At 74.2% G+C, this 57671-nt stretch carries 45 protein-coding genes and 1 pseudogene (1 of these 46 running past the window's edge); 22 read left to right on the plus strand and 24 right to left on the minus strand.

The features are described 5' to 3' along the window. Positions 1 to 490: 490 nt before the first annotated feature. Positions 491 to 2062, plus strand: a complete 1572-nt coding sequence (locus tag GQ466_RS25155; RefSeq protein WP_237418368.1) for a DHA2 family efflux MFS transporter permease subunit — start codon at positions 491 to 493, stop codon at positions 2060 to 2062. 63 nt (positions 2063 to 2125) lie between these two features. On the opposite strand, the gene GQ466_RS25160 is transcribed toward GQ466_RS25155, so the two are convergent. After that, positions 2126 to 3655 (minus strand): acyl-CoA synthetase, encoded by a 1530-nt coding sequence (locus tag GQ466_RS25160; protein WP_161105519.1) that lies wholly within the window; start codon positions 3653 to 3655, stop codon positions 2126 to 2128. Positions 3656 to 3702: 47 nt separating this feature from the next. Further along, positions 3703 to 3945, minus strand: coding sequence for a DUF397 domain-containing protein (locus GQ466_RS25165; RefSeq protein ID WP_161105520.1), 243 nt, complete (start codon positions 3943 to 3945; stop codon positions 3703 to 3705). Positions 3946 to 4129: 184 nt separating this feature from the next. On the opposite strand from GQ466_RS25165, the gene GQ466_RS25170 reads away from it, so the two are divergent. After that, positions 4130 to 4720, plus strand: coding sequence for an ATP-binding protein (locus GQ466_RS25170; protein ID WP_161105521.1), 591 nt, complete (start codon positions 4130 to 4132; stop codon positions 4718 to 4720). Between the two features lie 42 nt (positions 4721 to 4762). Here the strand turns inward: GQ466_RS25170 and GQ466_RS25175 are convergent, their stop codons facing one another. Beyond that, positions 4763 to 6160, minus strand: a complete 1398-nt coding sequence (locus GQ466_RS25175; RefSeq protein ID WP_161105522.1) for a trehalose-6-phosphate synthase — start codon at positions 6158 to 6160, stop codon at positions 4763 to 4765. 771 nt (positions 6161 to 6931) lie between these two features. Between GQ466_RS25175 and GQ466_RS25180 the strand changes: the two genes are divergently transcribed. The 3 genes from GQ466_RS25180 to GQ466_RS25190 all read left to right on the plus strand — a co-directional run bounded on the left by GQ466_RS25180 (position 6932) and on the right by GQ466_RS25190 (position 7983). Then, positions 6932 to 7159 (plus strand): hypothetical protein, encoded by a 228-nt coding sequence (locus GQ466_RS25180; protein ID WP_161105523.1) that lies wholly within the window; start codon positions 6932 to 6934, stop codon positions 7157 to 7159. 135 nt (positions 7160 to 7294) lie between these two features. Beyond that, positions 7295 to 7510, plus strand: a complete 216-nt coding sequence (locus tag GQ466_RS25185) for a DUF5999 family protein (RefSeq protein ID WP_161105524.1) — start codon at positions 7295 to 7297, stop codon at positions 7508 to 7510. Positions 7511 to 7734: 224 nt separating this feature from the next. Next, positions 7735 to 7983, plus strand: a complete 249-nt coding sequence (locus GQ466_RS25190) for a hypothetical protein (RefSeq protein WP_161105525.1) — start codon at positions 7735 to 7737, stop codon at positions 7981 to 7983. A gap of 12 nt (positions 7984 to 7995) precedes the next feature. On the opposite strand, the gene GQ466_RS25195 is transcribed toward GQ466_RS25190, so the two are convergent. Beyond that, the gene (locus GQ466_RS25195) at positions 7996 to 8805 is read right to left on the minus strand and encodes an SGNH/GDSL hydrolase family protein (protein ID WP_161105526.1); all 810 of its coding nucleotides are present in this window, start codon (positions 8803 to 8805) and stop codon (positions 7996 to 7998) included. A gap of 449 nt (positions 8806 to 9254) precedes the next feature. Between GQ466_RS25195 and GQ466_RS25200 the strand changes: the two genes are divergently transcribed. Beyond that, a complete protein-coding gene (locus GQ466_RS25200) occupies positions 9255 to 10130 on the plus strand; it encodes a ribonuclease HI (protein WP_161105527.1) in 876 nt (291 codons plus the stop codon). 12 nt (positions 10131 to 10142) lie between these two features. On the opposite strand, the gene GQ466_RS25205 is transcribed toward GQ466_RS25200, so the two are convergent. Then, positions 10143 to 12185, minus strand: a complete 2043-nt coding sequence (locus GQ466_RS25205; RefSeq protein WP_161105528.1) for an MBL fold metallo-hydrolase — start codon at positions 12183 to 12185, stop codon at positions 10143 to 10145. Continuing rightward, the gene (locus GQ466_RS25210) at positions 12182 to 17980 is read right to left on the minus strand and encodes a hypothetical protein (protein ID WP_161105529.1); all 5799 of its coding nucleotides are present in this window, start codon (positions 17978 to 17980) and stop codon (positions 12182 to 12184) included. The genes GQ466_RS25205 and GQ466_RS25210 overlap by 4 nt, the downstream gene beginning before the upstream one ends. Positions 17981 to 18326: 346 nt before the next feature. Here GQ466_RS25210 and GQ466_RS25215 point away from each other — a divergent pair, with 346 nt between their 5' ends. The 4 genes from GQ466_RS25215 (at position 18327) to GQ466_RS25230 (ending at position 26068) form a co-directional block, all read left to right on the plus strand. Next, positions 18327 to 18680: a nucleotide pyrophosphohydrolase gene (locus GQ466_RS25215; RefSeq protein ID WP_103565022.1), complete on the plus strand. Its 354-nt coding sequence runs from the start codon at positions 18327 to 18329 to the stop codon at positions 18678 to 18680. 113 nt (positions 18681 to 18793) lie between these two features. Then, complete coding sequence (locus GQ466_RS25220) at positions 18794 to 20995, plus strand: SNIPE associated domain-containing protein (RefSeq protein ID WP_237418369.1); 2202 nt, start codon at positions 18794 to 18796, stop codon at positions 20993 to 20995. 170 nt (positions 20996 to 21165) lie between these two features. Next, positions 21166 to 24273 carry an AfsR/SARP family transcriptional regulator gene (locus GQ466_RS25225; protein WP_202421115.1) on the plus strand — a complete coding sequence of 1036 codons (3108 nt, stop codon included), beginning with the start codon at positions 21166 to 21168 and terminating at the stop codon, positions 24271 to 24273. A gap of 256 nt (positions 24274 to 24529) precedes the next feature. Further along, positions 24530 to 26068, plus strand: coding sequence for an MFS transporter (locus GQ466_RS25230; protein ID WP_161105531.1), 1539 nt, complete (start codon positions 24530 to 24532; stop codon positions 26066 to 26068). A gap of 147 nt (positions 26069 to 26215) precedes the next feature. Here GQ466_RS25230 and GQ466_RS33200 read toward each other — a convergent pair. Beyond that, positions 26216 to 26587, minus strand: a pseudogene (locus tag GQ466_RS33200) (HAD family hydrolase); the annotation flags it as partial. 11 nt (positions 26588 to 26598) lie between these two features. On the opposite strand from GQ466_RS33200, the gene GQ466_RS25240 reads away from it, so the two are divergent. The 6 genes from GQ466_RS25240 (at position 26599) to GQ466_RS25265 (ending at position 30117) form a co-directional block, all read left to right on the plus strand. After that, positions 26599 to 26985 (plus strand): MDR/zinc-dependent alcohol dehydrogenase-like family protein, encoded by a 387-nt coding sequence (locus GQ466_RS25240; protein WP_161105532.1) that lies wholly within the window; start codon positions 26599 to 26601, stop codon positions 26983 to 26985. Between the two features lie 42 nt (positions 26986 to 27027). Beyond that, positions 27028 to 27930 carry an SPFH domain-containing protein gene (locus GQ466_RS25245; RefSeq protein WP_161105533.1) on the plus strand — a complete coding sequence of 301 codons (903 nt, stop codon included), beginning with the start codon at positions 27028 to 27030 and terminating at the stop codon, positions 27928 to 27930. A 3-nt stretch (positions 27931 to 27933) separates the two neighbouring features. Further along, complete coding sequence (locus GQ466_RS25250; RefSeq protein ID WP_161105534.1) at positions 27934 to 28158, plus strand: hypothetical protein; 225 nt, start codon at positions 27934 to 27936, stop codon at positions 28156 to 28158. A gap of 1 nt (position 28159) precedes the next feature. Further along, on the plus strand, positions 28160 to 28774 hold the full coding sequence (locus tag GQ466_RS25255) for a GOLPH3/VPS74 family protein (protein ID WP_161105535.1): 615 nt from the start codon (positions 28160 to 28162) through the stop codon (positions 28772 to 28774). Positions 28775 to 28864: 90 nt separating this feature from the next. After that, entirely contained in the window at positions 28865 to 29551 is a 687-nt protein-coding gene (locus tag GQ466_RS25260) for a lysophospholipid acyltransferase family protein (RefSeq protein WP_202421116.1), read from the plus strand. Between the two features lie 11 nt (positions 29552 to 29562). Continuing rightward, positions 29563 to 30117, plus strand: a complete 555-nt coding sequence (locus tag GQ466_RS25265; RefSeq protein ID WP_161105536.1) for a 3'-5' exonuclease — start codon at positions 29563 to 29565, stop codon at positions 30115 to 30117. Here the strand turns inward: GQ466_RS25265 and GQ466_RS25270 are convergent, their stop codons facing one another. Next, entirely contained in the window at positions 30118 to 31503 is a 1386-nt protein-coding gene (locus GQ466_RS25270; RefSeq protein ID WP_237418370.1) for an MFS transporter, read from the minus strand. It lies immediately after the preceding gene. Between the two features lie 106 nt (positions 31504 to 31609). On the opposite strand from GQ466_RS25270, the gene GQ466_RS25275 reads away from it, so the two are divergent. After that, positions 31610 to 32191, plus strand: a complete 582-nt coding sequence (locus GQ466_RS25275) for a TetR/AcrR family transcriptional regulator (protein ID WP_161105537.1) — start codon at positions 31610 to 31612, stop codon at positions 32189 to 32191. Here GQ466_RS25275 and GQ466_RS25280 read toward each other — a convergent pair. Continuing rightward, positions 32175 to 33215: a mechanosensitive ion channel family protein gene (locus tag GQ466_RS25280; protein WP_202421117.1), complete on the minus strand. Its 1041-nt coding sequence runs from the start codon at positions 33213 to 33215 to the stop codon at positions 32175 to 32177. The genes GQ466_RS25275 and GQ466_RS25280 overlap by 17 nt on opposite strands. Before the next feature lie 142 nt (positions 33216 to 33357). On the opposite strand from GQ466_RS25280, the gene GQ466_RS25285 reads away from it, so the two are divergent. Further along, complete coding sequence (locus GQ466_RS25285) at positions 33358 to 35007, plus strand: CocE/NonD family hydrolase (RefSeq protein ID WP_161105538.1); 1650 nt, start codon at positions 33358 to 33360, stop codon at positions 35005 to 35007. Between the two features lie 4 nt (positions 35008 to 35011). Here the strand turns inward: GQ466_RS25285 and GQ466_RS25290 are convergent, their stop codons facing one another. From GQ466_RS25290 to GQ466_RS25300, 3 genes are read right to left on the minus strand one after another with little or no spacing between them, the layout of a single operon-like run. Next, positions 35012 to 35464 carry a peroxiredoxin gene (locus tag GQ466_RS25290; RefSeq protein ID WP_161105539.1) on the minus strand — a complete coding sequence of 151 codons (453 nt, stop codon included), beginning with the start codon at positions 35462 to 35464 and terminating at the stop codon, positions 35012 to 35014. Further along, entirely contained in the window at positions 35461 to 36111 is a 651-nt protein-coding gene (locus tag GQ466_RS25295) for a histone deacetylase (RefSeq protein WP_161105540.1), read from the minus strand. The genes GQ466_RS25290 and GQ466_RS25295 overlap by 4 nt, the downstream gene beginning before the upstream one ends. Next, complete coding sequence (locus tag GQ466_RS25300) at positions 36108 to 37352, minus strand: serpin family protein (RefSeq protein ID WP_161105541.1); 1245 nt, start codon at positions 37350 to 37352, stop codon at positions 36108 to 36110. The genes GQ466_RS25295 and GQ466_RS25300 overlap by 4 nt, the downstream gene beginning before the upstream one ends. Positions 37353 to 37507: 155 nt before the next feature. Between GQ466_RS25300 and GQ466_RS25305 the strand changes: the two genes are divergently transcribed. The 4 genes from GQ466_RS25305 to GQ466_RS25320 all read left to right on the plus strand — a co-directional run bounded on the left by GQ466_RS25305 (position 37508) and on the right by GQ466_RS25320 (position 43672). Continuing rightward, a complete protein-coding gene (locus GQ466_RS25305) occupies positions 37508 to 38743 on the plus strand; it encodes a glycosyltransferase (RefSeq protein ID WP_161105542.1) in 1236 nt (411 codons plus the stop codon). Between the two features lie 67 nt (positions 38744 to 38810). Continuing rightward, positions 38811 to 41702, plus strand: a complete 2892-nt coding sequence (locus GQ466_RS32495; protein WP_161105543.1) for a helix-turn-helix transcriptional regulator — start codon at positions 38811 to 38813, stop codon at positions 41700 to 41702. A gap of 126 nt (positions 41703 to 41828) precedes the next feature. Next, positions 41829 to 43055, plus strand: a complete 1227-nt coding sequence (locus GQ466_RS25315) for an MFS transporter (RefSeq protein ID WP_337193620.1) — start codon at positions 41829 to 41831, stop codon at positions 43053 to 43055. Positions 43056 to 43087: 32 nt separating this feature from the next. Then, complete coding sequence (locus tag GQ466_RS25320; protein ID WP_161105544.1) at positions 43088 to 43672, plus strand: TetR/AcrR family transcriptional regulator; 585 nt, start codon at positions 43088 to 43090, stop codon at positions 43670 to 43672. A gap of 39 nt (positions 43673 to 43711) precedes the next feature. Here GQ466_RS25320 and GQ466_RS25325 read toward each other — a convergent pair whose 3' ends face one another. The 12 genes from GQ466_RS25325 to GQ466_RS25380 form a co-directional block, all read right to left on the minus strand. Next, positions 43712 to 44713, minus strand: a complete 1002-nt coding sequence (locus GQ466_RS25325) for a hypothetical protein (RefSeq protein ID WP_161105545.1) — start codon at positions 44711 to 44713, stop codon at positions 43712 to 43714. Further along, positions 44710 to 45048, minus strand: coding sequence for a PadR family transcriptional regulator (locus GQ466_RS25330; RefSeq protein ID WP_161105546.1), 339 nt, complete (start codon positions 45046 to 45048; stop codon positions 44710 to 44712). The genes GQ466_RS25325 and GQ466_RS25330 overlap by 4 nt, the downstream gene beginning before the upstream one ends. Positions 45049 to 45092: 44 nt before the next feature. Continuing rightward, positions 45093 to 45785: an MBL fold metallo-hydrolase gene (locus GQ466_RS25335; protein ID WP_161105547.1), complete on the minus strand. Its 693-nt coding sequence runs from the start codon at positions 45783 to 45785 to the stop codon at positions 45093 to 45095. Between the two features lie 100 nt (positions 45786 to 45885). After that, positions 45886 to 49110, minus strand: coding sequence for an NACHT domain-containing protein (locus GQ466_RS25340; protein WP_161105548.1), 3225 nt, complete (start codon positions 49108 to 49110; stop codon positions 45886 to 45888). A gap of 68 nt (positions 49111 to 49178) precedes the next feature. Continuing rightward, positions 49179 to 49985 carry an MOSC domain-containing protein gene (locus GQ466_RS25345; protein ID WP_161105549.1) on the minus strand — a complete coding sequence of 269 codons (807 nt, stop codon included), beginning with the start codon at positions 49983 to 49985 and terminating at the stop codon, positions 49179 to 49181. Positions 49986 to 50009: 24 nt separating this feature from the next. Continuing rightward, complete coding sequence (locus GQ466_RS25350; RefSeq protein ID WP_161105550.1) at positions 50010 to 50843, minus strand: aldo/keto reductase; 834 nt, start codon at positions 50841 to 50843, stop codon at positions 50010 to 50012. A gap of 87 nt (positions 50844 to 50930) precedes the next feature. After that, positions 50931 to 51773 (minus strand): SAM-dependent methyltransferase, encoded by an 843-nt coding sequence (locus GQ466_RS25355; RefSeq protein WP_161105551.1) that lies wholly within the window; start codon positions 51771 to 51773, stop codon positions 50931 to 50933. A 75-nt stretch (positions 51774 to 51848) separates the two neighbouring features. Then, the gene (locus tag GQ466_RS25360) at positions 51849 to 52580 is read right to left on the minus strand and encodes an alpha/beta fold hydrolase (protein WP_161105552.1); all 732 of its coding nucleotides are present in this window, start codon (positions 52578 to 52580) and stop codon (positions 51849 to 51851) included. Further along, on the minus strand, positions 52577 to 53200 hold the full coding sequence (locus GQ466_RS25365) for a GNAT family N-acetyltransferase (protein ID WP_337193621.1): 624 nt from the start codon (positions 53198 to 53200) through the stop codon (positions 52577 to 52579). The genes GQ466_RS25360 and GQ466_RS25365 overlap by 4 nt, the downstream gene beginning before the upstream one ends. Positions 53201 to 53213: 13 nt before the next feature. Next, the gene (locus GQ466_RS25370; protein WP_161105553.1) at positions 53214 to 53423 is read right to left on the minus strand and encodes an MbtH family protein; all 210 of its coding nucleotides are present in this window, start codon (positions 53421 to 53423) and stop codon (positions 53214 to 53216) included. Between the two features lie 51 nt (positions 53424 to 53474). After that, the gene (locus GQ466_RS25375; RefSeq protein ID WP_161105554.1) at positions 53475 to 57392 is read right to left on the minus strand and encodes an amino acid adenylation domain-containing protein; all 3918 of its coding nucleotides are present in this window, start codon (positions 57390 to 57392) and stop codon (positions 53475 to 53477) included. Continuing rightward, on the minus strand, positions 57392 to 57671 hold the end of the coding sequence (locus GQ466_RS25380) for an amino acid adenylation domain-containing protein (protein WP_337193622.1). It continues 7481 nt past the right edge of the window; the window shows 280 of its 7761 coding nt (coding positions 7482-7761); its start codon lies beyond the right edge, outside the window; it ends in the stop codon at positions 57392 to 57394. The genes GQ466_RS25375 and GQ466_RS25380 overlap by 1 nt, the downstream gene beginning before the upstream one ends.

Consider the following 57671-nt stretch of genomic DNA (forward strand, 5'->3'; position numbering starts at 1 on the left):
AGCAAGTACGACACCGGCACCAGCGAAGGCCACATCAAGGGCGTCAAGTACGAGGTCCTGAAGTGGGGCCACGGCCCCGGCAAGAAGGGCACCCCCAAGCCCCTCGGATGACCCCCCACCCCCCCAGCGCGGCCTCGGACGGCCCCACCCTCGCCGTCCGGGGTCGCTGGGGCTGCCCGGACGACCTAGCGATGAGTTTGCACGTTCCGGACAGTCCACACCAAAGGTTAAGGATGCGATGTCTCGTCCGTCACAGTCGCTTGACCTCAGCGAAGGCCGAGGTAGGACGCTGGTGACGACGAACCGGGAGGCTCCCGGCCGGACGCGAACGAGACTGTCGGACCCACCCGGAATACTGCAGACCAGCTCGAACGTTAAGAGGTCGCAAAGTGTCAGTCGCTGCAGTATTTTGCTGCGGTACTCCCGCGACCAGGTCCCTCGACCCTGCCCGCCCGCGCACCCGCGCGCGGCCCGACGATTGGAAAGTGTCTTGACCGCTCCCGCGTCCCCCTCGGCGATGGACGGCCCACCCTCCGAGGCCGCCGGCGGCGGAGGACTCGATCGCGGCGTGCTCGCCGTGGCGATGGTGGTCGTCCTCGGCGCGATCATGTCCATTCTCGACGTGACGGTCGTCAACGTCGCCCTCAAGCACCTCACCGAGGACCTCGACGCCTCGCTGGAGAAGATCCAGTGGGTCGCCACCGGGTACACGCTCGCGCTCGCGACCGTCATCCCGGTGACCGGCTGGGCGTCGGCCCGGTTCGGCACCAAGCGCCTCTACATGATCTCGATCGGCCTGTTCGTGATCGGTTCGGCACTGGCGGGCCTGGCCTGGAACGCCGAGTCGCTGATCCTGTTCCGCGTCCTTCAGGGCCTCGGCGGCGGAATGATCATGCCGGCGGGCATGACGATCCTGACGCAGGCGGCGGGTCCGAAGCGCGTCGGCCAGGTCATGAGCATCGTCGGCATCCCGATGCTGCTCGGCCCGATCCTCGGTCCGATCCTCGGCGGCTGGCTCGTCGACGACGTGTCCTGGCGCTGGATCTTCTACATCAACGTGCCGATCGGCGCGGTGGCGCTCGTGCTGTCCGCGCGGATCCTCAAGCGCGACGAGGCCCAGCCCGCCGAGCGGCTGGACTTCCTCGGGCTGCTGCTGCTGTCCCCGGGCCTCGCGGCCCTGATCTACGGGCTGGCCACCGGCGCGGCCAAGAACGACTTCGGCCGCACGGACGTCCTGATCACCGCGATCGGCGGCGCCGTCCTGGTCGTCGCGTTCATCGCCCACGCGCTGCGGCCGAGCAACGAGAACCCGCTGATCGACCTGCGGCTGTTCCGCCGCCGCGCGGTCGCCTCGGCGTCCGGCACGCTCGTGCTGTTCGCGTGCTCGGTGTTCGGCGCGATGCTGATCCTGCCGCTGTACTTCCAGCAGGTGCGCGGCGAGTCGGCGATGGCGTCCGGTCTGCTGCTGGCCCCGCAGGGCTTCGGCGCGATGGTGACGATGCCGGCCGGCGGCAAGCTCACCGACCGGATCGGCGCGGGCAAGGTCGTCATCGTCGGCCTCGTGCTCAGCATCCTCGGCGCGGCGGGCTTCGCGCTCCAGATCACCCCGGACGCGTCCTACTGGGGGATCGGCGGCGCGCTGTTCGTCATGGGCCTCGGCATGGGCATGACCATGATGCCGACGATGTCCGCGGCGATGCAGACGCTGTCGCACGCGGAGGTCCCGCGGGCGAGCACCGGCCTGAACATCCTGCAGCAGGTCGCCGCGTCCATCGGCACCGCGTTCATCGCGGTCGTGCTGACCAACCAGCTCAAGAACGAGGGCCTGGGCGGCGGCGGTGGCGGCGAGGGCGGCGGTCAGACCCTGCCGACCAACCTCCCGGCGGACGTCCTTCAGGGCATCCTCCAGAAGATGTCCAACGCGTTCCAGCACACCTACTGGTGGTCGCTGGTGCTACTGGTCGTCGCGTTCGTCCCGGCGCTGCTCATGCCGCGCCACCGGGTGGACCCGTCGGAGTCCGACGCCGGCCCGGTCGAGAAGCAGCACGTGCCGATGCACTGACGGTTCGGGCTCGTCCGGACGCCCCGTCCCTGGGAACCTTCCAGGGGCGGGGCGTCCGTCGTTTCAGGACGTCCGGTACTCGTCGCGGAGCAGCCGTTTGAGCAGCTTGCCGGTCGGGAGGCGCGGCAGTTCGGCGCGGAAGTCGACCGTGCGCGGGCACTTGTAGTGGGCGAGCCGGTCCCGGCAATGGGCGATCAGCTCGGCGGCCAACTCCGGTCCGGCGGCGGACGGGTCGGCGGGCTGGACGACGGCGTGCACGGCCTCCCCCATCTCGGCGTCCGGGATCCCGAACACGGCCGCGTCCGCGACCTTCGGGTGGACGACGAGGACGTTCTCCGCCTCCTGCGGGTACACGTTTACCCCACCGCTGATGATCGTGTGGGCGCGGCGGTCGGTGAGGTACACGAAGCCGTCCGCGTCCACGTGCCCGATGTCGCCGAGCGTGGTCCAGCCCCGGCCACAGGGGTCGCGCGCCGCCTCGGTCCCGGCCGGGTCGCCGTGGTAGGCGAACGCGGGGCCGTTGCCGAAGTAGAGCGTGCCGTCGGTACCGGGCGGGAGTTCGCGGCCGTCGTGGTCGCACACGTGGACCTCGCCGAGCAGCGGGCGTCCCACCGTGCCGGGGTGCGCGAGCCAGTCCTCGGGGCTCGCGTAGACGAAGCAGTTGCCTTCGGTACCGGCGTAGTACTCGTGCAGGATCGGCCCCCACCACTCCAGCATCCGCTGTTTGACCGGGACGGGGCACGGCGCGGCGGCGTGGATGGCGTACCGCAGCGTCGACATGTCGTAGCGGGCGCGGACGTCCTCGGGCAGCTTCAGCATCCGCACGAACATCGTCGGCACCCACTGACTGTGCGTCACGCCGTACCGCTCGATCGCGGCGAGCGCGCCCTCGGGATCGAACTTCTCCTGAACGACGACCGTCGCACCGAACCGCTGGAACGTCATGCTGTAGCGCAGCGGCGCGGCGTGGTAGAGCGGCGCGGGCGACAGGTAGACGGCGTCCTCGCCGGGCGGGAACAGCAGCGAGACGAGCTGCCAGAGCGGCCCCGGGGTCCCGAACGGGACCTCCGCCAGCGGCGGCTTCACGCCCTTGGGACGGCCCGTGGTGCCCGACGAGTACAGCATGTCCGCCCCCTCCAGCTCCCGGTCGAGCGGAAGCGGAGGATGGGCGGCCGTGCTCTCCTCGTAGGACGCGAACCCGGGCGCCGTGCCGTCGAGCATCAGCCGCAGCCGGACGCGCGGCGTCCGCTCGGCGGCGGGCGCCGCGACGTCGGCCAGCGCGGCGCTGGTGACGAAGGCCAACGCCCCGCAGTCGTCGATGATGTAGGCCGCCTCTTCGGCGCCGAGCCGCGTGCCGACGGCGGTGTAGTACAGGCCGGATCGTTGCGCCGCCCAGGTGACCGCGAGGAACAGCGGATGGTTCTCCAGCAGCAGCGCGACGTGGTCGCCGGGGCGCAGGCCGGCGGCGTGGAACAGCCGCGCGAGCCGGTTGGACGCCTCGTCCAGTTCCCGGTAGGTCACGACCCGTCCCGAGCCCGCCATGACGACGGCGGGCCGGCCGGGCGTCCGCGCGGCGATCTGCCCCAGGTCCATGTCCGGCACGGTACCCGGGCCGGCCGCCGATTGGAACGGGGTTCGGTTCAGCCCGCCGATCCGACGAGCATGTGGTCGAAGTCCCCGTCCTTGGCGCCCCCGACGAAGGCCTCGACCTCCGCGCGCGTGTAGACGAGGAACGGGCCGTCGGGATAGCGCGAGTTGCGGACCGCGATGTCCCCGCCGGGGAGTTCGGCCAGCTCCACGCAGTTTCCCCCGGGATCGCTCCGCCGGCTCTTCTGCCACACGAGGTCGGCCGGCCTGGCGGACGGCAGCTCCTGCCCCTTCATCGTGCCCCCTTCGGCGTTCCGGCTCCCGGCACCCGGGAGTCCGTGATCCCGCCCCCGCCCCACCAGGCATGGTACGAGATGCACGTGCATTCGTTCATGCATACGGTCTTGCATATGCACGACTTGGGGAGCAAGATAGCGAACGCCCGCCCCCGCTCCACCCGTTCGCCTTGGGGTTCTGACAATGATCGTTGACCAGGCACACGCCGTCGCCGTCCCCGCAGCCGACGGTCCGCGGCGGCGCCGGCATCCCGACGCCGACTACTCCGCGCCCGCCGCGTCCCCCACCCCGGTCTCCTGGAGCGCGCCCGTTCCCGAGCCCGGCCTGCGCGGCTTCTGGCCCGCCCCGCACACCGGCACGCCCGAGACCGCCCGGCTCGTCCTCGCGGGCGAGGCCGAGGCGTCGCACGAGGCCCGTACGTTCACGTCCACGACTCTGGCCGCGTGGGGACTCGCCGCGGTCTCCGACGACGCCGTCACGGCCGTCTCCGAGCTGGTCACCAACGCGCTCCGGCACGGCCTGCGCGACCTCGCCCCGGGGGCCGGACGGCGGCTGCAGCTCGTCCTGCTGCGCCACCCGCGGCGGCTCGTCGCGGTCGTCACCGACCCCGGCTCCGGACGGCCCGAGCCCGTCCTGCCGGCCGAGGACGTCTTCGCCGAGAGCGGGCGCGGCCTGCTCGTCGTCGGCGCCGTCAGCTCCGCCTGGGGCTGGGCGCCGCTCGGCAGCGGCGGCAAGGCCGTCTGGGCCGCGTTCGACCTGCCCGCCGCGTCCTGACCCGTCCCGGCCGGTGCCCGCGCGGCACCGGCCGGTTACGCGTCATCCCGCGGGCTGCGCGGCCGGGTCCTCCAGCTCGTCGAGGAAGTCCGCGGCCCAGCGGTCCACGTCGTGCTCCAGCACGCGCTTGCGCAGGACGCGCATCCGGCGGGCCTGCTCGGCGGGCTCGCAGCGGATGGCCGTCAGCAGCGTCTCCTTCAGCCCGTCGATGTCGTAGGGGTTGACCAGGAACGCGCCGCGCCGCAGCTCGGGCGCGGCCCCCGCGAACTCGCTCAGCACGAGCACGCCCCGCAGGTCCTCACGGCACGCGACGTACTCCTTGGCGACGAGGTTCATGCCGTCCCGCAGCGGGGTCACGACCATCACGTCCGCGGCGAGGAACAGTGCCGCCAGCTCCTCGCGGTCGTAGGACGTGTGCAAGTAGTGGATGACGGGCGACCCAAGCTCGGCGTGCTCGCCGTTGATCCGGCCGACCTGCTGCTCGATCTGGTCGCGCAGGAGCTGGTACTGCTCGACGCGCTCGCGGCTCGGCGTCGCGATCTGCGCGAACACCGCCTCCCCCGGCTTCAGCTCCCGGTCGGCGAACAGCTCGCCGAACGCCTGGAGGCGCTGGGTGATGCCCTTGGTGTAGTCGAGCCGGTCCACGCCGAGCAGGACGATCCCGCCGCCGAGGTCGGCGCGGATCTCGTCGGCCCGCCAGCGGACCTCCTGCCGGGAGATCAGCTCGCGCAGCTCCCCCACGTCCACCGAGATCGGGAACGCGCGCGCCCGGACCCTGCGGCCCTCCCACTCCACGTCCTGCTTGACGGTGCGGGCGTCCAGCAGACGGCGGCACAGCCGGACGAAGTTCGCCGCCGCGCCGGGGAGCTGGAAGCCGACCAGGTCCGCGCCGAGCAGCCCTTCGAGGATCTTGCGCCGCCACGGGAGCTGGTAGAACAGCTCGGGCGGCGGGAACGGGATGTGCAGGAAGAATCCGATCTTCAGGTCGGGCCGGAGCGCGCGCAGCATCGCCGGGACGAGCTGGAGCTGGTAGTCCTGCACCCACACGACCGCGCCCTCGGCCGCCACCTCGGCCGCCGCCGCCGCGAACCGCTCGTTGACGCGGACGTAGGCGTCCCACATCGCCCGGTCGTACACGGGCGGCGCTATGACGTCGTGATACAGCGGCCACAACGTCGCGTTGGAAAAGCCCTCGTAGTACAGCTCGACGTCCTCGGCCGACTGCCGGACGGGGACGAGACGCATCCCGTCCTCCACGAACGGGTCGAGGTCCTCGCCCGCCGCGCCCGACCATCCGACCCACGTCCCTTGACGGCTGCGCATGACCGGGGCGATCGCGCTGACCAATCCCCCGGGGCTGCGCCGCCATCCGTTGCCGCCCGCCACCCTGTCCACAGGCAGCCGGTTGGCCACCACCACGAACTCGCTCTCGCGCGACACCGACGACCCGCCTTTCCCAGGCACCCCTGGTGATCAATCCGTCCGGGACCGCGGTCCCGGGACTCACTGGTCATTTTGCCCCTGCCGGACGACGGGCGAGGTCAGCCGGGGGTCGCGTGCATCGGTCCGCCGGGGCGCGGGGGTATTACCCGTCCGGAACGTTCCTATGCGGCGGACCGCGTCCCACTTTGCCCCGGTTGCCAATCGGCGGTTAGCGGTGGCCGAAATCCGTGACCTGCATGGATGCTGTCCAAATGGCCGGAACCGCGGTGTGCTAGGGCGTCCGGGAGAGCGGTTGGAGCGTGCCACGGACGCCCTTCGCGGCACCGCGCGGCCCGCCGGGTTTCACGCGGGTTGTCACGGTCCGAGCGGACGGCCGGACGCGCGGTACGTGCGCGCTGACCAGGCTGTTCTGTGACGAGCACGACCGTAAATGCCCTAGAAACTGAACTTATCCGACAAAAGGTGACAGAAGTCACAAGAAGCGCCTGGCGTGCCGGCCCTTGCGGCGCGCCGGGCCGGGCGCCGTCGCGCCGGGTCTCCACTTCGGTCACAGACCGCCCGTCCGGGCCATCTCCGCTCCGGGGCCCGGCCTGTCGCTCCACCGTTTCGGACACCACTCGCCCGGGACGGCATTTCGGACAGCGAAGCGGGCGCACGGCGGCGGAGATCGACTTTCGGAACGTCCGCGTTCCTTGTAGCGTGCCGGAGGTTTCGTGAAACCCCTTCATGATCGACCGGCTCCCCGTACGGGTCAGGAGAGGACCGACGATGGTCGTCGCGACCGCCCTCGCCGCGCTCACGCTGCTCTGCCTGGCCCTGGCGCGGGTCGGCCCCGTCCGCCGTACGCCGCCCCATCCGGAGTCGCTGACGGCCGTCCTCGGCCCCGGGGACGAGGAGTACCTCGCCTGGCTCGCCGCCGAGCACTGGCCCGACGACGAGTACCTCGACCTGGAGCGGTCCTGGCGCGCCTGCGACGGCGAGGACACGGCCGATTGACGCGTGCGGGGCGTAAAGCCGGACGCGCGCACTTTGTCGGATTCCAAAGGTAAAGAATTACCCATGAACTTGCCTTTTTCGGACACCCGGCCGCACGCTGATGGACGTCCCCATCCCGGGGACACGGAGGTCCTCATGTCCGCTCGCTTCACCAAGCCGTGCACCCACCAGCCGCCGTGCCCGCCGGCCGACGGCCGCGACCGCGAGGCCGCGCGCGTCATCGCGACGCATCCCGAGCAGGGCTGGAGCCTGCTCTGCAACGGCATCGTCCTGTTCGAGGACACCGGCGAGCTGCTCCCCGACGGCCGGGCCGTGGCGCCGCACCGTCCCGCCGCCGCACCGCCGCGCTGACGCCCCGTCCCCGGCGGTCGTAGCGGGCGCTTCCCGTTCGTCTCCGCCGCCGGGCACATGTCCCAACTTCCGGGAAAGTCCGCGGAATCAGTCTCCCTCCCGTGCGGCATGTCGCGCTCCCATCCGATAGATCCGCCTAGTAGCGTTCAAGCGTTTTGCTCCTTACGCAAGGATCGCGTACGCAAGATCACGCCCCGGATACGAACGCGGAAGGACGGCGCGGTGTGATCACGGCTCTCGTTCTCGCCTCACTCGCCGGCGCGCTCGCGCTCTGGCTGCCTCGCCTGCTGCGCACCGCGCCCGCACGAGAGGAACCGGGTGGCTATCCCGAATCCATGACCGCCGAGCTGGACCCCGGCGACGAGGAGTACCTCGCCTGGCTCGCCGACCAGCTCTGGCCCGACGACGAATATCTCGACGCCGAGCCCCGGCGCGAGAACGACGGGGAGGAGTCCGGCGGGATGTTCCGCTGACGGGCCGTCCCGTCAGCGCGCGAGCGCGGGCGCGACCGCCCCGGCGAACGCGGGCAGGTACCCGTTCGCGTGGCCCTTGGCCGTCGGGTGGTAGGACGAGCCCAGCGGGACGGTCACGCCGTTGAGCCAGCCCTGGCCCGAGCACAGCTCGTGCCCGGCGAACTCGTCGCGGACGTCGGAGAAGACGAACCCGGCGCGGCGCGCGGCGGCCCCGGCGACCTGGTCCAGGGTGTCGGCCGCCGCGTTGAGGGCCGTCCGCTTGGCGTTGCCGATGCCGACGCAGCCGCTGACGATCGTGTACAGGTGCGGGTAGCCGAGCACGACGACCCGCGCGCCCGGCGACCGGCCGTGGATCGCGGCGAACAGGCCGTCCAGCCTGCCCGGCAGCGTCTCCTTGGCGAACGTCTGCGCTTTGGCGACGGCGTTCTGGCAGCTCGTCGTGGTCTGGAGCACGCACGTCTGCATGACGCCGGCGAATCCGGCGTCGTTGCCGCCGACGGTGATGCTCACCAGGTCGGTCTTCGCCGACAGGGAGCCGAGCTGGCCGCTCCTGATCGTCTCGCTCGTCGCGCCCGAGCAGGCCGCGAACGCGAACGACGAATGCGCGTGGGCCGCCGCCCAGCGCCGCGGGTAGGCGTTGGCGCTGCGCTGGCAGTCGCCGGACGCGGGGTCGTAGGAACCGGCCCCCGTCCCGGACGAGTACGAGTCGCCGAGCGCGACGTAGTCCGGCCCGGCCGCGCGGGCCTGGACCGGGACGGCGAGGGACGCGGCGAGGACCGCGGCGGTTCCGGCGGCGGCCTGGCAGAGGCGGGAACGGCGCATCGGGGCTCCGAGGGCAGGGCGGGACCGGGTCTCCTTTGGTTATAGACCGGAATGCATTTTCGCGCCGCCCCGATGACCTTGGACGTATCCTCCGGGCACATCGGTAAATAGGCGATACGCGACGAAGATCCGGTTCCCTTGAATCCGCAGGTCAGCGGGCTTATGAGCGGCGTTTCACCGGCCCGCGACCGGCACCGTCGCGCCCCCGTCGTCTCACCTTCGGGCTAGGAAAGTGTGCGCCCGCCGGACGGCCCTCGCCTGACCAGCGGCGTTCCCATCGGACGGCCCGGAACCCCCCGCGAACCGACCGGGCGCGGTGAATTCCTTTTCCCATACAGAATCGCCCGACCGACGGCTGCGGAAATGCCGTTTTCGCTTGATCGGGCTTGCGAATATGTTGTATTTTAGCCGTCAAATCAACGGATGTCATGCCTGGGAGGACCCGTCTCATGACTACGACGACGATGTCGCTCCATCGGTTCGAGTCGGGCCTCCTCCTGCTGCCGCCCCGGACCGCCGACCGCGCCCGGCGGATGCGCGCCGCCGCCACCCGGGCCCAGGCATGTCCCACCTGCGCCGCCGCGCGCACCTCCCTGGACCTGTGCTTCACCGCCGCCCAGTACGGCGACCTCGGCTGGGTCGAGCTGGCGCTTTCCGAGGCCGAGCACCACGTCGACTCAGGACGGCACCATCCGCGCTGCCCGCAGTCGCCCGAACGTCCGCCGGCCCGTCCGGCGCCGCGCGCGGGCCACCACGGCAGCCTCGCCGAGTGGGCGCGCCGCCCCGGCCCGACGGTCGCGGCGACGGACGCGTCCTGCAAGAACCGGCGCTGCGGCCTCGGCTACGTGGTCAGCGACGGACGCTGGGGCATGCACGGCTGCGTGTCGGGCCCCGGCGAACCGGCCGGCCCCGGGAACGTCCTCGTCAGCGAACTCAAGGCCGTCGCCCTGCTCCTGGACCGCGTGGAGGACGACGGCCCGCTGACGCTCCTCGTGGACAGCCTGGCCGCCCTGCGCCTGCTGCGCCGGTGGCGGTCGGGCGACGTCGAACCGATGCCGAAGGGCTACGCCCCGCACGCCCGCCGCTCGGGCGGCCCCGCCTTGGCGCGGCTGGCCGAGTCCGTGGCGGCCCGCCCCCGCCTCGGCCTCCACCACGTCAAGGGCCACGCCGGCCACCCCCTCAACGAGACGGCCGACTCCCTGGCCTCGATCGCCCGCCGCCGCCTCACCACCGCGTTCGACGCGACGACGCGCGCCGAGGAACTCGTCCGCGCCTTCCTCGCCGACTGGCACGACCACGCCGCCCACCACTCCCCCGCCGCCTGACCGCCCGCGCCGTCAGCGCGCGGACGGCCGCCACGCCGCGGTGGGCGCGACGTCCTGACCGCGGGCGCGCAGGACGTCCGCGAACGCCCGCTGCCTGCCCCGCGTCCCGTGGACGAGCATGACCCGCCGGGCCGCCGTCTCGTCCGCGATCCGGAGCAGGCCGCGACGGTCCGCGTGCGCGGACAGCCGCATCGTCGCGACCCGCGCGCGGACCGGCACGGAGATCTCGCGCCCGCCGTCGGGCAGGGCGAAGGTCCCCCCGCGCTCGGCGAGTTCGAGGAGCCGGCGGCCGGGCGACTCCTCGTCCTGGTAGCCGGAGATGAACAGCGCTCCGTCCGGTTCGGCGAGGATCCGCCGCGCCCACTGGACGGCGGGGCCGCCGGTGAGCATCCCGGACGTCGAGATGACGACCCCGCGCCGGAAGCCGGTCAGGTCGCGCGGCCGGTTCGCCACGGCGACCGCTCCGCCGAGCACGGTCAGCGGACGCGGCGTCCCGGCCGTGACCGTCTCGAACAGGGCGGCCAGCTCGGCGGCCATCCCGTCGATCCGCACCGGCACCTCCGGCGCGTGGCGGCGCAGGATCAGGGCGATCTCCTGCGCGCGGCCGAGCGCGAACGCCGGGATCAGCGCCCGTCCGCCCGCCGCGCACACCTCCCGCACGGCGCGGGTCAGGTCGCCGACGCGTTCGGCGCGGTCGTCGTGGTTCTCCGCGCAGCACGTGGACTCCAGCACGAGCAGGTCGGGTTCCCTGGCCGCCTCCGGGAGCGCGTATCCGTCCACGGTCTCCTGCCGGAACCCGGAGATGTCCCCGGTGACGACGACCCGGCGGTCTCCCGCGCGGATCACGACCCCGGCGGCGCCGAGGACGTGCCCGGCCGGGAACAGCTCGACCGTGAGGGCGCCGATCGTGCGCGCCGCGCCGAACGGCGTCGCCTCGCAGCGGCGCGCGGCGTCGGCCGCCTCCCGGGGGCCGTAGAGCGGCCCGGCGGGCTCGCCGCCCCACCGGGCCGTCTCGCGGTCCCGCAGTCGCATGAGCTTGAGCGTGTCGGCCCACATGGCGGGCATGAGCGCGGCCGTCTCCGGGGTGGCGAGCACCCGCAGGCCGGGCGAGCGCGCGACCACGGCGGGCACATAGCCGCAGTGGTCGTTGTGCGCGTGGGTGATCACCAGGCCGTCCAGGGGGCCGTCCAGCGCCCGTTCGATGTCGCGCGGCGGCGCGGCGGCCTCGCCCGGCCGCAGACCCGCGTCCACCAGGATCCGCGTGCCGCCGGCCTCGACGAGGAGGCACGAGCCGCCGATCTCCGTCCCGCCCCCGATCGGCACGACCCGCAGCCCGAGGTCGGTCACGGCCGCGCGGGCGGGCCGCGGCGCGGGCGCGATGACGGCGCGCAACCCCGCGAGGAAGGTCGCGGGCTCGATGCCCGCCGCCCGGACGGACGTCAGAAGCTCACCGCCGCGCCCCGGTTCCGACGGGTTGCGCGGGTCGCGGGACTCGGGGTCGTCCGGCCGCTCCCGGAGACGGTCGAGCAGGGCGTCGGCGAGGGCGCGCGGATCGTCCCAGCGGGCCCGCTCGGCGCGGGCGCTCCGGCGCAGGCGCGCGACGGTCTCGTCCTGCTCCTGGATCCGCGCACGGGCCTCGGCCAGCAGCCGGTCGGTCTTCTCCTTGTCGGCGCGGGCGTTCGCGAGCCGCCCCTCCGACCGGCTCAGCCGACCGCGGAGGTCGGCGATCCTGCGGTCCGCGCGTTCGGCGGCGCGGTCCGGGCGGACCCGCGCCGCCGGCGCGAACACCTCCCGCGCCGCGGTCGCCACCGCGTCGTCGGGATGCAGCAGCAGGCCGGCGAGCGCGCGGACGCGGGGCGCGGCCGAGGCGAGCCGGGCCGCCGCGTCCCGCCGCACCGCGGGGACCCGCGTCAGCGCGTCGACCAGCAGCGGCGCGCGCTCGGCGACGAGCCGGTCGGGATCGTCCGGCAGGTGCGCGGCGGCGGGCCGCGTCAGCACGACCTCGGCCACCGCGCGCAGCACCTCGGCGACCGCCGGGCGGTCCGCGGACGTCACCGGGCCTCCGCGCGGCGGGTCGCCTCGGCCAGGACGGGTTCGCAGACCAGTTTCCCGTCCTCGGGCACGAGCGCGCCGAGGACTCGGAGGGCCTCGACGACGTCGTTGATCCGCCCGTATCCGAGTTCGCCGAGCGGCCCGGCGGTGAGGTCCGGCACGGAGTCCTCGGCGTAGAGGGCGAGCAGGCCCGCCAGATCGTCGGGCGTCTCGGCTCCGCCGAGCGAGACGAGCAGCCGCCACGCGCTCCGCAGCGCCGGGTCGGCGGTCACGCCGACGTCGTCCAGCAGCGCGCCGGGGTGCTGCCGGAGCTCGTCCCGGCAGCGCTCCAGGGCCTGCTCGCGGTCGTCGCCCTCGGTGATGCGGGTGACGACCCGTCCGATCAGCGTCGGCCAGCCCCCAGTCCGGGCAAGCAGCGCCTCCTGCCCGGCCTCGTCGGTGAACTCCTGGGAGTCCTCCCACATCCACTGCCGGACGGCGGAGGCGTCGAACCGCCGGAGCCGCGTGAGGGAGACGTCGTCGCGGGCGGAGGCCCGCACCCAGGCGGGCGCCAGCGCCGGGCCGACGACGAGCACCATCGACAGCGTCCCGTTCCGGAACTCCGCCACCGTCGCCCGCGCGTCCTGGAGGCGGCGCCCGAAGTGGTCGGCGTCGCGGTTCTCGGGGACGTCGAGCACGATCAGGTTGTGGCCGTCGTGCCGGCCCGCCCGGCTGAGCGCCCCCTGCAACGTCAGCCCGCCCTGGCGGACGTGCAGGACCCGCAGTTCCGACCGGGCCGTCTCCTCGTCCTTGAGGGCGGCGGCGACCCGCTCGACGTGGAGCGCCCGCGAGCCGACCACCAGGTGCACGACGCGGGGCCGCAGCAGCCGCGCGAGCTGGTCGCTCGTCAGCGGCGAGCGTTCCGGGCCCTTCTTGTACGCGGCGCGGTAGGAGTGCGCGTCGAACTCGTCGGGCATCTCGAAGCGCCCGGCGTTCTCCAGGACCTCCTCGACCTGGTGGACGCCGCCGAGCAGGTTGAGGATGTGCGGGGTGCGGAGGTGGTACCGGTCGCCGTCGACGCTGAGGACGCCGAGGTTCACGCACTCGTCGAGCAGGCCCCGGAACCCGTCGTTGGTGCAGTTCTCGAACCCGCGCGCCCAGAAGACGTGGCACTGCTCCCACAGGTCCCGGACGCTCAGCTCGGTGTCGGCTCCGTTGGCGAGCGCGTGCAGGGCGACGGTGTAGGCGATGACCTTGTAGCGCTTGTCGAGGTTGAGCGTCCACTCGAAGCGGTCGCGGAAGCCCTCCGCCAGCTTCTTGTCCAGCCACACCGCGAGGACGTCCTCCCGGCTGATCACGTACGGCAGGTCGCGGACCGTGGCGGGGTCCCTGCGCAGTCGCGTGAGCAGGTGCTCGGCGAAGAGCTGGACGAGGGCCGGGGCGTTGTTGGCCTCGGCGATCACCCGGGCCGCGAGCGTCTCGGGGAAGACGAAGCCGAGCGCGGCGAACGGCCGGACCAGCAGGTTGAACGCGCTCTGCGGTTCGAGCGGCCCCACCGCGATCGGGGTGCCGAGGTGGGCGAGCGGCTGGTTGGGCAGGCTCTGGAACCGGGCGGTCTGGTGGAGCCCGGCGAACACGACCTTGACGCGGCGCCCGGTGTCGGACATCAGGTCGCGCAGGGCGGTCACGTCCTCGAAGCGGGCGTTGTCCGCGTCCTGGTTGAGGAACCGGTCGGCCTCGTCCAGCAGGATCAGGAGCTGCCGGTCCGCGTCGTCGGTCGCCCAGGAGCGCACCGCCTCGATGATCGGGCCGCGGCGCGTCAGCCCGGGCCGGACGACGCCGGCCTGGGCCAGGCGCTCGCCCAGCCGGGGCCACAGCGAGTTCGCGGGAACCTTGCCCACCGTCTGGATGTTCTCCAGGATCACGGTCCGCGCGGGGTCGGTGTCGCAGATGTGCCGTTCGGCCTTGCGCAGCAGCGCGGACTTGCCGAGCTGCCGTCCGCCGTAGACCACCGACGAGCCGCCCCGGTCGATGACGGCGCGGAGCTGGTCGTCGCGGCCGTAGAACATCTCGTCGGGCACGTCGCCGGACGGCGCGTAGGGGTTCGTCGCCGTGAACGGGGCCATGATCGCGACGGTCGCGGACCAGTCCTCGGGGACGCAGGCGAGATAGCCGATCGCGGCGTCGTCCAGCACGCCCGCCGTCGGCGCGGGCCGCCGCCGGGCCTCCCCGGCGAGCTGCTCGCGGTCCCCGTCGGAAAGGACGCCGAAGTACAGGATGAGGACGGTCTGCCCCTCGGGCTGCCCCTTGAGCAGTTCCACGAGCTGCTGCGGGCCGGGGCTGCGCCAGACGAGCAGCAGCCGGAGCCGGTTCCCCGACGGGCTCATCCGGCTCCCGAAGGCGGGCAGGAGCGCGGACCGGAAGTGGCGCACCTCCTCCAGGTCGATCCACAGCCGGTCCGGGGCGCTGCCCGCCTCGGTCTGCCGGGCCTCCAGCCCGACCATCTTCAGGATCGCGTCGATGGACGAGCGGAGGTTCCCCGCGCTCTTGCGGCCGTGCCGGCAGGTCCGCCAGTGCCGGAGCCCCTCGCTCGCGACCTGGCGGCTCGCGCCGCGCAGCCCGGGAATGCGGATCTCGGCGCCGGCCAGCACGCCGGCCAGTCCGGGGTCGGTCACGTCGGACCCGGCGGTGAGCGCGCTGCGCAACGCGGTGATGTACTCGTTCCCCTCGGCGTTGCGGGCCCGTCCGCCGCCCGCGAGCCGGCCGGCGAACGCGGCGGGGAACGCCGGGAAGAACCGGCGGAAGTGATCGACCCCCTCGGTGGGCTCGTGCAGCTTGTTGCCCGCTTCGAGCTGGGCGAGGAACTCGCGCGCGACCGTGAGGTCCCCGGCGTCGATCCGCTCCCTGATCCGGACGGCGTCGGCCGCGCCGATCCTGTCGTCCACCTTCTCCAGGCGGACGCGCTCGACGTCGAGCGCGACGTCCCGGTGCTCGGTCAGCTCGGCGCGCAGCGCGTCGAGTTCGGTCCGGACGCGGTCGAAGTCGATGCGGTCGTCGACGGACAGGGCGCCGAGCCGTTCCTCGGCCCGGCGCGCCTGGTCCTCGGTGAGCAGGCCGTCGCGGACCCATTCGGCGACGAGGTCGCGGGTCTCCTCGACGCGGGTGTCGCGCTCGGAGCACGCCTCCTCGACCAGCTCCGCCCGGCGGTCCGCGAGCCGTACCGCGGTCGCCTCGTCGCCGCGCTCGGCGACGACGCGGACGATCGCGGCGGTGCCCTCGTGGTCGAGGCGGCGGGCGCGCTCCTCGAACGCGGCGTCCCAGCCGGGCTCGGCGAGCGCCAGGTCGCAAAGAGTGTCGAGTTCGGGCGTCGCGCGCGGCTCCAGGGTCCCCGGTTCGAGGGCCAGCCCGCCCGCCAGGAGCAGGTCGCCGTTCAGCAGGTGGGCGACGGGCGGTTCGGCCGACGCGCGCGGCATCCCGTCGAGGAGGTCGAGGGCGTGCCCGACCAGCCGTCCGGCGGCCACCGCCGCCGCGCCGGTCAACGGGTCGGCGGCGTCCGCCAGCGCCGTGAACGCCGCCTCGATCTCGGCGCGACGGCCCCCGACGGCCTCCCGGAGCCGGTAGAGGGGGCCGGTGCGCCAGTCGTTCCCGGTGGGCTCGACGGCCGCGTCGCGCGCCGCCTCGGCCCACTCGCCCACGGTGGCGAGCGACGCGTCGATCCCGCGCAGGAGCTGCGTGCGCGCGCCCGCGATGATCCGCTTGTTCTGCTTGCTCTGCCGGACGGGCCGGAAGCCGAGGATCCGGCCGTGCGCCTCGTCGATCAGGCGGTCGGCCTCACCGGCGGCGCGCAGCCGGGCCACCTCGGCCGCGGCCTCCTCGGCCCGCGCCGCGTCGTCCTCGGCGGCGACGGCGAGCAGGCTCCCGATCGGGCCGTCCTTCTGGAGCAGCGCCTTCCACACCTCGGTGGCGCGCTGGTACTTGATCTTGCGAAGCGGCTCGACCTCCAGCATCCGGGCCGCGTCCGCGGCGGCCTCCCGCCGCGCCTCGGCGGAGCCGGCCACGCCGCGGATCCAGCCGTCGAGCCCGGGACCGAGGTAGACGCCGTCGCGCGCCGCCTGGAGGAACGCCTCGCCGCACGCCCGCAGCTCCGGGTGGTCGGAGACGAGCACGTTCAGGGTCTCCACGAGCCGCGTCGAGTCCGGCGTCGGGTTGACGAGGTTCACCCGGATGCCCGCCGCCCACGCGAGCAGGCCCCCGGCGGGGTCGTCGGCGAGCTTCTTGGCGTCGAGCGAGCGCGCCGCGGCGGTGAACTCGCCCGACAGCGGGCCGGCGAACCGGACGACGTCCCGGGCCAGGGCGGCGCACCGCCGGGCGTCGTGCTCGTGGGCGGGCCGTCCGGCGGCGGTGCGGATCCAGCCCGCGAGTCCGGGACGGCCTGCGGTCAGGGCCGCGATCTCGGCCTCCGCCGCGCGGTCGGCCCGCGGGGGCTCCGCCGGGGCGGGCTCCGCGACGGGCGGCGCCTCCGGTTCCTTCGCGGGCTGCGGCCTCTCGTCGTCCGGCCTGCGCGCGGGCGCCGTCGCGGCGATGATCTCGTCGAGTTCGGCGAGGTCGTCGGCGGCGTCCTCGGGCTCGGCGGTCTCGTCCGGCGGCGGCGCGGGACGCGTGTCCGCCTCGTCCGGCGGCGGCCCGGGCGCGGGGCGGGCGTCCGCCTCGTCCAGCGTGAGCTGCCCGAGCAGCGCGAAGTCGACGATCGCCGCGAGACGGCCGGGCAGTTCGGCACGCGCGCGGTTCGCCAGGTCCGGGAGGAGCGCGAGGTCCTCGCGTGCGCGGGCGCGCAGGAGTTCGGCCAGGGCGACGAGCCGCCGCGCGTCGGGGCCGGCGCTCATCCGGCGGATCTCGGTGACGAGCGCGGCTGCGGCCTCGGGGCCGGCGAGCCCGGCGAGCGGACGGGTCGTCAGGTCCGCGCGCAGTCCGTCGACGCGTTCGAGCAGCGCCGTCAGGTCCGGTTCGGCGTCCTCGCCCGTCAGCCGCCCGACGTCCGCCCGCGCGGCCTCGAAGTCCGCGGCGAGCCGCTGGACGACGGCCAGGTCGGCGGGGTCGGGCGCACGCAGGGCGCGCAGGAGGTCGGCCGTGCGGGAGGCCGCGTCCGCCGCCGGGCCGAACCTCGGCCGCAGTCCGGCGAGCGCCGCCGCGATCGCTTCGGGATCGTTCGTCATCGTGTACGGGCTCTCCTCGTTCGGGTGGGCGCCTCGCCGGACCAGGTCGCGCAGCACACCGACGGCGACGGGGTCTTCGGGCAGTTCGGGAACGTGGGAGCGCACGGCGCGCCAGGCGGCGCGTGCGGGCGGGTTGTCCGTGGTCGCGAGCAGGCCGAGCGCGACCACGGCGAGCGGACGATCGGCTTCGACCGTCCGGGCGAGGCTCCAGGCCAGGAGCGCGTCGGGGAGGGTCCAGCACGGCGCGGACCTCAGCCAGCGGGCCCGCCGCAGAACGCTTTCCGCGCCGGTTCCGAGGAGGTCCGCGCAGTCCGCCGCGGACAGTTCGTCGCCGTTGCTCGCGAAACCGTGGAGCGCGAAGGAATCGAGCCATCCGCGCAGCGCGTCGCGGCGCTGCGGATCCCCGCCGCGCATGACGCGCAAGAATGCCTGCGCGGTACGAATGGTGATCTTTCTGGTGCCGCCGAGACCGACGATCTGCAGCAGTGTCCGGCGGCCGATGTCGGGCAGGGAACGGAGTAAGTCCGCGGCGTCCTCGGCCGTCACCGCGGCCAGCGCCGTGTCGGCGATGCCGCCGAGATCCGGACGATCATGCAGCTCGGCCAAGCGTCCGGCCGGGGGCTCGCCCTCCTTGCATCCCGCACAACGGTGCCTGCCGCCCATAGAACCTCCGATGGACTCCGTCGATGTGTGCGCCACCGTAAACACATGGGGGACATGGTGTGATCAATACCGAAAATTTTCCCGGGCCACTTTCGGCGCCCGCTCTTGATGCCTCAATAGCGGGCGGCCGATAAGTGAATTAACGGCACACCCGTGGCCTCGCCGAATCAGCCATTGGTCCATGAACGTCACGCCTAGCCCATAAGCGGGAATCTCGGACACGAGTCCGCGGCGGGCGTTCGCCGAACGTGTCCGTGCCGGGCGCGCGCGCACGTCCTAGGCTGGCCGGATGCGGGAGATTGAGGAGTTCGCCGCCCGGTTGCGGGAGTTCGGCGCGGAGCGGGACTGGGAGCGGTTCCACACGCCGAAGAACCTGGCGATGGCGCTGGCCGGGGAGGCGGGCGAGTTGGTCGCCGAGTTCCAGTGGCTCACGCCCGAGCAGAGCGAGCGGCTGGCCGAGGATCCGGCGGCGTTCGCGCGGGTTCGGGCCGAGATCGGTGACGTGTTCGCGTATCTGACGCGGCTGGCGGACCGGCTCGGCATCGACCTGTTGGAGGCCGCGAACGCCAAGTTCGATGAGGTCGAGCGTCGTTATGACGCTGCTTCCTACCGGGGCACCGCCCGTAAGGCGCCGCCCTTGTGACGCAGGGTGGCCGGTTGTGGTGGACGGGTAAACCGGTGGGTGAGTGACGCGTCCCACAGGCGCACGGCCGTCGCGGCCGTGGCACCTCGGACACGGAACGGACCCGACGAACGATGACCACCCAGGGCGACGCCGCCCCTCCCCTCATCGGCGGCGATGTGGATCCCGCCGACTCCGCCCGGCTGCTGCGGCTGGTCGGGCTCTTCCTCGCGCCCGGCGAGGGCGTGCTCGGCCTGGCCGCCGTCTCCCGCTCGCCCGGCGGGGTGACGCATGTCGCGGTCACCGGGCGGCGGCTCCTCGGCTTCGTCGCCGCCGACATCGCGAAAGTCGGGCCCGCCGTCCGGGTCGCGCTCGCCGACATCGCCTCGGTGGACGCGTTCGCCGCCGCTGCGGGACGGCGGTCCCTGATCGTCGACGTCGGCGGGGCCCGGACGGGCTACGGCGATCTCGCCGAGCGGGACGCCGACATGATCGTCGGGCTCGTGCGCGAGCACCTGGCTCCCCCACCGGTCGCCGCGCCCGCGTTCCCCCCGCCCGCCCCCGCCGCACCCGTTCCCACCGCGCCTGCGCCTGCTGCGCCCGTCCCTGCACCCGTCCCCACTGCGCCTGCTGCGCCCGTCCCTGCCGCGCCTGTGCCTGCCGCACCCGCGCCCGCCGTGCCCTTCCCCGCCACGCCCGTGACGCCCGCGTCCGCCATGCCCGGCTCGGCTGCGCCCGTCCCTCCCGGGCCCGTCCCGACACCGGCCGCGCCCACGTCGAGCCCGGCCGCGCCGGACATGTTCGCGCCCGCCGCGCCGCCGCCCGCCGCTCCGCCGGCCTCCGGTTCCGCGCCGCCCGCCGCTTTTGCGCCCGCGCCGGTCGCGCCTCATCCCGCTGCGCCCGTGCAGGCGCCTGTGAGCTGGCGTTATGTGAGTCCGCCCGGGTGGCCCGTCCCGCCGCCGGGGTGGACGCCGCCGCCGGGGTGGCGTGCCGATCCGTCCTGGCCCGCGCCGCCGCCGGACTGGCAGTTCTGGGTGCAGGACGGTCCGGCGCCGTCCGTCCAGGCCGCCCCGGCGCCGGAGCCGGTGCCTCCGGCGTCGCCGTTCGGCGGGGAGCGGCGGCCGATGTTCGGCGGGCGGAAGCAGCGGATCGAGGAGCTGGAGGCGGAGAACGCGCGGCTGCGCGCCGAGGCGGAACGACTCGGCCTGCTGGAGCCCATGCGGCTCGCCGCCGAGATCGAGACGCTCCGGACGCGGCTGGCCGAGACCCGCGTCGAGCTGGAGCGGGAGACCGCGCGGCTGGAGGAGGCGCGCACCGCGATCGTCGAGACGCGGGACGTCGCGCTGCTGCAGGAGGTCGGCGTCTACGAGTACCTGCATCCGCTCGCGGACGTCGTCGCCTACAAGGCCAAGCTCGCCGCCGTGAAGGACGAGATCAGCTCCCTCGCCCGCGCGGGCCGCGCGGTCGTCGGCGCGACGAACTGGTCGGTGAACGGGTCACAGGCGCAGGGCCGTGCGATGGTCCGCGACTTCTCGAAGCTGATGCTGCGCGCCTACAACGCCGAGGCGGACAACCTCGTGCGGACGATGCGGCCGTACAAATTGCAGTCGGCGTTGGACCGGCTGGACAAGACCGCGCAGACCATCGAACGGCTCGGCAAGACGATGGACATCCGCGTCAGCGCGCAGTACCGGAACGTCCGGCGCCGCGAGCTGCGGCTGACGGCCGACCACCTCGCCAAGGCCGAGGAGGAGAAGGAGCGGATCCGCGCCGAGCGCGAGCGGCAGCGCGAGGAGGACAAGGCGCGCCGCGAGTTCGAGCGGGAGAAGGCGCGGCTGCTGAAGGAGCGGGCGCACGTCGAGGCCGCGATCGCCCGGCTGGAGGAGCGCGGCGACACCGTCGGCGCGGACGAGCTGCGGGCCAAGCGCGACGACGTGGACGCGGCCCTGACGAGCGTCGCGGGCCGGGAGGCCAACACGCGGACGGGCCACGTCTACGTGATCTCGAACCTCGGCGCGTTCGGGGAGCGCATGGTCAAGATCGGGATGACGCGGCGGCTCGATCCGATGGAACGGGTCCGCGAGCTGGGCGACGCGTCGGTGCCGTTCCACTTCGACGTCCACGCGCTGATCTTCAGCGCGGACGCGGTGGAGCTGGAGAACCGGCTGCACCAGGAGTTCGCCGAGCGGCGAGTGAACCGGGTCAACAACCGGCGCGAGTTCTTCTACGCGACTCCGGGCGAGGTCCGCGACGTCCTGGCGCGCATCGCCGGGAACCATCTCGTGGCGTACAAGGACGTCCCCGAGGCGGAGGAGTATCGGCGGAGCAGCAGCTAAGGCGCGGTGCGGGGAGCCATCCCCCCGGTGGTCCCCGCACCGCACGACGCCTCTGGGGCGCATCTGTTCCAACGGGCGGGGGCGGGCGGTTGTTCCCCGGGGGACGGGAGGTTTTCCACAGGCGCGGGCGGGGGCGGCGGTGACCGGGGCGGATGGGCGAGAATCGGGCCATGCGTTTCGGGGTTCTCGGGTCCGTGGAGGTGGACGACGGCGGGCGGGCCGTCGCCGTCGGCGGTCCCATGGTCAGGGCGCTCGTGGCGCGGCTGGCGCTGGACGCCGGGCGGCTCGTCCCGGTGGACCGGCTGATCGACGGGCTGTACGGGGACGATCCGCCGGTCGGAGCGGCCAACGCGCTGCAGTCGCAGGTGTCGCGGCTGCGGCGCGGCCTCGGGGACGCGGGCCTCGTGGCGGGCGGCGCGGAGGGGTACCGGCTCGTCGCCGACCCCGACGACGTGGACGCGCTGCGGTTCGAGCGGCTCGCCCGCGACGGCGGACGGGCGCTGGAGCGGGGCGCGTTCCCGCAGGCGGCGGCCCTGCTGGCGGAGGCGGCCGGGCTGTGGCGGGGCCCGGCGCTGGCGGGCGTCGCGGCGCCGTTCGCGGCCGGGCAGGCGGCGCGGCTGGAGGAGGCGCGGCTGGGCGCCCTGGAGGACCTGGCGGCGGCGCGGCTCGCGCTCGGCGCCGCGGCCGAGGCGATCGACGACCTGCGCGGGCTGCTCGCCGGGCATCCGCTGCGCGAACGCGCGGTCGGCCTGCTGATGCGCGCGCTCGCGGCGGCGGGCCGGCAGGCCGAGGCGCTCGCCGCGTTCGAGGACGTCCGGACGCGGCTCGCCGACGAGCTGGGCGCCGACCCGTCGCCCGCGCTGGCCGAGGTCCACGTCGACCTGCTGCGCGGCGGGGCGCCGGAGCGAAGACCGGCGGGGCCGCCGCTGCCCGCGCAGCTCACCAGCTTCGTCGGGCGCGACGACGAGCTGGCCCGGGTCGGCCGGACGCTCGCGGCCGGGCGGCTCGTCACGCTGCTCGGCCCGGGCGGCGCGGGCAAGACGCGGCTGGCGATCGAGGCGGCGGGCCGCGAGCGGGGCGAGACCTGCTTCGTGGACCTGGCGCCGCTCGGCGACGGCGCGGAGGTGCCGAAGGCGGTGCTGGGTGCGCTCGGGCTGCGGGAGAGCGCGATCCTGCCCGGCGGCGGGGGCGGCGCGCCCGGCGTGGACCGGCTCGTCGCGGCGCTGACCGGACGGCCGCTGCTGCTCGTCCTCGACAACTGCGAGCACGTGGTCGAGGCGGCGGCGGACCTGGCGCGGCGGCTGCTGACGTCCTGCCCGCTGCTGCGCGTCCTCGCGACGAGCCGGGAGCCGCTCGGGATCACCGGGGAGACGCTGCGTCCGCTCCCCCCGCTGGGGCTGCCGCCCGAGGGCGCGGACGCCGGCGCCGCCGCCGCGTACCCGGCCGTCCGGCTGTTCGCGGACCGCGCGGCGGCCGTCCGGCCCGGGTTCGCCGTGGACGAGGGCACGGTGGACGCGGTGGTGCGGATCTGCTCCGCGCTGGACGGCCTGCCGCTGGCGATCGAGCTGGCCGCCGCACGCCTGCGCTCGCTGCCGGTGGAGGAGGTCGCGGCGCGGCTGGGCGACCGGTTCCGGCTGCTGTCGCGGGGCGACCGGACGGCCGTCGCGCGGCACCGGACGCTGCGGTCGGTCGTGGAGTGGAGTTGGGACCTGCTGGGCCCGGACGAGCGGGCGGCGGCGCGGCGCCTGACGGTGTTCACCGGCGGGTTCACGCTCGCGATGGCGGAGGAGGTGTGCGGCCTGCCCGGCACGGAGGAACTGGTGCTGGAGCTGGCCGACAAGTCGCTCGTCCAGACCGACGGAGCACGGTTCCGGATGCTCGACACGATCCGGGTCTTCTGCGCCGAGCGGCTGGACGAGGCGGGCGAGCGGGCGGAGCTGGAGCGCGCGCACGCCGCCCACTTCCTCGCCCTGGCGCAGCGGGCGGACGGCCGGCTGCGCGGCGCGGACCAGCTCGTCTGGCTGGACCGGCTGGTCGCCGAGCACGGCGACCTGCACGCCGCGCTGCGGCGCTCGCTCGGCGATCCGCCGGTCGCGCTGCGGCTCGTCGCGGCGCTGTCCTGGTACTGGTGGCTGCGCGGACGGATCGAGGGCGCGGCGCTGGCGGCCGGGCTGATGGACGTCCTCGGCGACGACGTGCCCGACGGGCTGGAGGAGGAGTACGTGATGTGCGCCGCCAACGCCGTGTCGGGCGGGGCGGCGGGCGAGCGGGCGGTGGCCTGGCTGGACCGGGCGGACGCGGTGCTGGCGGGCATCGACCGTCCGTCGCGGCACCCGGCGGCGATGGTGCTGTGGGCGCTGACGGCCGGGCCGGACCGGACGGACAAGGAGGCGTTCGCCCGGCAGATCCGCGCCGACGACGACTGGTCGCAAGCCGTCCTGGTGATGAGCGAGGGCTTCCTCGCCCAGTTCCGGGGCGACGTCGAGGCGGGCACGCGCTGCTGCGAGGCGGCGCTCGCGACGTTCCGGCGCGTCGGGGACCGGTGGGGCATCGCCAACACGCTGGACACGCTGGCGTCGTTCACCGAGGCGCGGGGCGACCGGGACCGGGCGCTCGCGCTGCTGGCCGAGGCGCTGGACCTGGCCGAACAGCTCGGCGCCCTGGAGGACTCGGCCGACCTGCTGTGCCGCCGGGCGGGCCTGCTGCACCGCGCGGGCAACTCCGACGCCGCCGCTGCGGACTACCGCCGCGCGGCCCTGCTCGCCCGCCGGGCGGGCGCGCCGGACAAGGTGTCCGCCGCCTACCACGGCCTCGGCCTGCTGGCCCGGGCGCGCGGCGACGTCGCCGAGGCGCGCCGCTGGTACGAGGAGGCGCAACCGGGCCTGCGGACGTCCGAGCGCTACCTCGCCGAGGCCACGAAGATGGAGGGACTGGTCGGCCTGGGCTGGGTGACCCTCGCCGAGGGCGACGAACCGCACGCGGCCGAACTCTTCCGGACGGCCCTCTCCCTGGCGACCGACCACCCGATCTTCGCGGCCCGCGCCCACGCCGTCGCGGGCCTAGCGGGCGCGGCCCTCGCCACCGGCGACGCCGCCCGCGCCGCCCACCTCCTCGGCGCGGCCACGGCCCTCGCGGGCTCCCCCGTGGACGACGTCCCCGAGGCGGCCCGCCTCGCAGCCGACGCCACGGCCGAACTAGGCCCGGAAACCTACGCGAAAGAACACGCCCAAGGCGCCGCCCTCACCCCCGAGGAGGTGATGCACACCGCCCTCACCTGACGGCATCGGCGACACCGCCCACCTGCCGGGCGCGGCGTCACCCTCCCCTGGGCGGCGTCCGCGCAGCGGCCCCGCCCGGCAGCCGACGCCCCGGCGAGACTCGGCGGGCGGCGCGCGGGAACACGCGTGCGGCAGTGGGCTTGGCCGGGAGGACGTGATGTGCGCTGGTCTTGCGTGACGGGTCGCGCACCGGTGGGGGGTGGGTTGTCAGTGGACGGTGCGTGGGCGGTCAGGGGCGGGATCGAGAGTCCTCGGCATGGCAACGATCTCTTCTGCTCGCAAGTGGGGCACCTTCGCGCTGTGCGCGGTGGTGGCGCTCGTCCCCAACGTCGATCTCACCGCGCTCAACCAGGCGATTCCGCGGATCAGCGCCGATCTCGGGCCGTCCGCCACGCAGATCCTGTGGATTTCGGACGCGTACGGGTTCGCGCTGGCGGCCCTGCTCGTCACGATGGGCGGGATCGGGGACCGGATCGGGCACCGGCGGCTGCTGCTGGCCGGGACGGCGCTCTTTGCGGCGGCGTCGGCCGTCACGGCGTACGCCGGGTCGGCGGAGCTGCTGATCGGGGCGCGGGCGCTGCTCGGGGTGGCGGGGGCGACGCTGATGCCGTCCGCGCTGTCGCTCATCCGGGCCGTGTTCACCGACCCCAAGCAGCGGACCGCGGCCGTCGGCGGGTTCATGGCGGTCGGCGGGCTCGCGGTCGGGCTCGGGCCGGTGCTCGCCGGGGCGCTGCTCGGGCACTTCTGGTGGGGGTCGGTGTTCCTGATCAACGTGCCGGTGATGGTGTTCGTGCTGGTGGTGGGGCTGGCGGTTCTGCCGAAGGCGCCCGCGACCGTCACCGGACGGCTCGACCTCGCGAGCGTCCCGCTGTCGGCGGCGGGCGTGCTCGGGCTCGTCTACGCGATCAAGGAGGCGGCGGCGCACGGCGGCGAGCCGCGCGTGTACGTCGCGGCGGTGGTCGGCGTCGCCGGGATCGCGGCGTTCCTGTGGCGGCAGACGCGGCTGGACGAGCCGCTGATCGACGTCTCGCTGTTCCGCGACCGCGCGTTCACCGGCTCGGTCAGCGCCAACCTGTTCGCGATGTTCGCGCTCGTCGCCCAGTCGCTGATCTTCTCGCTGTACTTCCAGCTCGTCCTCGGCTGGTCGCCGCTGCGGGCGGGCCTCGCCGGGCTGCCCGGCGCGCTCGGCGCGATGGCGGGCGGCGCGGCGCTGGCGCCCCCGCTGATCGCCGCCGCCGGACGGGCGCGGACGGTCGCGCTCGGCATGGTCATCGCCGCCGTCGCGTTCGCGTCGTTCCAGGTCGTCGGGACGGGCACCGCGTACTGGATCATCGCGATCCCGACCGTCCTGTCGGGCGTCGGCATGGGGCTGGCGCTGACCGTCACCGGCGACACGGTGCTCGCGTCGGTGCCGAAGCGGCGGACGGGCGCGGCGTCGGCGATCTCCGAGACCGCGACCGAACTCGGCGGCGCGCTCGGGCTGGCCGTCCTCGGCAGCGTGCTGAACCTCGTCTACCGGAACGCGCTGGACCTTCCGGCGGGCGTCCCGCACGGCGCCGCCGCGCACGCCCGCGACTCGCTCCCGGGCGCGTTCGAGGCCGCGTCCGCCCTCCCGGCGCGCACGGGCGCCGAGGTCGTCGACGCCGCGCGGACCGCGTTCGTGGACGGCATGCACGGCGCGCTCCTGCTCAGCGCGGGCTTCGCGGTACTGGTCGCCGGGGTCGCCCTGATCACGCTCCGCTCCGTCCCCAAGGTGATCCCGGACGCATCGGAAGAACCCGTCCCCGTGGCCTGACCCACCGCAAACAGCCTCCGCCCCAACCCCCGCACCGACCGTGGGACTCCGCGACCAAGTCGCGGAGTCCCACGGTCCTTCCGCTTTCCCCGTCCCGGGACCCACGCTCACGCACCGCAAGCTGGTCCACAGGGCGCCGGACAGGACGCCCACGACGAAGCGTGCTCCGGCATTGCGGCCGGCGGCCAGGTCGTTGGGGGTGTCGCCGGTGACGAGGACGCGGTCGACGGACGTCACGCCGGTCAGTTCCATCGCGCGGAACACCAGGTAGGGCGCGGGACGGCCGGTGGGGACCTCGTCGCTCGTGACCAGAGCGTCCACGGTGGCTCCTACCGTCCAGTTCAGTGCGGCGAGGATGGATTCGGCGATGTCGCGGGCGTAGCCGGTTTGGAGGACGACCTTCACTCCGGCGGCGCGCAGCGCGGTGAGGGCTTCCGGGACGCCGGGGAGCGGGGTCGGCGGGACGGCCGCGTAGGCCTTGTTCAGGCGTCCGGCGAAGTCGGCGTAGATCGCGTCCACGGCGGCGGGCGGTGCGGTGCCGGGCCGGGCCCGGCGCGGACCTACCGCCCGCCGACGCCTGCCTCGAACTGTCCGGCGCGGCCGGCGCGGCGCGGCGCGCTCCGGCCCGCACCGCGACCGGCGGGACGATCATGCTCGCCGGGACGGTGTCGCCGGGTGTCGCGCTGGACTGGGCGGCGCAGGACGTGGTGCGCGGGCTGCTCACCGTCCGGGGCGTCCACAACTACACCCCCGCCGACCTGGCCGAAGCCGTCGCGTGGACCGGGTCGGCCGCCGCGCGCCCGCCCGTCGCGGACGTCCTCGGGCCCGTGTTCCCGCCGGCCGAGGTGGACGCCGCCCTGGCCGGGGCCGCGCGGACGACCGCGCTTCGCGGCGGCGTCCGACCCTTGGAAAAGTGATATCACTTTGCTAACGTGGTGATGGCACACCGAGGAGGGGTCATGGACACGCGGATCGAGATGCCGGAACCGAAGATCCAGGAACGGCGCGCGCGGAACGCCAACGGTTGGGCGGCGCTGTGGGCGGGCCTGCTGGCCGTCCTCGGCGGGATCGCGCTCGCGGTCGGGCTGACGGCGGCGGGCGGGGCGCTCATCGTCGTCGGGCTGGTCGCGGGAACGCTGCTGATCCTCGCGGGGCTGGTCGCGCTGGCCGGGCTGACGCCCGTCGCGCCGGGCGAGGCGCGCGTCGTCCTGCTGCTCGGCCGCTACACCGGGACGGTCCGCGACAGCGGCCTGCGCTGGGTCAACCCGATCGCCACGCGCCAGCGCGTCTCCACCCGCATCCGCAACCACGAGACCGGGCTCGCCAAGGTCAACGACCTGGACGGCAACCCCATCCAGATCTCCGCCGTCGTCGTCTGGCAGGTCGAGGACACCGCCCGCGCCGTCTTCGAGGTGGACGACTTCGTGGAGTTCGTGGCGTTCCAGACCGAGGCCGCCGTCCGGCACATCGCGGGCAGCTTCCCCTACGACGCCGCCGACCGCACGTCGCTGCGCGAGAACGCCGACGAGATCACCGCGCGGCTCTCCGCCGAGCTGGCGCTGCGAGTGGCATCGGCGGGCGTGCGGATCGTGGAGTCGCGGATCACCCGGCTGGCCTACGCGCCGGAGATCGCGCAGGCGATGCTGCGCCGCCAGCAGGCGGGCGCGGTGGTCGCGGCGCGGCAGCGGATCGTGGAGGGCGCGGTCGGGATGGTGCAGCTCGCGCTCGAACGGCTGGACTCCGAGCAGGTCGTGGAGCTGGACGAGGAGCGCCGCGCGACGATGGTCAGCAACCTGCTCGTGGTGCTGTGCGCCGACCGGGACGCCCAGCCGGTCGTCAACACCGGCTCGCTCTACCAGTGACCCGTGGCGACCGAACGCAAGAAGATCCTGCTGCGTCTCGATCCGGCGGTGCACGACGCGCTCGCGCGGTGGGCGGGCGACGAGCTGCGCAGCACCAACGCCCAGATCGAGTTCCTGCTGCGGCGCGCGCTCGCCGACGCCGGGCGGATGCCCGGGTCGGCGGGCCGGATCCGGGGCCCGGGGCGTCCGCGCAAGGATGAGACCGACGACGACGGGGAGGAGATCTGACATGGTGGAGACGCCGGACGGCCTTCCGTCCCGCATGTACCTGCTGGCCTACGACCTGCGCAAGCAGCGGCTCGTGCACGGCGGCAGGCTCGGCTACGTCCTGCGCGCCGCCGCGCTGACCGAGCTGTTCCTCGACGGCCGGATCGGGGAGGAGAAGGGCCGGCCCGTGCCGGGGACGCCCGGCGACGACCCGTACGGCGTCCTCGCGCAGCTCGCCGCGTCGCGGCCCCGGACGTGGCAGCACTGGGTGCGCAAGGACGGCCGCGCGATGATCCGGACCGTCCGGGACGAGCTGGAGCGCGACGGCTGGATCCGGACGACGCCGTACCGGGTGCTCGGCGTCTTCCCGCGCACGCGGGTGACCGTCCGCGACCCGCGCGTGGTGAAGACGCTGTGGGGCGGGGCGTCGGCGGCGCTGCGGGGCCGTCCGGCGGCGCACGTGAACAGCTACGACGCGGCGGCGGTGGCGCTGGCGGCGGCCGGCGAGCTGAACACGGTGCTCCCCCGGCGCGACCGGCGGCGGCACCGGCGGCGCATCGCGGAACTGACGGCGCGGTCGGGCCCGGCGGCGCCGGCCGTCAAGAAGGTGATCGCGCAGCAGCGCGCGGCGGCCTGACGCAAGAGCGCGGCCCGACAAGACCGGCGGGCCGCGCTTTGTCCCGGGCGCGCGCCGCGCCCGCCGCGCCCGTCCGCCTACGCTGCGGGAATGACCGCCGAGCGCCTGATCTATCCGCTGATGAAGCACGTCGTCCTCGGGCCCGCGCTGCGGGTCGCGTTCCGGCCGGACGTCCGCGGCGGCGAGCACGTGCCGCGCACCGGCCCGGTGATCCTCGCGGCGAACCATCTGGCGTTCTGCGACTCGTTCGTGCTGCCGCTCGTGGTGCGCCGCCAGGTGTTCTTCCTCGGCAAGCACGAGTACTTCACGCGTCCGGGCCCGGCGGGACGGGCGATGGCCGCGTTCTTCCGGGGCGTCGGCGCGATCGCGGTGGACCGGTCGGGCGGCGCGGCGGCGCAGGCCGCGCTGGACGCGGGCGCCGGGGTGCTGGACGCGGGCGGCGTGTTCGCGCTGCATCCCGAGGGCACCCGCTCCCCCGACGGACGGCTGTACCGGGGCCACACGGGCGTGGCGCGGCTGGCGCTGCGGACGGGCGCGCCGGTCGTCCCGGTGGCGCTGGCGGGGACCGACCGGGTGCAGCCGCCGGGCCGGGCGATCCCGCGTCCGGGCCGGGTCGGCGTCCGGATCGGCGCGCCGCTGGACTTCGCCGGACGCGCCGACGCCCGGGAGGTCACCGACGAGATCATGCGGGCGATCCGGGAGCTGTCGGGCCAGGAGTACGTCGACTCCTACGCCCCCCGGGTAATCCGCTCGCGCGGGGACGGCCCGTCCCGCTAGCGTGCGCGGTCATGGACGGCGGCACGCTCAACGTGATCGACATCGAGGCCACCTGCTGGAACGGCCCGGTGCCGAAGGGCATGCACAACGAGGTCATCGAGATCGGGCTGTGCACGATCGACCTGGACCGGCGGGAGCGGACGGGACGGCACCGGATCCTCGTCCGTCCCGAACGCTCGCGGGTGAGCGCGTTCTGCACCGGCCTGACCGGACTCACCGCCGAGGAGGTCGCGACCGGGCTCGCGTTCGCCGACGCGTGCGCGCTGCTGGAGCGCGAGCACGCGGCCGGGACGCGGGTCTGGGCGAGCTGGGGCGACTACGACCGCAAGCAGTTCGAGCGGCAGTGCGCCCAGACGGGCGTCCGGTACCCGTTCGGGAGGCGGCACGTGAACGCCAAGGCCGTCCACGCCGAGAGCCACGGCCTGTCCCGCCGGATGGGCATGGCGGCGGCGCTGGAGCACGGCGGCCTCCCGCTGGAGGGACGCCACCACAGCGGCGTGGACGACGCCTGGAACATCGCGGCGCTGATCCTGCGACTGGTGGACCGGGGCGACTGGCCCGCCTGATCAGGCGGCGCGGCGGCCGAGCGTGGACGCCGCCAGCAGCAGCGCGGCGACCTCGAACGCCGCCGCGCACCCGAAGATCGCGGCGGTGCCGCCGCCCCCGCCCTGGACGGTCACCATGACGGCCGAGCCGACCGCGCCGCCCGACCAGAGCATGGCCTGCGCGACGCCGGACGCCGCGCCCGCGTCCTCGGGCGCCGCCGTGCCGAGGACGGTGGCGTTCAGCGGCATGATCGACAGTCCGCCGCCGACGCCCATCAGGACGAACGGGCCGAGCATCCACGCCGCGTATCCGCCGTCGCCGGGCAGCGCGGTCAGCCACGCCAGCCCCGTCGCGAGGAGCAGCGCGCCGGTCGTGACGATCGTCCGGGCGCCGAGCCTCGGCAGCAGCCGCGGCACGATCCGGACGGTGGTGAACTGGAGCCCGGCGATGGGCAGGAACGCCGCGCCGGTCTGGAGCGGTCCGTACCCGAACTGGCCCTGGAGGAGCTGGGTCAGGTAGAAGTAGCCGCCGAACATCCCGCTCACCAGGAAGAACATCGTCAGGTACGCGCCCGTCCGCACCCTGTGCGCGAACAGCCGCAGCGGGACGATCGGCTGCGGCGCGCCCCGTTCGAGCAGCGCGAACGCGCCGAGCGCGAGCACGGCGACCGCACCGGCCGCGAGCGCGCGCGGGTCGTCCCAGCCGTCGGTGCCCGCGCGGATGAACAGGGAGACGAGCGCGGTCATCCCGACGGTGGAGGCCAGCGCGCCGGGCAGGTCGAACCGGCCGGGCCGGCGGGGCGTCTCGACGAGCACGCGCGGCGCGAGCAGGACGAGCGCGACCCCGACCGGCACGTTGACGAAGAACACCCAGCGCCAGGACGCGACCTCGGTCAGCACGCCGCCGAGGATCATGCCGAGGGCGCCGCCCGCGCCGACGACGGCCGAGAAGACGCTGAGCGCGCGGACCCGCGCGGGGCCGCTGAACAGCGCGGCGATGAGGGCGAGGGCGCTCGGCGCGCCGAACGCGGCGGCGAGCCCCTGCGCCGCGCGGGCCGCGATCAGCGCCGGACCGTCCGGCGCGAGCCCGCCGAGCAGGGACGCGAGCGTGAACACCGCGACGCCGCCGAGGAAGACGCGGCGGCGGCCGAAGATGTCGCCCGCGCGCCCGCCGAGGAGCAGCAGCCCGCCGAAGGCGATCATGTAGGCGTTGAGCACCCAGGCCAGGCCGCCGGTGGACAGCCCGGCGGCGCGGCCGATGTCGGGGAGGGCGATGGTGACGATCGACGTGTCGATGCCGATCATGAGCTGGCAGCCGACGATCGCCGCCAGCGCCAGTCCGGGATGATGGAGGGACGTGCCGGACGGGGCCTGGGCAGGAGCCCGTCCGGTCGGGACAGTCGACAACGGACCTCCGCGTGAATTAAGGAACGGGATCGTTCACTATGAGGGCAACGTACCATCGGTGCGGAAAAAAGGGAACGTCACCGTTCACTAGCGGAAGGGCACGGGGATGACCGGCGCCACCCGGCGGCGCGGCGCCGACCTGGAGGCGGCCATCTTCGCCGCCGCGCTCGGCCAGCTCGGCGAGGTCGGCTACCGGCGGATGACGATGGAGGGCGTCGCGTTCGAGGCCGGGACCGGCAAGGCCGCCCTGTACCGGCGCTGGAAGTCCAAGGACGAGCTGCTGCGCGACGCCCTGCTGAGCGAGCTGCCGCCGCCGATCGAGCCGCCCGCCACCGGGAGCGTCCGCGAGGACGTCCGGCGGCTGCTGCGGGACTTCCGCGACACGATCGGGAGCTGCCACGGCGCGCCCGTCCGCGCGCTGCAGGCCGACGACGAGGGCGCGGTGCTCGTCCGGGAGCTGACGCGGAACCGGACCGTCCGGCCCGTCCGGCACCACATCCACGACGCGCTGAAGGCGGGCGTCGAGCGCGGCGAGGTCCGGCCCGCCGCGGCGACCCAGGAGGTCGCGAACCTCGGCCCCGCGCTGATCCTCTACCGGTTCGTGACCGAGGGCGACTTCATGCCGGACGAGACGATCGACTACATCGTGGACGAGATCGTCCTGCGGGCCGTCACCCCGCCACCGTGACCGCGTCGCCGCTCGCGTCCAGGCGCAGCACCGGGTACGGCGTGCCGATGCCCTCGTCGCGGAACCGGCGGTGCAGCCGCTTGACGAACTCGTGCTTGACGCGGAACTGGTCGCCGAACTCGTCGGTGCGCAGGATGACCGTGAACTTGATGGCGGAGTCGCCGAAGGTGTGGAAGCGAACGAGCACCTCCGCGTCCTTCACCCCGCCCTCGACCTCGGCCATCACCGCCGCGCCGACCTCGGTGACGATCTCCTCCACGCGCTCCAGGTCGCTGTCGTAGGGCACCTGCGCCTGGATCAGCAGCGCCATGTCCTGCGCGGGACGGTGGAAGTTGGTGAGGATCGTGTCGGAGAACCGCTGGTTCGGGATCACCTCGACGTTGTCGCTCAGCGTCCGGATCGTCGTGTTGCGCCAGTTGATGTCCACGACGTAGCCCTCCTGGCCGGTGGCCAGGCGGATGTAGTCGCCGGGCTCGATCGTCTTGGACGCGAGCACGTGGACGCCGGCGAACAGGTTGGCGAGCGTGTCCTGCAGCGCGAGCGCGACGGCCAGGCCGCCGACGCCGAGGGCGCCGAGCAGCGGCGTGATCGACACGCCGAGGCTCTGCAGCATGATGAGGACGCCGATGCCGGTGACCAGCACCCGCGTGATGTTCGCGAAGATCGTCACGTTGGCGGCGGGGCCCTGCCGGGCGTGGGCGACCGACGCGAACGTCCCCGCGATCAGCCGGGCCAGCGCCAGCGACACGACCAGCACGGTCGCCGCCGTGAGGATCTTGTTGGTGATGTCGAGCGCCCGCGCGGACGGTTCGAGGATCTCCGCCGCGATCCGCACGCCGCCGAGCACGGCCAGCGGCAGCGCGAGGTCGCGCAGGAGGCGGGCCAGCAGGTCGTCCCAGGCCCATCGCGTGTCGCCCGCGCGGCGGGTGAGGCGCCCGGCCAGCACGCGCAGCAGGACCGCGAGGGGCAGGGCCGCCAGCACGACCGCCGCCGCGACGACCACTCGGCTCCAGTCCACGGGCATGGGGAGAACACCGTCCTAGCGTGCCGATTTCGTCCGTCTTCGTCTTGATCGTAGTGAAGCCGGGCGGTACCGCGTCCGCCATCGTCGCCTGACCGCGGGGCGAGAGCGCTCCCGCCGCACGCGGGCGATTACGATCGATGGAATGGCAGGGGTGGGAGTGATGCGCCGACTGGGGGTCTCGGCGCTCGGACTGCGCAACGGCCCCCATCGCGTGACGGTGAACCGCGATCTGCGCGTGCCGTCCCATGACGGGGTCGTGCTGCTCGCCGACCACTACGCGCCGGTGGACGTGGAGCGTCCGCCGACCGTCCTCGTCCGCTCGCCGTACGGGCGGCGCGGGCCGTTCGGGCTGATGTGCGGGCAGACGTTCGCGTCCCACGGCTTCCAGGCGGTCGTGCAGAGCGTGCGCGGCGGGTTCGGCTCCGGCGGCGAGTTCGAGGCGCTGGACGAGCGCGAGGACGGCCTCGCCACGATCGCGTGGCTGAAGCGGCAGCCGTGGTTCGGCGGGACGTTCGCGATGCACGGACCGAGCTATCTCGGCTACGTCCAGTGGGCGGTCGCCGCCGACGCCGGGCCGGAGCTTCAGGCGCTGTCGATGCAGGTCACGGCGTCGCAGTTCCGCGAGGCGATCAACGTCGGCGGGACGTTCGCGCTGGAGTCCACGCTGATCTGGGTGGACCTGACGGCCCGGATGCGGACGCCGCTGTCCGGCCTCACGACCGGGTTCTTCTCGCCGCGCCGGGCGCGGAAGGCGGCGCTGTCGGGCCGTCCGATCGGCGAGCTGGACGCGCTGACGACCGGCACGTCGCAGAAGTTCTTCCAGGACCTCCTCAGCAACGGCCCCGACACCCCGTTCTGGGACAAGCGCGACTTCTCGCCGACCGTCGCGGAGGTCACGGCCCCGGTGAACATGACCGGCGGCTGGTACGACATCTTCCTGCCCTGGCAGCTCAAGGACTACGCGGCGCTACGCGCGGCGGGTCGCGAGCCGTACCTGACGATCGGGCCGTGGTTCCACGCCGACCAGCGGATGATGCGGGCGTCGATCGACGAGGCGCTGACCTGGTTCCGGGCGCATCTGCTGGACGACCCGTCCGGGCTGCGCGACGAGCCCGTCCGGCTTTTCGTGACGGGCGCGGACGAGTGGCGCGGCTACCCGTCCTGGCCCGTCCCGGGGATGCGCGCGGAGACCTGGTACCTCCAGGCCGACGGCGGCCTCGGCACCGACGCGCCGCCGCCGTCCGAGCCGGACCGGTACCGCTACGACCCGGCGCACCCGACGCCGTTCCTCGGCGGCCCGACGCTGCTCGGCGACAGCCGTCCGGTCACCGACCAGCGCAAGCTGGAGAGCCGCCGGGACGTGCTGACGTTCACCGCCGCCGAGCTGGACGAGGACGCCGAGTTCATCGGGCCCGTCCTCGCCGACCTGTTCCTGCGGTCCAGCCTGGAGCACACCGACCTCGTGGCGCGCCTGTGCGACGTCGCGCCCGACGGCACGTCGCTCAACCTGTGCGAGGGGATGCGGCGGCTGCTGCCCGGCGCGCCCGAGCCGGACGGCGACGGCGTGCGGCGCGTCCGGGTGGAGCTGTGGCCGGTCGGGCACCGGTTCCGCGCGGGCCACCGGATCCGGCTCCAGGTGTGCAGCGGCGCGTACCCGCGCGTCGCGCGCAATCCGGGCACGGGCGAGCCGGTCGGCACGGCGGATCGCTGGCTGACCGCCGATCAGGAGATCTTCCACGACCCGTCGCGCGCGTCGGCGGTGCTGCTGCCGCGCGTGCGTCCCGTGTCGTAGCCGGTCAGGCCAGGGCGCGGAGCGCGGCGAGCGCGCGGTCGGCGTGGACGTTCATCCGGACCTCGCTCTTGACGATCTCCACGACGCGCCGGTCGGTGTCGATGACGAACGTCTGCCGCTTGGTCGGGGCGAGCGCGATGCCGCGCTTGACGCCGAACCGGGCGCGGACCTCGCCGGACGGGTCCGACAGCAGCGGATAGCCGAGCCGGTGCTTGTCGTCGAACTCCTTCTGCCGGCTCACCTCGTCGGCGCTGATCCCGACCGGGTGCGCGCCGAGTTCGGCCAGCTCGGCGACAACGTCGCGGAACCGGCAGGCCTCGGCGGTGCAGCCGGGCGTCATCGCGGCCGGATAGAAGAACAGCACCACCGGGCCGTCCTCGAGCAGGCCGGACAGGGTTCGCGGCGCGCCGTCCTGGTCGGGGAGCGCGAAATCCTCGACGATGTCGCCGATCTTCATGGTGCCGACGGTACCCCATCGTCGTCGGTCGGCACCGGGACGGTCAGCAGCGCCTCGACGTCGCGGGCCGTCCACGTCCCGGCCGCGCCCGGCCGGGTGGCGAGGTAGGCGCCCGCGCGCGCCGCGTCCCAGTCGTGCGCCTCGCGCAGGCCGTGGCCGAGCATCGCCAGGTACGCGCCGGTGGGCGTCCTGACCTCGACGTCGTCCAGCGGGTGCGGCGCGGTGAACGTCAGCACCGGGTCGCCCTCGTGCTCGCCGACGAGCAGGACCGTCTCGTAGTGGCCGGGGCCGAGCGTCTGGCGGCCGGTGGCGAGCACCTCGGTGAGGTCCAGGTCGGCGCCCGCCGGGCGGTGCATCTCCTGCGCGACGACGTCGCTGAACTGCCCGGCCGTGAGCAGGTAGGCGCGGGCGGCGGCGCGTCCGGGCAGCTCGGGGTCGTAGAACGCGATCCCGCCGCCCCAGGTCGGCGAGGTGTGCGCGAAGTAGATCCCGCCGGGCAGCGTGAGGGCGCGGTCGGCGGCGGCCGGGCGCGGGTCGCGGCACCCGGAGTAGGTGACCGCGCCGCCGGGCGGGCGGCCCCCGGCGATGTAGCAGCCGAAGCGGCGGCGGTAGAGGTTGCTTCCGTAGGCGGCGTACCAGAGCTTCATGAGCGTGAAGGGTCGGCGACGCGGGCGAGGAACAGCGGCTCGCCGGTCGCCTGGTCGCGGACGAGCAGGACGTAGGGCCGGTCGAAGGTTACCCGGAGCGCCGGGACGGGCGCGGCGGCGGTGGCACCGATCCCGGCGCCGGTCGCGGCGGCGGCCTCGGTGCCCTTCTCGTCCACCCGCATCGTCGCGGCGTGCCGGACGAACGTGATGCCCTCCGCGCGCGGCGACAAACCGGTGAAGTCGGCCCGCGGCCCGAACGCCTCGCCCATTCCGGCGGCGCGCAGCAGCGGGACGGCGTCGATCCGGTCCTTCAGGTCGGTCTTCGGCAGGCCGAGGTCGACGCGGCGCGGGGCGAGCGCGGCGGTGACGCGGTCGAGGCGGGCGGCGTCCAGGGCGGGGCAGCCGCCGGAGCGGTCGTCGGGCAGCAGCGCGGTCATGCTGAGCCGTCCGCCCCGGTAGGGCAGGTCGACGGCCGTCCAGCCCGCCGTCCGTGCGGCGGCGAGGTCGCGGTGCGCGCTCATCATCCGGACCTGCGCGGTGCCGCCGGCGGCGGTCGTGAACGGTTCCCCGCTCGTCTCTGACGCCTTGAACCGATCGGCCCAGTCCGCTTTCAGGTAGACGGCGTCGGTGAGGACCCAGCCGGTGTCGCGGGCGACCGTCCCGGGGCCGAGCAGGTCCTTGATGCGCCCGGACGTGGCCTTCGCGACGGCGTCGTTGATCGCTGCGCGGGCGCCGTCGGGGTCGCCCTGGACGTCCAGGGTCTTCAGCGCGGCGTCGTAGGCGGTCGCGACCCGGTCCAGGTAGCCCGGGGACGGCGGCAGCCGCCGGTCGGCCCAGACCTGGTCGGTGACGCGGAGCGCGACGCCGCTGCGGTTCAGGCCGCGCAGGGCGCGGGTGCGGGCGGCCAGGCCCGGCACGGGGTCGCCGGGCGGCAGCCGCAGCGCCCGCGCCATCGCGGTCGCGGTCGCGACGCGCGCGCCGAGCGCCGCCATGCCGAGGCCCGCCGCGAGGCTGCTCGGCGACAGGACGAGGTTCGCGTGCGGATCCGTGCGGCACCAGGCCGCCAGCAGGCCGAGGCCGAACGCCGCGTCCGCCCGCGCGTACGGCTTCGGATCGGCTGCCGGTACCGCCAGAACCCGACCCTTCCGGACGCGTGGCTCCTGCCCCTGCGCGACGCCGCACGCGGCGAGCGGGAGCAGCGCCGCGCAGACGGCGGCGAGGGTCGTGCGCGCTCTTCCCATGCGCGTCGGACGGCCCGCGCCGCGTCCCGGTTCCGGAATTTCCTCGGCCCGGATGTTTCAAGGAGCGCATGGGCGGTTAAAACGGTGGTCGAGCAGGTGTCTAAGACGCAGATACCTCCAGGTTCCGCCCTGTGCTGAATTCCCGGAGGTCTCCCATGCGTCGTCACACCGTTGCGCTCGTCACCCTCGCCGACCTCGCCGGCGTCACCACGCCCGCCGTCCGCGTCCGGGAACTCGCCCGCGCCCTCGCCCGTCCCGCCGCCGAGGGCGGCCCCGGGCACCGCGTCACCGTCTACACCCGCCGCCAGGACCCGGCCGCCCGCGCCCGCTCCCGGCTGACGTCCGGCGCCGCGCTGCGGCTGCTGGACGCGGGCCCCGCCGAACCGCTGGACGAGGCCGGCGAGCTGGACCACGTCGGCGACCTCGCCGACGCCCTGCGCCGCGCCTGGACCGGCGCCGCGCGGCCCGACGTCGTCCACGCCCACGGCTGGATCGCGGGCATGGCGGCCTGCGCCGTGGCCCGCGAGCTGGAGATCCCGTTCGTCCTCAGCTACCACGGGCTGGCCGCCGGGGAGCGGCGCGCCGGACGTCCGGTGCACCCGGCGCGGATGCGGATGGAGGCCACGCTCGGCAAGAGCGCCGCGCTGGTCCTCGCCGCGCACGAGGCCGAGGCCGAGGCGCTGGCGCGGATGGGCGTCCCCCGGCCGGTGCTGCGCGTCCTGCCGCTCGGCGTGGACGACGAGCGCTTCACCCCCGAGGGTCCCGCCGCCCCCCGCCGGTCCCGGCCGCGTCTGCTGGCGCTCCCCCGCAGCCTGGACGACGGCGGCGCCGAGGACGCGATCCGCGCGCTCGTCCACGTGCCGGACGCCGAGCTGGTCATCGCGGGCGGGCCGGAGGCGGAGGAGCTCGGCACCGACCCGGCCGTCCACCACCTGACCCTGCTGGCCAAGGAGCTGCACGTCGCCGACCGCGTCGAGTTCGCCGGCGCCGTCGCGCCCCGCGCGCTGCCCAAGCTGCTGCGCTCGGCGCGGCTGCTGCTCAACCTCTCGCCGAAGCTGCCCGTCCCGGAGACGGCGGTGGCGGCGATGGCGTGCGGCGTGCCGGTCGTGACGACGCCCGCCGGGGCGAACGCCGACAGCGTCCTGTCCGGGATCACCGGGCTGCACGTCCCGGCGGGCCGCCCGGCGGCGGTCGGCCGGACGCTGCGGCGGCTGCTGGCCGACGAGACGACCCTGCACGGCTGGTCGATCGCCGCCGTGGACCGGGCGCGCTCGCGCTACGGCTGGGGCCGGATCGGCGCCGAGGCCGCCCGCGCCTACGACCGCGTCCTGCCCGCGCCGGAGCCCGAGCCCGAGGCCGAGGTCGAGCCGGCGGAGGCGCTCGCGAGCTGATCACCGACTCGCCGGGGCGAGGTCGCGCGGAAGCGTGACCTCGCCCTTTTGCGTTGATACTGGTGTTATGACGCTCATCGGGAGGGCCGCCGAGTTCGACGTGCTGGCGTCCGCGCTGGACCGGGCCGCCGACGGCTCGGCCGGGATCGCGCTGGTCGGCGGCGACGCCGGGATCGGCAAGTCCCATCTCGTCGGGGCGCTGGCCCGGCGGGCGCGCGAGCGCGGCGCGACCGTGCTGGTCGGGCAGTGCGCCGAGCTGGGCGAGTCCATGCCGTACCTGCCGCTGGCGGACGCGCTGTGGACGGCCGCCCGCGCCGATCCGCAGATCCGCCGGGCCGTGGACGACCGTCCGGTGCTGCGCGGCCTGCTGCCCGACGGGGAGGGCGCGCCGGACGCCGCCCGCGACCTCGGCCGCCAGCAGCTCCTCGGCGCCGCGCTCGGCCTGCTCGGCGAGCTGGGCGACGAGCGCGGCCCGGTGCTGCTCGTGCTGGAGGACCTGCACTGGGCGGACCGTTCCACCCGGTACCTGCTGACGTTCCTCAGCCGCGTCCTGGACCGCGAGCGGGTCTGCCTCGTCGGCACCTACCGCACCGACGACCTGCACCGGCGGCACCCGCTGCGCCCGGTCGTCGCCGAGCTGCTGCGGCTGCCGAACGTGACGTCGGTCGAGCTGCGCCCGTTCGGCCCGGACGAGACCGCCGCGTTCCTCGGCTCGCTCGGCGGGACGGACCCCGAGGCCGCCCGCCGCATCCACGAGCGCTCGGAGGGCAACGCCTTCTACGCGGCCGAGCTGCACGCGGCGGCCCGCGACGGCGGCGCGCTGCCCGCCGCGCTCGCCGACCTGCTGCTGGCCCGGGTGGAGCGGATGTCGGACGAGGCGCAGCGCGTCCTGCGGGTCGCGGCCGTGGTCGAGCGGCGGGTCAACGACGAGCTGCTGCGCCGGGTGTCGGGGCTGGACGAGCCGTCCGTCGGCGCGGCGCTGCGCGAGATCGTGTCGCACCACCTGCTCGTCCCCGACGGCGACGGCTACCGGTTCCGGCACGCGCTGCTGCGCGAGGCCGTCGCCGCCGACCTGCTGCCCGGCGAGGCGGCCCGGCTGCACGCGGCGTTCGCGGCGCTGCTGGCGGGCGAGGACCGGCCGCGCGCGAAGGCCGAGCTGGCGCACCACAGCCTGGCGTCCCACGACCTGCCGACGGCGTTCGCGGCGTCGGTCGCGGCCGGGCGCGAGGCCGAGCGGATGGGCGCGCCGGACGAGGCCCACGACCACTACGACCGGGCGCTGTCGCTGTGGGACGCGGTGCCCGACCCGGCCGCCGCCGCGGGGATGGCGCGGGCGGAGCTGGAGATGGCGGCCGTCCGGGCGTCGGCGCGGGCGGGCGACGTCCGCCGGTCGGTGACGCGGCTGCGGCGGCTGCTGGCGACGCTGGACCCGGCCGACCGGCGGCTCGTCGCGGCCGTCCGGTCGCGGCTGGCCTACCACCTCGACGACCTGGACCAGCACGCGGAGGCGCTGCGCGAGGTGCGCGCGGCGCTGGACCTGCTGCCGGCCGATCCGCCGACGGCCGAGCGCGCCAAGGCCCTCGCCACCTACCTGCGGAGCCTGCTGGCCGAGGACGACCAGGAGGACCTGACCGCGCTCGCGGAGGAGACGATCGCGGCGGCGCGGGCGACCGGGACGGCCGACGCCGAGGCGGGCGCGCTCGTCTCGCTCGCCCTGTACCGGGAGCCGCGCGATCCGGACGCCGACGTCGAGCCGCTGTTCCACCGGGCCCGGGACCTCGCCGTCGCGGCGGGCGACCTCCAGGTGGCGCTGCGGGCCGCGTTCCACCGGGCGCGGGCGCGGTTCGACCGGGGCGACCTGGCGGGCGCGGCGGCGTCCGCCGACGAGGACCTGCGGTTCGCCGGGGAGCACGGCCTGGACTGGAGCGTCTACGGGCTGACGCTGCGGTGCCTGCGGTTCCTCGTCCACTACACCTCGGGCGACTGGGCGGCGGCGGCCCGGACCGCCGACGGGTTCGGCATCCGGTTCACGCGGCCGTTCGAGGCGCAGGTGTCGGCGTACGCGCTGTTCCTGGACGTCGCGCGGGGCACGCCAGCCGTCGCCGAGCGGCTGGCCCGGTTGGAGCCGATCTGGGACCACGACTGGCTCATCGCCTACATCGCGCGCGGGCTGGCGGCCGAGCACGCCCTGTGGAACGGCGATCCGGAGGGCGCGCTCGACCACGTCCGCGTGCTGCTGGACGGCGGCCACCCGCGCGACCCGGCCATGATCCGGATCGCGGCGACGGGCCTGTGGGCGCAGGCCGACCTGGCGTCGGCGGCGCGCGCGTCCGGCGACACGGCCGCCGCCGCTGCCGCCGTCGAGGCGGCGGACGCGCTGCTCGCCCGCGCCCGGACGGCCGCGACGACCACGCTCGACGGGTCCGCGCGGGCCTGGCTGGGCGTGGAGGGCGAGGCGTTCCTCGCCCGCGCGGAGGCCGAGCACGCCCGCGCCGCCGGGCGCGACGACCCGGAGCTGTGGCGGGCGTCGGCGGCGGCGTTCGGCTACGGGCCGGACGGGTTCGTCTACGAGGTCGCGCGGTCGCGGTGGCGGCTGGCGGGCGCGCTCGCGGCGCGCGGGGACCGGGACGCGGCGGCCCGCGCCCGGACGGACGCGCTCGCGCTGGCCGAACGGCTCGGCGCGGCGCCGCTCGTCGCGGCGCTGCACGAGCTGGGGACGCGGGCGCGGCTGGCGGCGCCCGCCGAGGAGGCGGCCGGGCCGGACGGGCTGGGCGGGCTGACGGCACGGGAGCGCGAGGTGCTGAAGCTCGTCGCGGACGGCCTCGGGAACCGGGAGATCGCGGCGGCGCTGTTCATCTCGCCGAAGACCGCGAGCGTCCACGTGTCCAACATCCTGGCGAAACTCGGGGCGTCGAGCCGGACGCAGGCCGCCGCGCTGGCGCACCGGGCCGGGCTGTGACGGTCCTTACACCGGGTCTTGCGGAACATCCCGGGCGTTGACGGCATTAGACCTGTCTGTCTATGTTCGTCGGACTGCGGTAGACAGACAGGTCTACTCACTTCGCTCCCGAGCAGAGGATCGTCCGTGGAAACAACCGTCCAGTCCCCCGCCGTCGCGCCGGCACGGCACGCGCGCTCGCGGCCCGGCCTCGCGCTCGGCCTGCTCGCGTCGATCATCGTGTCGCTGCTGGCGTCGTCCAGCGCGCCGACGCCGCTCTACGCCACCTACCAGGCCCGCTGGGGGTTCTCCCCCATCACGACCACCGTGGTGTTCGGCGCGTACGCGGTCGCGGTGCTGGTCGCGCTGCTGATCTTCGGGCGCCTCTCGGACCACGTCGGACGGCGTCCCGTGCTGTTCGCGGCCCTCGCCGTCCAGGCCGCGACCATGGTCGTCTTCGCGTACGCGGGGGACGTCGGCGTGCTGATCGGCGCCCGGATCGTCCAGGGCCTCGCCACCGGCGCCGCCGTCGGCGCGATCGGGGCCGCGATGCTCGACGTGGACCGGACGCGCGGCACCGTCGTCAACTCGGTCGCGCCCGGGTTCGGGACGGCCGCCGGGGCGCTGGCGTCCGCGCTCGTCGTGCGGTTCCTGCCCGCGCCGACCCACCTGATCTACCTCATGCTGATGGCGGTGTTCCTGCTCCAGATCGTCGGCGTGGCGGTGCTGCGCGAGACCGTGACGGCCAAGCCGGGCGCGATCGCGGCGATGGTGCCCGAGGTGCGGATCCCGCGCCGGGTGCGGCGGCCGATGGCGATCGCGGCGCCGGTCATGTTCGCGGTGTGGGCGCTCGCCGGGTTCTACGGGTCGCTCAGCCCGGCGCTGACGGCCGGGCTCGTCCACTCGCGGTCGGCGCTGTACGGCGGGCTCGGGCTGTTCACGCTCGCCGGGGTCGCGGCGGTGTCGGTCCTGCTCATGCGGGACGTGCGGGTCCGCCCGGTCATGTACGTCGGGACGGGCGCGCTCATCGTCGGCGTGATCGGCACGCTCCTGGCCGTGGACGCGGGGTCGACGCTCGGGTTCTTCGTCGGCACGGCCGTCGCCGGGCTCGGCTTCGGGTCCGGCTTCCAGGGCGGCATCCGGATGGTCGCGCCGCTCGCCGAGCCGCACGAGCGCGCGGGCGTGCTGTCGGCGACGTACGTCGTCTGCTACCTGGGGATGGGCGTCCCGGCGGTGATCGCGGGGGTGCTCGTCGTGCACGGCGGCGGGCTGCTGGTGACGGCGCGCGAGTACGGGGCCGCCGTGGTCCTGCTCGCCGCGATCGCGCTCGTGGGCCTGCTGCTGGACCGTCCGAAGGCCCAGGCTCCCGCATAATGGTGCGACCCGCCGGAGAAGGGATGAGGGAGATGACGCGCACGTCCGCTCCCCGGAGGTCCGCGCGCGAGCGCCTGCTGACCGCCGCGAACGAGCTGTTCTACCGCGAGGGCGTCCACACGGTCGGCATCGACCGGATCATCGAGCACGCCGGGGTCGCGAAGGCGTCTCTCTACAACACCTTCGGCAGCAAGGACGAGCTGGTCCGCGCGTACCTGGAGTTCCGGCACGACCGCGTCCGGCGGCGCGTCGAGCGGCACGTCGCCGCGGGCGCGACGCCGCGCGACCGTCTGCTCGCCGTCTTCGACGCGCAGGCCGAGGGGTTCGTCCAGCCGGACTACAACGGCTGCCCGTTCATCAGCGCGTCCGCCGAGTCCTCGGAGGGCAGTTCCGCCGAACGCGCCACACGGAACTACCGCGTCTGGCTGCGGGGCCTGTTCACCGGGTTCGCGACCGAGGCCGGGGTGGCGGACCCGGCGGGCCTGGCCCGTCAGCTCCACCTCCTCTACGACGGCGCGTCCCTGGCGGCGGGCCTGGACGGCGACCCGACGGCCGCCGCCGCGGCCCGCACCGCCGCCGTCGCCCTCATCGACACCGCCCCGCGCGTCGGCGGCTGACCCGGCGCGGCCTGTCGGCGCGCGCGGCGGTGGCCGGGGTCAGCGGGCGTCCGTGACGCGGCGCGCCGCCCGCATCCTGACGGCCGCGCCGCCCGCCGTCGCGGCGGCGGCCAGCAGGCACGTCCAGAGGACGGCGTCGTGCAGCGGCCGTGATTCCGCGGCGTTGAGGCCGTACACGACCATGGCCCACGGGAACGCCGTCACGAGGACCGCGACCGGGAGGGTCGGATGTCTTCGGGCCAGGACGAGCGCCGCCAGGAGCCCGATGACCAGCGCGACCACGATGGCGGTTCCCAGCGGCGCCGCCGCCGTGTAGCGGTACCAGAGCGGACGGGACATGAAGATCGGGTCGGGGATGTCCGGCGCGTGCTCGACGCGCCAGAAGGACCCGTCCGCGAAGACGCCGACCGTCAGGACCGCGAGCATCGCCGCCGCCAGGAGCGGAGCGGGCCGCGGGTCCGGGCGTTCGGGGGCCAGCGGATCGGCCGGCGCGGCCAGGACGATCAAGGCGAACAGGGCGAGCGCGCCCAGCGCCCACAGGGGCGGACGGTCCGCGCCCGTCGGCGGGGTCAGCGGGAGCAGCGCGGCCGAGGTCGCGGTGGCCAGGGCGGCGAGCGTCCTTGTCAGTCGGCGTAGGCCGAAGGCCGCCGCCGGGAGCATCAGCAGCCACGGCAGGTAGACGAGCGGACCCAGTGTCGCGAACGGGCCGATGCGGTTCGGCGGGTCCGGGTCGGGGAGCGTCGGCGGACGCCAGTCCCACTCGGCGCAGAGCAGGAACAGCGCCGAGAGCGCGACGCCCGACGCGACGGCCAGCGGCGCGGCGGCGGCCAGCGTCCGTCCGGCGGGGGACGACGCGGTCAGGCCCATGCGGTGTCGGACGCCGTGCGCGGCGAGGTCGGCCAGTTCCCGTGCCGCGCCCATCCGTCCCTGCCCGTCCAGGGCGTCGCGGACGGTGCTGACGATCTCGGCGTGCCGCCCGTCCCGCGCGGACGGCCGGTAGAGCCGGACGACGAGCCCGGCCAGGCGCTCGGCGGCGCTCATGCGGGCACGCTCCGGCCGCGCAGCCGCAGCCGCCGCTCCGCCTCGGCGGCCTGCGCGCGCAGCCGCGCGGCCTCGTCGGCGAGCACCTCGCCGCCCGCGCCGGTCAGCGCGTAGTAGCGGCGGTGCCGGCCGTCCACGACCTCCTCGCCCGCGACCTCGACCCAGCCCTGCTCCTGCAGCCGGGCGAGCGCCGCGTACAGCGTGCCGGTGCGGAGCCTGACCCGCCCGGAGGAGATCGCCTCCACTTCCTTGATCAGCGCGTAGCCGTGCCGTGGCTCGTCGGCCAGGGCCGTGAGCAGCAGCCGCGTCGGCTCCTGCATCGCAGTCGACGTCATGCCGACGAGCATAACCCGCTCGTCGGCATATGTCGACCGTCGACCTATGGGAGCGCGTCGGCGGTCGCGCGGAGCCGCCCACCCGCTCCGGTCACCGGCTCTCCGTGCCCGAAACAGGCGAGGCTCGTGTCCAGCTCGGCGAGGCGGCGGAACGACTCCGCCGCGACCCCGGCGTCCAGGTTGAAGACGCCGAGGATGACGTCGCCGTTGAAGTGAGCCGCGATGTCCCCGGTGAACAGCACCTTCTCGGCCGGGAGGTACAGCGCGACGCTGCCGTCGGTGTGCCCGGGCGTCGCGACGACCCGCGCCCCCTCGGCCCCGAAATCAAGAACGTCGCCATCGCGCACCGGAACGTCCACCCCCACCGGCGGCGCCGCCTCAAGCCCCGCCGCGACCTTGGCGTGCAGCTCCCGCTCGAAGTCGCTGAAGTTCGGCTCCGGCCCCTCGACGTCGCCCGCGATGACCGGCGCGTCCGCCGCGCCCGCGACCACGGGCACGCCCCACGACGCGACCTCGGCCGCCGACCCGGCGTGGTCATCGTGGAAGTGCGTGAGCACGACCCGATCGAGCGCCCCCCGCGTCAGCCCGATCTCCCCCAGCGCCGCCTCGATCAGCGGCCCCGACCCCGGCTCACCGGTGTCGATCAGCGTCGCCCGCTCACCCTCGCGCCACAGGTAGGCCTGGTACCGCCCGAGATCGAGCCGGTACACGTTCGGCGACAGTTCGATAGCCCGCATGCCACGAAGCCCTCCTCACGGCACCGCCCAGCGCGGCCCGCACTCCAACCTGCCTCGCCACGCGCCCGAACCACCCCACATCCGCGCAGAGCAGAAAGGCCTAGTTTTCGCCCGCCACGAACTCGGGGAAGTGGCCGTTCGTGGGCGCCGACGGCGACTCCCCGAACACCAGATCACGAAGCATATTGACCATTCTTACGATCCGAATTCGATCACTCCCGAGGGAAACGCGCCCCTTTGCACCGGAGCCTTGGCCCAGCACCAGATCGACCATTTCCACCAGCCGAATGTCAGGCGAATATTCCGCCACCAAGGAGAAAATCGCCCGCGCCGCAGGAGACATCACATAGCCTTCGGGATTCCACAACCGCTCGAATTTTTCGAGCAGAAGAGGATGGACCGCGACCGCCAGCGCGAGGGCACTCCAGTCGATCAGGTCGTCGGGAATATGCTGCAACACCCAATCGATCATGAACTCGACACTTTCCTCGGATTCATAGAAAGTATGAAGCCTGAGGAGGAAGAAGAATCGATTCGCTATCGAGATGAGGGTATCGCGATGGGCGTCCGGAGGCAGTTCTTCGCTGATGTACGAGCGCGGCAGTCCAGCCGGGACGATGGCGGCGAGAAGGACATCGCTCCAGTGGTCACCGATTCCCTGGTAGCTCGAATCTTCGATGATGGCCTGGCCGTAGCGAAGCCACCGCTCGATCTGAACGTCACCGGCAAGCCGTGCGTGGGCGATCTCGTCGGACGGCACGAAGCCCTCGGCCACGACCCGGCCACCTCGGTGGGTCAGGGAACCCACCACCGACCGCCAGCAGTCGACGTCGAGGCCGGATTTCCAGAGGTCCACGACCGAAGGCCAGGCCCATGGCCCGGCCGACGCGTCCACCAGGCAGTCGATCGGAGCCGAATCGTCCGTCGACATCCACACCCGCAGCAGGACGAGATTGACCGAATAGGCGGCGAGTCTCCGCAGATGGTCGACCGGGAGTGGCCGGTAGGAGACGAACCGGCGGCTCTCGTTGCGACGGCGGAAATTTTGAACGAGCTTCTCCAAGAGCGCGAGCACCTGCTCTTGGAGAAGCGGGTCGAGCGTCCGAAATATCTCTTCGGCGAAATCGAGCGCGGCGCGTTGGAGCGAGAGGGGCTGGTGGGCGAGCAGCGCGAAAAGTTCGTCGTCGGAGTCGGCCGGAGTTCCACGGCGTCGGCGCGCCGACGTTTCTGCCAGGTCGGCCAGGACTCGTACGATGTGCGCGGCCACCAGGTATTCGCCGAAGGTCGCGTGAAGGAACTCGTACGACCGGCGGACGCTCTCTCCCTCGCTGTCGTACGGGCGCGCCTCGGCGGCGTGGACGAAGAAGAACTCGCCGAGCAGGCGCCGGCCGAGTTCGGCCTTGCGCGCTCCGGAGGGTTCCTGCTCGTCCAACGCAACGAGGTCTTCGCCGAGTTCGATGTCCGTTACGTTCTGGCTGCCCCGGTTCATCATGGCGAACGCCGCCACGGTCAGCCGCCACAAATGTTCCTCGATGCGTTCCCTGGCGGCCTCGTCATCGAGATACGGCTCGCGCTTGGCGACCTCCCGGTACGCGAAACCCTCCATGAGCAGTTGGTACAGCTCCGCCTGGGACATGCTGTCGTCCAGCTCGGGCGACGCCGGGTCGGCGAAGAACAGGGCCAGCAGCAGCAGGAGCAGCGGTTGCCGTGCGAGCGCCGACTGGCTTTGCACCATGTCGGCCGTCACGCACCGGACGTGTCCCCGCCTGATTCCGGGGGCGTTCGTCTCGTTCCAGATGTCGATCCACCGGGCGATCTGGGCGTCGTCAAAGTCCTCCAGCTTGACAATGACGGTGTCGGCGGGGATTTTCACGCGGTCGGCCACCAGCGTCCGCGAGGTGACGATCACCGCGGTCGGACGGCCCTGCTCGGCTTCCCGCTGCTGGAATTTCGCGATGTCCTGGAGGTAGTTGGCGCGCGCCCCGTGGGCCTGCAGCAGCTCGTCCAGGCCGTCCAGCAGGATCACGCGCACGGTGGCGGCGCTCTCCCGAGCGAGTTCGGGCCAGGAGACCCGTCCGTTGGTCGCCGTGCGCAGCGCCTGTTCGATCTGGTCGAGAACGTCGGCGTCCGCCTGCACATGGCGCAGCGGGACGCGCACGACCGTGAACGTCTCGGCCGGAAGACGCGCCGCCAGGACACGAGTCAGCAGGCTTTTGCCGCCACCCGGATGGCCGAGCAGCAGCATCGGTTGTTCATGGGCGGCCTGGCTCGTCAGATGAGCCACGAGCAGAAGGTCGATGTCCTGGCGGACCGCCTGCTGCTCCCACGTCTCCTCGTTCGACACACCCGTCACCGATCCGGTCGAGACCAGAGGCGAATCGCGGAGTCGAAAACGCGGGTCGATGAAGGCGTCCTTCAGAAGGGGAAAGCGCACGCCGGGGCCGGACCGGGCGGCCTCGTCCGCGATGAGCGGTTCTTCCAGAGCTCCCCGGTTGGCGTTCGCCAGCGTTGCGCACGCGTCCGGAAGTGCGGACGCCTCGCGGCGGAGCAGCGCCTCGATGCGGGCGAGGGACGTCTTCTGCTCGGCCAGCGCCGCGGACACGCCGGCTCCGGTGGCGCGGACCGCTTCGCGTGTGGCGGCGTGCTCACCGAGTTCCGACCACACGCGGAACTCGGGAACGGCCGCGGCCAGTTCGATATAGCGGCTCCGGTAGCGGGCCAGAGCCTTTTCCAGAATGTCCGCCCGGGGAACTCGGCCGCGGTTCTCCGGGCCGTCGGCGAGGCCCGCGACGAAGTTGTCGATGCGGCCCATGAGCCGGTCGATCCAGAACTGCACGAACGTCGCGTTCTCCTCGAACCCGAACGCCACGGACGGCGCTGGAACGCCCGACTCGTAGAGAACCGCGAGGACGTCGTCGCCCGCCCGGGCGTTCCGTGTCATGAGCGCCCGCCGTTCGTCTTCGGAAATCCGCAGGCGCCGCAGAACGTTCTCGGGCACCTCCTCCGTGAAGACCTCCCAGAAGGACGCCGCGACGATCGTGGTGTGGGCCGCCGCGATCAGGTCGATGCGCTCCAGGCCGGCCGTCCCGTCGAGGCGGGACTTCGCCTTGTCCAGCAGGGCGCCGACGAGTTTCGTCGCCTCGTTCTTCTGGTCAACCCACCCGAAGAGCACGGCGGCGCCGACGAGCGGCCCGCCCAGGGCGGCCACGCCCGCGCCGAGGATCACGCCGCCGAGCAGGCCGTCCAGCTTGTTCAGTATCCGTCGGTCGTGCTGGCCCAGGATCTGCAGGGCGCCCCGGTAGGTGAGGGGTGGAACGCGGCGCACATCGCCTCCCGATCGACGTCGCGGACCTTTCAGACTAGGGATCCATGACGCCGCGTACGGGGCGATTGTCAGAGAACGGTCACGGTGTCGCCCGGGGAGACGTGGCCGGGACGGGTCACCGTCGCGTACACGCCCGCGCACGCGTGCGGGCCCATGCCGGGGCGGGGTTCCACAAGGTTGTCGCGGGCCGGGACGCGGAGGGCGTCGCGGAAGCGCGGGAGCATGCCCTGTTCCAGGGTCGGGACGGCGCAGCGCGGCGTAGGGGCGATGATCCGCAGGACGGCGTCGCCGACGGACACGTCGTGGCCGACCCAGGCGTTCTCGGTGTAGCCGGCCTCGGGGGTGCGGACGATCAGGTTGGGGCGGTAGCGGATCGCGCAGACCGCGTCCCCGGCCTCCGCCCCGATCGCGTCCAGTGTGGACGTCGTGATCAGGTGGACGGGCGCGAAGTCGTGGAACGAACCGGCCGGCAGCGCCGTCGGCTCGACCGGGACGTCGGCCGTCTCGCCGTGCGTCAGGACCTCGTCGGGGACGGCGCGGTCCAGGGACGCGGCCTCCGGCGGCGTCGCCGTCAGCCGGACGGGACGGCCCACGAAGTCCGACAGGAGCGCGTCCGCGTCGGGGTCCGCGCTGCAGAGCGTCCGCCCGTCGGCGAAGGTGAGCCGGACGCCGTCGCCGACCGTCGCGACGTCCACGCCGAGCAGCGACCGCCACAGCCGCGGGTTCTTCGCGGACGCGACGCGGCCCGACGCGACGTCCACCAGCGCGAACGCCCGGTCACCGGCGAGGCCGGACGCCCCCACCGGCACCGCTTCGACGTCCTCGCCCAGCATCGACTTCACCGGATAGCGCCGCACGGCGACCACGGAACCCATCCCGCCATCGTGCCGGAAAGTTGATCATCCGGTGTAGTCGAACGTGTCCGGATCCGGCCCGGTGCGCTCGTCGCGGTTCAGCGCGGAGATCGCGGCCATGTCGTCGGGCGCCAGCTCGAACCCGAACACGTCGAAGTTCTCGGCCACCCGCGCGGGCGTGACGGACTTCGGGAACACGATGTCCCCGCGCTGCAGGTGCCAGCGCAGGACGACCTGGGCGGGCGTCCGGCCGACCCGCTCGGCGATGCCGGTGACCACCGGGTCGGCCAGCACCTTGCCCTGCGCGATCGGCGACCACGCCTCGGTCGCGATGCCGTGTTCGCGGTCGTACGCCCGGACGGTGTCCTGCGTCAGGTACGGGTGCACCTCGATCTGGTTCACCGCCGGGACGGTCTCCGACGTCTCCATGACGCGCCGCAGATGCGGCGGCTGGAAGTTGGACACGCCGATCGCGCGGCACCGCCCGGACGCGTAGATCTCCTCCATCGCGTGCCAGGTCTCCACGAAGTCCCCGACGCCGGGCAGCGGCCAGTGGACGAGGAACAGGTCGAGGTGTTCGAGGCCCAGCTCGTCCATCGTCCGGTCGAACGCGGCGAGGGCGTCGTCGCGGGCGTGCGCGCCGTTGTTCAGCTTGCTGGTCACGAAGATCTCCGACCGGTCCAGACCGGACGCCGCGACCGCCTCCCCCACGGCCCGTTCGTTGCCGTACATCTCGGCCGTGTCGATGTGCCGGTACCCCGCCTCGAAGGCGGCGAGGACGGCGTCGCGCGTGGCGTCCGGGTCGATCTGGAACGTCCCGAAGCCGAGCTGCGGGATCGTGACGCCGTTGTTCAGGGTGATGTCCGGTACGTCGGTCATAGCGAAAAGCACCTCGCGCTGACGATGGGGTCTCCCGAAGGGGCTGCAGTCCATCCCCTAACCACGACCCCCGCGCGCAAACAGCGGTCAGGGCTTGCGCAGGACGCCGCCGTACTCGTAGAGGCTCCGGTTGACGCGGGTGGCGCCGTCGTAGGTCCGCAGCGGTTCGGGGACGGCCGGCAGCGGCGGCTGGTCCGGGTCGGGACGCCAGTCCAGCAGGTTGACCAGGCCGGGTTCGACGGCGTCCAGGCCGTCGGCGAACAGGGCGGCGAACTCGTCCGGCGTCCGGGTCTGCCACGGGATGCCCGAGTCGTTGATCTCCCGGCTCATCCGCGCGCCGCGCTCGGCGTCGTCGCAGACCACCTGGGACAGCGCGAGGTGGCTGCCGGGGACGGCCCGGTCGATCGCCGTGCGCAGGACGCGCCGGGGATCGGCGTCGTCCAGCAGGTGGTGCCCGACCGACAGGAACAGGACGGCGAGCGGCTCGTCCCAGTCGATGAGCCGGTTCAGCGCGGGGTCGGCCAGGATCGCGTCCTGGTCGAGCATGTCGCCGCCGATGATCGTGGTGGTGGCGTCGCTGGTCAGCAGCGCGCGGCCGTGGACGAGCACGATCGGGTCGATGTCGACGTACACGACGCGGGCGTCCGGGGCGAACGTGTGCGCGACCTGGTGGACGTTGGCGTCCGTCGGCAGCCCGCAGCCCATGTCGATGAACTGCCGGATCCCGGCCTCTTCCACCAGGTACCGGACCCCCCGGTAGAGGAACTGCCGGTTCTGCCGCGCGATGTCCAGGCATTCGGGAAAGCCCTGGAGGATGTCGCGGATGAAGGCCCGGTCGGCGGGGAAGTTGTCCTTCCCGCCGAGCATGTAGCCGTAGGCGCGCGCCGAATGCGGGATTCCGGTGTCAAGGTCCACGTTCTCGGTCTCCAAGGGGGGCTCCCGGCGGTCGGTGAAACGCTCGTCCCATGATCGCCGTAAACCGGCCGGTCCGGAGGGGAAACCGGGTCACGGTTCGATGTTCAGGCCCCGGTGGATCTCGGCGAGCACGGCGGACTGTTCCGGGACGAGGTAGAAGTGCCCGCCGGGCAGGACGCGCAGCGCGAACGGCGCGGACGTCAGCTCCCCCCAGCGGGCGGCGGAGGGCTCGTCCACGCGGTGGTCGGCGTCGCCGACGAGCGCGGTGACGGGCGAGGTCAGCGCGGGCCCGGGCACGTACCGGTAGTCCTCGACGAGCCGGAAGTCGTTGCGGACGTAGGGCAGGACGAGTTCGCGCATCTCCGGGTCCCGCAGGATCTCGGCGTCCGTCCCGCCGAGCCGGGTCATGGCACCGATGAGCCCGTCGTCGTCCAGGCCGGAGATGCTCTCGTCGTCGCGGTCGTGCGGCGGGCGCGTGCCCGAGACGAACAGGTGCGCGACGGGCGTCCCGCGCTCCTGCAGCAGCCGCGCGACCTCGAACGCGACGAGCGCGCCCATGCTGTGCCCGAACAGCGCGGCCGGACGGTCCAGCAGCGGCCCCATGGCGCCCGCGACGAGCCGCGCGAGGCGTCCGGCGTCGGGGACGAGCGGGTCCCGCAGGCGGTCGGCGCGCCCCGGGTACTGGACGGCGTGGACCTCGACGGCCGGGCTGATCTCCTTCGGCCAGGACCGGAACGCGACGGCCGAGCCGCCGGCGTGCGGGAGGCAGAACAGCCGGACCGCCGCGAACGGGCGGGGCTCGGGGCAGCGGAACCAGGTCACGGGATCAGCTCCTGTTCGGAACGGTCCGCCGGGACGCGGGCCGCGCGCGGGTCGTGCGGCAGCGGCCACGGCGCGTACCGGGGATCGGGGACGGTCTTGGCGAACGTCGTCTCGCTCGCGACGCGGAACCCGCGCCGCCGGTAGTTGGCGAGCGCGTTCGGGTGGTCGAGCGTGCTCGTGCGCAGCCAGACGCGGGCGGCGGGGCCGGTGTGCTCGGCCCAGGTCCGGCCGCGCTCCCAGGCGCGGCGGACGCACTCGGTCACCAGGTGGCCGCCGTTGCCGGCGCCGACGAACTCGGGCGTCAGCCCGACGAGGTGGATCTCGGTGTCCCCGCCGGGCTGCGCCTCGATCTCGAAGAACCCGGCGAGCGTCCCGTCGGCGAGCGCGAGCCACACGCCGAGTTCGGGCCGGTCGACCCAGGCGCGCCAGTCGTCGTGCGTCCAGCCGAACCGGTCGGTCCAGCAGACGCGGGCGCCGACGACGGCGTACAGGGCGCGGCTGACGTCGGCGGACGGCCGCCGCGCCCGGCTGAGCGCGATCGGGACGTCCGGCGGCGGCGCGGGCCGCAGGTCGCCGGGGTCGAGCATCTCCAGCGCCCATTCGGTGACGTGAGGGATCACCAAGGGCGCGGGTTCAGGCACCCATCGCCTCGGCGAGGCTTTTCGGGCGCATGTCGGTCCAGTTCTCCTCGACGTAGGCCAGGCACGCGTCGCGGGAGTCCTCGGACTTGGCGACCGTCCACCCGGCGGGGACCTCGGCGAACGACGGCCACAACGAGTGCTGGCCCTCGTCGTTGACGAGCACCAGGTACGTGCCCTCGGGGTCCTCGAACGGGTTCGTCATCGGGGGGCTCCTTCTTCCGGTGGGGTCGGGTGATGTCAGCGTAGCGGCCGGTCAGGGCCGCGCCGAGTGAAGTTTGTCCAGTTTGGCGGCGAGGACGGCGCCCATCTCGCGGACGGGCCCGGGTTCCATGAGGGCGTGGTGCTCGGCGTCCACCGGGTAGTCCTCGATGTCGCCGTCCACGAGCGGCGCCCAGTTCTCGGCGCCGGTGAGGTCGCCGTCCCTGCGTCCGCGCGTGGCCGTGAAGAACAGCACGTCGCCCCGGTAGCGGCCGGGGACGTACTTCTCGGCGTGCCGGATGCCGCCCGCGTAGTTGCGGTAGACGTTGCGGAGGCTGCGCTCGTCCAGGGTGGCGAGGGCGTCGCCGCGTTCGGCGAGGGCGGCCATGATGCGCGGGACGTCCGGTTCGCCGTGCTCGTCGGTCATGGACGCGTCGATGCCGATGCCGCCGAGCAGTTCGGGCAGCACCTCGCGGCGCTCGGAGTTCAGGTCCAGGCCGTGGAAGGAGTCGATCATGGCGAGCAGCGCGACGTCCTCCCCCAGCGCCTGGAACCGCAACGCCAGCTCGTAGGCGACGAGCCCGCCGAGCGACCAGCCGGCGAGGTGGTAGGGGCCGTGCGGCTGGACGGCCCGGATCTGCTCGATGTAGTCGGCGGCCATCTCCTCGACGGACTCGGGCAGCTCGTCCCGCGTGAACGCCCGCGCCTGGAGGCCGTAGACGGGCTGGTCGGGGCCGAGGTGGCGCTGGAACTGGAAGTAGCCCCAGGCCAGGCCGCCCGCCGGGTGGACGAAGAACAGCGGCGGCCGGGAGCCCTCCGTCCGGATCGGCAGCATGACCTCGAAGCCGAGGGTCGTCGCGGCGTCGTCCAGCTCGTCCAGCCGGGCCAGCGCCTCGACGGTCTGGTGGGTGAACACGTCGCGCGGCGTCAGCTCGATCCCGGCTTGCTTGGCGCGGGTGACGAGCTTGAGCGCGGTGACGCTGTCGCCGCCCAGCTCGAAGAAGCTGACGTCCGCGCCGACCCGGTCCAGGCCGAGCGCGTCGGCGACGGCGCGGCACAGCGCCTCCTCGCGCTCGGTGCGGGGCTCGCGGCCCGCGGCGCCGAACTCGGGGGCGGGCAGCGCGCGGCGGTCGAGCTTGCCGTTGGGGCCGGTGGGCAGCGTCGGCAGGGCGACGAACGCGGCGGGCACCATGTACTCGGGGAGCCGCGCGGCGACGTGGGCGCGCAGCTCCACCGGATCGACGGCGGCCCCGGCCGGGACGACGTAGGCCACGAGCCGCTTGACGCCGCCGTCCGTCCGGACGAGCGCGGCGGCGTGCGCGACGCCCGGGTGCGCGGCGAGCGCCGCCTCGACCTCGCCCGGCTCGATGCGGTACCCGCGGATCTTGACCTGGAAGTCGACGCGCTCGACGTACTCCAGCGTGCCGTCCGGACGGCGGCGCAGCAGGTCGCCGGTGCGGTACATGCGGTCGCCGGGCGCGCCGAACGGGTCGGCGACGAACCGCTCGGCGGTGAACCCCGGGCGGTGCAGGTACCCCCGACCGAGGCCCGCGCCCGCGACGTACGCCTCGCCGGTGACGCCGGGCGGGACGGGTTGAAGCGCCGCGTCCAGCACGTACACGCGCACCGAGTCGATCGGGAACCCGAGGACGGGCACCTGCTCGGCGGGGTCGGCGAGCGCGTCGCGCATCGCGACGATCGTGCTGTAGGTGGTGGCCTCGGTGGGTCCGTAGACGTTCCCGACTGCCGTGTCCGGGCACGCCGCGAGGACCTTGCGCATCGCGGCGACCGACCCCGCCTCGCCGCCGGTCAGGACCTCGCGCAGCCGCGCGAAGGCCGTCGGCCGCTCCTCGGCGACGAGGTTGAACAGCGTGGTCGTGATGAACAGGCCGGTGACGTCCTCGGCGGCGATGACGCGTTCGAGCGTCGCGGTGTCGACCCGTCCGGGCGGGGCGACGACGGCGGTGCCGCCCGCGAGCAGCGGCGCCCACAGCTCGTAGGTGGAGGCGTCGAAGGCGTGCGGGGAGTGGACGAGGACGCGGTCGTGCGCGCCGGTGCGCATCCAGGCGTCCATCGCGAGGTCCACGACGTCGCCGTGGTTGAGCATCGCGCCCTTGGGCAGCCCGGTCGACCCGGACGTGAACATGACGTAGGCGAGCTGCTCGGGGTGGGCGGGGATCCCGGGGTCGGTGGCGGGGCAGCCGTTGACGTCGTCCACGGCGAGCACGTGGGCGGACACGTCCTTCACCCGGTCGCGGGTGGCGGCGTCCACGATGATGACGGGCGCGTTCACCTCGTTCACGGCCCACTGGACGCGGTCGTCGGGGTAGCTCTCGTGGATCGGCGCGTACGCGGCGCCCGCCTTGAGGATCGCCAGCGTCGCGACGATGACGTCGGCCGAGCGCTGCACGAGCATCGCGACCCGTCCGTCGCGGCGGACGCCGAGCCCGATCAGCCGGTGCGCGAGGCGGTTGGCGCGCGCGTCCAGCTCGGCGTAGGTCAGGGTCGCTCCGCCGTGGACGCGCACCGCGACGGCGTCCGGCCGCGCGGCGGCGAGCGCGCCGAACCGGCCGGTGATCGTGCGGGGCTCGGCGACCTCGGTGCGGGGGCCCTGCCAGGCGTCCAGCAGGAGAGCGCGCTCCTCGGCGTCCAGGACGTCGATGCGGCCGAGCGGCAGGTCGGGCCGGTGCGCGATCGCGTCCAGGACGCGCAGCAGCCGCCGCATCACCCGCTCGGCGGCGGCCGTGTCGTAGAGGTCGGTGCGGTGGTCGACGCGCAGCGACAGCCGCTCGCCCGGGACGGCCGCGAGCGCGAGCGGGTAGTGCGACGCGTCGTAGCCGCCGACGCCGTGCAGCGTGAGGCCGCCGAGGTCGGTGCCCGCGCCGCCGTCCTCCAGGGCCGGGTCGAACGGGTAGTTCTCCACGACGGTCATCGTGTCGAACAGCCGGCCCGCGCCGGTGAGCCGCTGGATGTCGGTGAGGCCGAGGTGGTGGTGCGGGAGCAGGTCGGCCTGCTCGCGCTGGAGCCGGGCGAGGGCGTCGGCGACGGTCGCGGACGGGTCCACGCGGACGCGGATCGGCAGCGTGTTGATGAACAGCCCGATCATCTGCTCGACGCCGGGCAGCTCGCCGGGACGGCCCGACACGGCCGCGCCGAACACGACGTCGGTGCGTCCGGTGAGCCGCGACAGGACGGTCCCCCACGCGAGCTGCAGCAGCGTGCTCAGCGTGACGCCGTGCGCGCGGGCGCGGGCGGTCAGCGCGGCGGTGGCGGACGGGTCCAGCAGGTGCCGGACGCGGCCGGGCTCGGCGCCGTCGGGCGGCTCGGGCGCGCCCGGCGCGACGAGGGTCGGCTCGTCCACCCCGGCGAGGGCGGCGCGCCAGGCGTCCTCGGCGGCGGGGCGGTCCTGGCGGGCGAGCCAGGCCAGGTAGTCCTTGTAGGGGGCGACGCGCGGCATCCCGGTGTCGTCGCCGCCGGTGAGGTAGAGCGCGAACAGCTCGGTCTGGAGGACGGGCGTGGACCAGCCGTCCAGCAGGATGTGGTGGTTCGTGAAGATCATCCGGTGCCGTCCGGGGCCGAGCCTCACGAGCGTGTAGCGCAGCAGCGGCGGCTTGGCCATGGCGAAGCCGCGCGCCCGCTCCCGGTCGGCGACGGCCTCGGCCTCCGTCTCGGCGTCCGGACGGCCGGACAGGTCGATCTCCTCCCACGGCACGCGCACCCGCCGCTGGATCACCTGGACGGGCGTGCCGTCCTTGCGCTGGCGGAACCCGGCCCGCAGGTTCGCGTGCCGCGCGAGGACGGTCCCGGCGGCGGCGCGCAGCCGGGCCGCGTCCAGGTCGCCGCGCAGTTCCAGGACGAGCTGCGCGGTGTAGGAGTCGCCGTCGTCGTAGCGGGCGTGGAAGAACAGGCCCTGCTGGAGCGGGGAGAGCGGCCAGATGTCCTCAAGCTGCGATTCCTTCTTCGGCTCGGGCATCAGTCCAGCTCCCATTCGTCGTCCAGTTCGGCGGCGAGCGCGTCGATCTCGTCCTGGTCCACCTCGACCAGCGCGAGGTCGGACGGGGTGAAGCCGCCGACGGGGCCGTCCGCCGCGCCCGCGACGTGCGCGACGAGGCCGCGCAGCGCGCCGGTCCAGCGGTCGGCGAGCGCGGCCACGTCGTCCTCGGCGAACAGCGCGCCCGCGTAGGTCCAGGTGGCGGTCAGCTCGGGGCCGCCGGGCAGGTCGCGGGTGTGGGCGTTGACCTCGATCGCGTGG

The sequence above is a fragment of the Actinomadura rayongensis genome, assembly GCF_009831215.1.
GTDB classification, from domain to species: domain Bacteria; phylum Actinomycetota; class Actinomycetes; order Streptosporangiales; family Streptosporangiaceae; genus Spirillospora; species Spirillospora rayongensis.

Bases quoted from the DNA above. Each gene is read 5' to 3' on its own strand.
- GQ466_RS25265 (WP_161105536.1), top strand. From the start codon at position 29,563: ATGGACGGCGGCACGCTCAACGTGATCGACATCGAGGCCACCTGCTGG.
- GQ466_RS25220 (WP_237418369.1), top strand. From the start codon at position 18,794: ATGACCACCCAGGGCGACGCCGCCCCTCCCCTCATCGGCGGCGATGTG.
- GQ466_RS25245 (WP_161105533.1), top strand. From the start codon at position 27,028: ATGGACACGCGGATCGAGATGCCGGAACCGAAGATCCAGGAACGGCGC.
- GQ466_RS25260 (WP_202421116.1), top strand. From the start codon at position 28,865: ATGACCGCCGAGCGCCTGATCTATCCGCTGATGAAGCACGTCGTCCTC.
- GQ466_RS25255 (WP_161105535.1), top strand. From the start codon at position 28,160: ATGGTGGAGACGCCGGACGGCCTTCCGTCCCGCATGTACCTGCTGGCC.
- GQ466_RS25230 (WP_161105531.1), top strand. From the start codon at position 24,530: ATGGCAACGATCTCTTCTGCTCGCAAGTGGGGCACCTTCGCGCTGTGC.
- GQ466_RS25290 (WP_161105539.1), bottom strand. From the start codon at position 35,464: ATGAAGATCGGCGACATCGTCGAGGATTTCGCGCTCCCCGACCAGGAC.
- GQ466_RS25200 (WP_161105527.1), top strand. From the start codon at position 9,255: ATGACTACGACGACGATGTCGCTCCATCGGTTCGAGTCGGGCCTCCTC.
- GQ466_RS25160 (WP_161105519.1), bottom strand. From the start codon at position 3,655: ATGGACCTGGGGCAGATCGCCGCGCGGACGCCCGGCCGGCCCGCCGTC.
- GQ466_RS32495 (WP_161105543.1), top strand. From the start codon at position 38,811: ATGACGCTCATCGGGAGGGCCGCCGAGTTCGACGTGCTGGCGTCCGCG.
- GQ466_RS25370 (WP_161105553.1), bottom strand. From the start codon at position 53,423: ATGACGAACCCGTTCGAGGACCCCGAGGGCACGTACCTGGTGCTCGTC.
- GQ466_RS25195 (WP_161105526.1), bottom strand. From the start codon at position 8,805: ATGCGCCGTTCCCGCCTCTGCCAGGCCGCCGCCGGAACCGCCGCGGTC.
- GQ466_RS25165 (WP_161105520.1), bottom strand. From the start codon at position 3,945: ATGAAGGGGCAGGAGCTGCCGTCCGCCAGGCCGGCCGACCTCGTGTGG.
- GQ466_RS25180 (WP_161105523.1), top strand. From the start codon at position 6,932: ATGGTCGTCGCGACCGCCCTCGCCGCGCTCACGCTGCTCTGCCTGGCC.
- GQ466_RS25325 (WP_161105545.1), bottom strand. From the start codon at position 44,713: ATGAGCGCCGCCGAGCGCCTGGCCGGGCTCGTCGTCCGGCTCTACCGG.
- GQ466_RS25305 (WP_161105542.1), top strand. From the start codon at position 37,508: ATGCGTCGTCACACCGTTGCGCTCGTCACCCTCGCCGACCTCGCCGGC.
- GQ466_RS25215 (WP_103565022.1), top strand. From the start codon at position 18,327: ATGCGGGAGATTGAGGAGTTCGCCGCCCGGTTGCGGGAGTTCGGCGCG.
- GQ466_RS25185 (WP_161105524.1), top strand. From the start codon at position 7,295: ATGTCCGCTCGCTTCACCAAGCCGTGCACCCACCAGCCGCCGTGCCCG.
- GQ466_RS25170 (WP_161105521.1), top strand. From the start codon at position 4,130: ATGATCGTTGACCAGGCACACGCCGTCGCCGTCCCCGCAGCCGACGGT.
- GQ466_RS25335 (WP_161105547.1), bottom strand. From the start codon at position 45,785: ATGCGGGCTATCGAACTGTCGCCGAACGTGTACCGGCTCGATCTCGGG.
- GQ466_RS25300 (WP_161105541.1), bottom strand. From the start codon at position 37,352: ATGGGAAGAGCGCGCACGACCCTCGCCGCCGTCTGCGCGGCGCTGCTC.
- GQ466_RS25225 (WP_202421115.1), top strand. From the start codon at position 21,166: ATGCGTTTCGGGGTTCTCGGGTCCGTGGAGGTGGACGACGGCGGGCGG.
- GQ466_RS25320 (WP_161105544.1), top strand. From the start codon at position 43,088: ATGACGCGCACGTCCGCTCCCCGGAGGTCCGCGCGCGAGCGCCTGCTG.
- GQ466_RS25295 (WP_161105540.1), bottom strand. From the start codon at position 36,111: ATGAAGCTCTGGTACGCCGCCTACGGAAGCAACCTCTACCGCCGCCGC.
- GQ466_RS25375 (WP_161105554.1), bottom strand. From the start codon at position 57,392: ATGCCCGAGCCGAAGAAGGAATCGCAGCTTGAGGACATCTGGCCGCTC.
- GQ466_RS25275 (WP_161105537.1), top strand. From the start codon at position 31,610: ATGACCGGCGCCACCCGGCGGCGCGGCGCCGACCTGGAGGCGGCCATC.
- GQ466_RS25330 (WP_161105546.1), bottom strand. From the start codon at position 45,048: ATGACGTCGACTGCGATGCAGGAGCCGACGCGGCTGCTGCTCACGGCC.
- GQ466_RS25350 (WP_161105550.1), bottom strand. From the start codon at position 50,843: ATGACCGACGTACCGGACATCACCCTGAACAACGGCGTCACGATCCCG.
- GQ466_RS25285 (WP_161105538.1), top strand. From the start codon at position 33,358: ATGGCAGGGGTGGGAGTGATGCGCCGACTGGGGGTCTCGGCGCTCGGA.
- GQ466_RS25345 (WP_161105549.1), bottom strand. From the start codon at position 49,985: ATGGGTTCCGTGGTCGCCGTGCGGCGCTATCCGGTGAAGTCGATGCTG.
- GQ466_RS25280 (WP_202421117.1), bottom strand. From the start codon at position 33,215: ATGCCCGTGGACTGGAGCCGAGTGGTCGTCGCGGCGGCGGTCGTGCTG.